The 54,005-nt window shown below is 68.4% G+C and carries 56 protein-coding genes (1 of these 56 running past the window's edge); 32 read left to right on the top strand and 24 right to left on the bottom strand.

The window, feature by feature from the left end; genetic code table 11:
• The first annotated feature begins 116 nt into the window (after window positions 1-116).
• The 3 genes from Q8L83_RS06405 (at window position 117) to Q8L83_RS06395 (ending at window position 2,557) form a co-directional block, all read left to right on the top strand.
• The gene (locus Q8L83_RS06405; RefSeq protein WP_305285487.1) at window positions 117-1,394 is read left to right on the top strand and encodes a NupC/NupG family nucleoside CNT transporter; all 1,278 of its coding nucleotides are present in this window, start codon (window positions 117-119) and stop codon (window positions 1,392-1,394) included.
• A gap of 75 nt (window positions 1,395-1,469) precedes the next feature.
• On the top strand, window positions 1,470-2,087 hold the full coding sequence (locus tag Q8L83_RS06400; RefSeq protein WP_305285486.1) for a glutathione S-transferase family protein: 618 nt from the start codon (window positions 1,470-1,472) through the stop codon (window positions 2,085-2,087).
• Window positions 2,084-2,557, top strand: coding sequence for a molybdopterin-dependent oxidoreductase (locus tag Q8L83_RS06395; RefSeq protein WP_305285485.1), 474 nt, complete (start codon window positions 2,084-2,086; stop codon window positions 2,555-2,557). Before Q8L83_RS06400 ends, Q8L83_RS06395 begins: the two co-directional genes overlap by 4 nt.
• Window positions 2,558-2,560: 3 nt before the next feature.
• Here Q8L83_RS06395 and Q8L83_RS06390 read toward each other — a convergent pair whose 3' ends face one another.
• Window positions 2,561-2,992, bottom strand: a complete 432-nt coding sequence (locus tag Q8L83_RS06390; RefSeq protein ID WP_305285484.1) for a PaaI family thioesterase — start codon at window positions 2,990-2,992, stop codon at window positions 2,561-2,563.
• Window positions 2,993-3,083: 91 nt separating this feature from the next.
• On the opposite strand from Q8L83_RS06390, the gene Q8L83_RS06385 reads away from it, so the two are divergent.
• Window positions 3,084-3,245 carry a hypothetical protein gene (locus Q8L83_RS06385; RefSeq protein ID WP_304713321.1) on the top strand — a complete coding sequence of 54 codons (162 nt, stop codon included), beginning with the start codon at window positions 3,084-3,086 and terminating at the stop codon, window positions 3,243-3,245.
• Window positions 3,246-3,254: 9 nt separating this feature from the next.
• On the opposite strand, the gene Q8L83_RS06380 is transcribed toward Q8L83_RS06385, so the two are convergent.
• From Q8L83_RS06380 to Q8L83_RS06370, 3 genes are all read right to left on the bottom strand, one after another.
• Complete coding sequence (locus tag Q8L83_RS06380; protein ID WP_305285578.1) at window positions 3,255-4,247, bottom strand: MsnO8 family LLM class oxidoreductase; 993 nt, start codon at window positions 4,245-4,247, stop codon at window positions 3,255-3,257.
• Window positions 4,247-4,501, bottom strand: coding sequence for a hypothetical protein (locus tag Q8L83_RS06375; RefSeq protein ID WP_305285483.1), 255 nt, complete (start codon window positions 4,499-4,501; stop codon window positions 4,247-4,249). The genes Q8L83_RS06380 and Q8L83_RS06375 overlap by 1 nt, the downstream gene beginning before the upstream one ends.
• A 62-nt stretch (window positions 4,502-4,563) precedes the next feature.
• Complete coding sequence (locus tag Q8L83_RS06370; protein WP_305285482.1) at window positions 4,564-5,013, bottom strand: PaaI family thioesterase; 450 nt, start codon at window positions 5,011-5,013, stop codon at window positions 4,564-4,566.
• 122 nt (window positions 5,014-5,135) lie between these two features.
• Between Q8L83_RS06370 and pcaF the strand changes: the two genes are divergently transcribed.
• From pcaF to Q8L83_RS06340, 6 genes are all read left to right on the top strand, one after another.
• Window positions 5,136-6,344, top strand: a complete 1,209-nt coding sequence (pcaF, locus tag Q8L83_RS06365) for a 3-oxoadipyl-CoA thiolase (RefSeq protein ID WP_305285481.1) — start codon at window positions 5,136-5,138, stop codon at window positions 6,342-6,344.
• 24 nt (window positions 6,345-6,368) lie between these two features.
• A complete protein-coding gene (locus tag Q8L83_RS06360; protein WP_305285480.1) occupies window positions 6,369-7,517 on the top strand; it encodes an acyl-CoA dehydrogenase family protein in 1,149 nt (382 codons plus the stop codon).
• Window positions 7,517-7,816 (top strand): DUF3253 domain-containing protein, encoded by a 300-nt coding sequence (locus Q8L83_RS06355; protein WP_305285479.1) that lies wholly within the window; start codon window positions 7,517-7,519, stop codon window positions 7,814-7,816. Before Q8L83_RS06360 ends, Q8L83_RS06355 begins: the two co-directional genes overlap by 1 nt.
• 38 nt (window positions 7,817-7,854) lie before the next feature.
• Window positions 7,855-8,439, top strand: coding sequence for a uracil-DNA glycosylase family protein (locus tag Q8L83_RS06350; protein WP_305285478.1), 585 nt, complete (start codon window positions 7,855-7,857; stop codon window positions 8,437-8,439).
• On the top strand, window positions 8,436-9,467 hold the full coding sequence (locus tag Q8L83_RS06345) for an alpha/beta hydrolase (RefSeq protein ID WP_305285477.1): 1,032 nt from the start codon (window positions 8,436-8,438) through the stop codon (window positions 9,465-9,467). Before Q8L83_RS06350 ends, Q8L83_RS06345 begins: the two co-directional genes overlap by 4 nt.
• Window positions 9,468-9,529: 62 nt before the next feature.
• Window positions 9,530-10,606 (top strand): Glu/Leu/Phe/Val dehydrogenase, encoded by a 1,077-nt coding sequence (locus tag Q8L83_RS06340; RefSeq protein WP_305285475.1) that lies wholly within the window; start codon window positions 9,530-9,532, stop codon window positions 10,604-10,606.
• 4 nt (window positions 10,607-10,610) lie between these two features.
• Here Q8L83_RS06340 and Q8L83_RS06335 read toward each other — a convergent pair whose 3' ends face one another.
• The 3 genes from Q8L83_RS06335 to Q8L83_RS06325 form a co-directional block, all read right to left on the bottom strand.
• Window positions 10,611-11,960: an MFS transporter gene (locus Q8L83_RS06335; RefSeq protein WP_305285474.1), complete on the bottom strand. Its 1,350-nt coding sequence runs from the start codon at window positions 11,958-11,960 to the stop codon at window positions 10,611-10,613.
• A 158-nt stretch (window positions 11,961-12,118) separates the two neighbouring features.
• Window positions 12,119-12,997, bottom strand: coding sequence for a transglutaminase family protein (locus Q8L83_RS06330; protein ID WP_305285473.1), 879 nt, complete (start codon window positions 12,995-12,997; stop codon window positions 12,119-12,121).
• A gap of 61 nt (window positions 12,998-13,058) precedes the next feature.
• Window positions 13,059-13,793 carry an SDR family oxidoreductase gene (locus tag Q8L83_RS06325; protein WP_305285472.1) on the bottom strand — a complete coding sequence of 245 codons (735 nt, stop codon included), beginning with the start codon at window positions 13,791-13,793 and terminating at the stop codon, window positions 13,059-13,061.
• 143 nt (window positions 13,794-13,936) lie between these two features.
• Here Q8L83_RS06325 and Q8L83_RS06320 point away from each other — a divergent pair, with 143 nt between their 5' ends.
• Window positions 13,937-14,824 (top strand): AraC family transcriptional regulator, encoded by an 888-nt coding sequence (locus Q8L83_RS06320; protein ID WP_305285471.1) that lies wholly within the window; start codon window positions 13,937-13,939, stop codon window positions 14,822-14,824.
• 13 nt (window positions 14,825-14,837) lie between these two features.
• On the opposite strand, the gene Q8L83_RS06315 is transcribed toward Q8L83_RS06320, so the two are convergent.
• Both Q8L83_RS06315 and Q8L83_RS06310 read right to left on the bottom strand, forming a co-directional pair.
• The gene (locus Q8L83_RS06315) at window positions 14,838-15,767 is read right to left on the bottom strand and encodes an alpha/beta hydrolase (RefSeq protein ID WP_305285470.1); all 930 of its coding nucleotides are present in this window, start codon (window positions 15,765-15,767) and stop codon (window positions 14,838-14,840) included.
• Between the two features lie 90 nt (window positions 15,768-15,857).
• Window positions 15,858-16,940, bottom strand: coding sequence for a helix-turn-helix transcriptional regulator (locus Q8L83_RS06310; RefSeq protein ID WP_305285469.1), 1,083 nt, complete (start codon window positions 16,938-16,940; stop codon window positions 15,858-15,860).
• Between the two features lie 118 nt (window positions 16,941-17,058).
• On the opposite strand from Q8L83_RS06310, the gene Q8L83_RS06305 reads away from it, so the two are divergent.
• Window positions 17,059-18,285: a putative DNA modification/repair radical SAM protein gene (locus Q8L83_RS06305; protein ID WP_305285468.1), complete on the top strand. Its 1,227-nt coding sequence runs from the start codon at window positions 17,059-17,061 to the stop codon at window positions 18,283-18,285.
• Window positions 18,285-19,739 (top strand): UdgX family uracil-DNA binding protein, encoded by a 1,455-nt coding sequence (locus Q8L83_RS06300; RefSeq protein ID WP_305285467.1) that lies wholly within the window; start codon window positions 18,285-18,287, stop codon window positions 19,737-19,739. The genes Q8L83_RS06305 and Q8L83_RS06300 overlap by 1 nt, the downstream gene beginning before the upstream one ends.
• Window positions 19,740-19,750: 11 nt before the next feature.
• Here the strand turns inward: Q8L83_RS06300 and Q8L83_RS06295 are convergent, their stop codons facing one another.
• The 3 genes from Q8L83_RS06295 to Q8L83_RS06285 form a co-directional block, all read right to left on the bottom strand.
• Window positions 19,751-20,413 carry a TetR/AcrR family transcriptional regulator gene (locus tag Q8L83_RS06295; RefSeq protein WP_305285466.1) on the bottom strand — a complete coding sequence of 221 codons (663 nt, stop codon included), beginning with the start codon at window positions 20,411-20,413 and terminating at the stop codon, window positions 19,751-19,753.
• 70 nt (window positions 20,414-20,483) lie between these two features.
• The gene (locus Q8L83_RS06290; protein ID WP_305285465.1) at window positions 20,484-21,659 is read right to left on the bottom strand and encodes a VWA domain-containing protein; all 1,176 of its coding nucleotides are present in this window, start codon (window positions 21,657-21,659) and stop codon (window positions 20,484-20,486) included.
• 110 nt (window positions 21,660-21,769) lie between these two features.
• Entirely contained in the window at window positions 21,770-22,762 is a 993-nt protein-coding gene (locus tag Q8L83_RS06285; protein ID WP_305285464.1) for an aldo/keto reductase, read from the bottom strand.
• A 105-nt stretch (window positions 22,763-22,867) separates the two neighbouring features.
• Here Q8L83_RS06285 and Q8L83_RS06280 point away from each other — a divergent pair, with 105 nt between their 5' ends.
• Window positions 22,868-23,767, top strand: coding sequence for a LysR family transcriptional regulator (locus Q8L83_RS06280; RefSeq protein WP_305285462.1), 900 nt, complete (start codon window positions 22,868-22,870; stop codon window positions 23,765-23,767).
• Here the strand turns inward: Q8L83_RS06280 and Q8L83_RS06275 are convergent, their stop codons facing one another.
• Window positions 23,768-24,091, bottom strand: a complete 324-nt coding sequence (locus Q8L83_RS06275; protein WP_305285461.1) for an HTH domain-containing protein — start codon at window positions 24,089-24,091, stop codon at window positions 23,768-23,770.
• Here Q8L83_RS06275 and Q8L83_RS06270 point away from each other — a divergent pair.
• Window positions 24,062-24,382 (top strand): hypothetical protein, encoded by a 321-nt coding sequence (locus Q8L83_RS06270; protein WP_305285460.1) that lies wholly within the window; start codon window positions 24,062-24,064, stop codon window positions 24,380-24,382. The genes Q8L83_RS06275 and Q8L83_RS06270 overlap by 30 nt on opposite strands.
• A gap of 42 nt (window positions 24,383-24,424) precedes the next feature.
• Here Q8L83_RS06270 and Q8L83_RS06265 read toward each other — a convergent pair whose 3' ends face one another.
• On the bottom strand, window positions 24,425-24,955 hold the full coding sequence (locus tag Q8L83_RS06265; protein ID WP_305285459.1) for a GNAT family N-acetyltransferase: 531 nt from the start codon (window positions 24,953-24,955) through the stop codon (window positions 24,425-24,427).
• Window positions 24,956-25,070: 115 nt separating this feature from the next.
• Between Q8L83_RS06265 and Q8L83_RS06260 the strand changes: the two genes are divergently transcribed.
• The 5 genes from Q8L83_RS06260 (at window position 25,071) to dxs (ending at window position 29,724) form a co-directional block, all read left to right on the top strand.
• A complete protein-coding gene (locus tag Q8L83_RS06260; protein ID WP_305285458.1) occupies window positions 25,071-25,916 on the top strand; it encodes a histone deacetylase family protein in 846 nt (281 codons plus the stop codon).
• Window positions 25,917-25,953: 37 nt separating this feature from the next.
• Complete coding sequence (locus Q8L83_RS06255; protein ID WP_305285456.1) at window positions 25,954-26,580, top strand: histidine phosphatase family protein; 627 nt, start codon at window positions 25,954-25,956, stop codon at window positions 26,578-26,580.
• 72 nt (window positions 26,581-26,652) lie between these two features.
• On the top strand, window positions 26,653-26,895 hold the full coding sequence (locus Q8L83_RS06250) for an exodeoxyribonuclease VII small subunit (protein WP_305285455.1): 243 nt from the start codon (window positions 26,653-26,655) through the stop codon (window positions 26,893-26,895).
• A complete protein-coding gene (locus tag Q8L83_RS06245; RefSeq protein ID WP_305285454.1) occupies window positions 26,895-27,779 on the top strand; it encodes a polyprenyl synthetase family protein in 885 nt (294 codons plus the stop codon). The genes Q8L83_RS06250 and Q8L83_RS06245 overlap by 1 nt, the downstream gene beginning before the upstream one ends.
• 28 nt (window positions 27,780-27,807) lie before the next feature.
• A complete protein-coding gene (gene dxs / locus Q8L83_RS06240; protein WP_305285453.1) occupies window positions 27,808-29,724 on the top strand; it encodes a 1-deoxy-D-xylulose-5-phosphate synthase in 1,917 nt (638 codons plus the stop codon).
• Window positions 29,725-29,738: 14 nt separating this feature from the next.
• Here the strand turns inward: dxs and Q8L83_RS06235 are convergent, their stop codons facing one another.
• From Q8L83_RS06235 to flgF, 6 genes are all read right to left on the bottom strand, one after another.
• Entirely contained in the window at window positions 29,739-30,245 is a 507-nt protein-coding gene (locus tag Q8L83_RS06235) for a hypothetical protein (RefSeq protein ID WP_305285452.1), read from the bottom strand.
• A gap of 48 nt (window positions 30,246-30,293) precedes the next feature.
• On the bottom strand, window positions 30,294-30,773 hold the full coding sequence (locus tag Q8L83_RS06230) for a hypothetical protein (RefSeq protein WP_305285451.1): 480 nt from the start codon (window positions 30,771-30,773) through the stop codon (window positions 30,294-30,296).
• A gap of 62 nt (window positions 30,774-30,835) precedes the next feature.
• Window positions 30,836-31,567, bottom strand: coding sequence for a flagellar basal body L-ring protein FlgH (gene flgH, locus Q8L83_RS06225; RefSeq protein WP_305285450.1), 732 nt, complete (start codon window positions 31,565-31,567; stop codon window positions 30,836-30,838).
• Between the two features lie 23 nt (window positions 31,568-31,590).
• Window positions 31,591-32,337: a flagellar basal body P-ring formation chaperone FlgA gene (flgA, locus tag Q8L83_RS06220; RefSeq protein ID WP_370868361.1), complete on the bottom strand. Its 747-nt coding sequence runs from the start codon at window positions 32,335-32,337 to the stop codon at window positions 31,591-31,593.
• A 5-nt stretch (window positions 32,338-32,342) separates the two neighbouring features.
• Window positions 32,343-33,131 (bottom strand): flagellar basal-body rod protein FlgG, encoded by a 789-nt coding sequence (flgG, locus tag Q8L83_RS06215; RefSeq protein ID WP_305285448.1) that lies wholly within the window; start codon window positions 33,129-33,131, stop codon window positions 32,343-32,345.
• 24 nt (window positions 33,132-33,155) lie between these two features.
• Window positions 33,156-33,893 carry a flagellar basal-body rod protein FlgF gene (flgF, locus tag Q8L83_RS06210; protein WP_305285447.1) on the bottom strand — a complete coding sequence of 246 codons (738 nt, stop codon included), beginning with the start codon at window positions 33,891-33,893 and terminating at the stop codon, window positions 33,156-33,158.
• A gap of 216 nt (window positions 33,894-34,109) precedes the next feature.
• Between flgF and Q8L83_RS06205 the strand changes: the two genes are divergently transcribed.
• From Q8L83_RS06205 to Q8L83_RS06170, 8 genes are all read left to right on the top strand, one after another.
• A complete protein-coding gene (locus Q8L83_RS06205; RefSeq protein WP_305285446.1) occupies window positions 34,110-34,706 on the top strand; it encodes a flagellar basal body-associated FliL family protein in 597 nt (198 codons plus the stop codon).
• A 50-nt stretch (window positions 34,707-34,756) separates the two neighbouring features.
• On the top strand, window positions 34,757-35,803 hold the full coding sequence (fliM, locus tag Q8L83_RS06200; protein ID WP_370868360.1) for a flagellar motor switch protein FliM: 1,047 nt from the start codon (window positions 34,757-34,759) through the stop codon (window positions 35,801-35,803).
• Window positions 35,803-36,321, top strand: a complete 519-nt coding sequence (locus tag Q8L83_RS06195; RefSeq protein ID WP_305285445.1) for a DUF6468 domain-containing protein — start codon at window positions 35,803-35,805, stop codon at window positions 36,319-36,321. Before fliM ends, Q8L83_RS06195 begins: the two co-directional genes overlap by 1 nt.
• Window positions 36,318-37,082, top strand: a complete 765-nt coding sequence (locus Q8L83_RS06190; RefSeq protein ID WP_305285444.1) for a MotE family protein — start codon at window positions 36,318-36,320, stop codon at window positions 37,080-37,082. The genes Q8L83_RS06195 and Q8L83_RS06190 overlap by 4 nt, the downstream gene beginning before the upstream one ends.
• Before the next feature lie 4 nt (window positions 37,083-37,086).
• Complete coding sequence (locus Q8L83_RS06185) at window positions 37,087-40,038, top strand: endoglucanase (RefSeq protein ID WP_305285443.1); 2,952 nt, start codon at window positions 37,087-37,089, stop codon at window positions 40,036-40,038.
• A 233-nt stretch (window positions 40,039-40,271) separates the two neighbouring features.
• Complete coding sequence (locus Q8L83_RS06180) at window positions 40,272-43,151, top strand: TonB-dependent receptor (protein WP_305285442.1); 2,880 nt, start codon at window positions 40,272-40,274, stop codon at window positions 43,149-43,151.
• 17 nt (window positions 43,152-43,168) lie between these two features.
• Window positions 43,169-45,073: a PhoX family phosphatase gene (locus tag Q8L83_RS06175; protein WP_305285441.1), complete on the top strand. Its 1,905-nt coding sequence runs from the start codon at window positions 43,169-43,171 to the stop codon at window positions 45,071-45,073.
• A gap of 91 nt (window positions 45,074-45,164) precedes the next feature.
• Window positions 45,165-46,325, top strand: coding sequence for an alpha-hydroxy-acid oxidizing protein (locus tag Q8L83_RS06170; RefSeq protein ID WP_305285440.1), 1,161 nt, complete (start codon window positions 45,165-45,167; stop codon window positions 46,323-46,325).
• A gap of 144 nt (window positions 46,326-46,469) precedes the next feature.
• On the opposite strand, the gene Q8L83_RS06165 is transcribed toward Q8L83_RS06170, so the two are convergent.
• Both Q8L83_RS06165 and Q8L83_RS06160 read right to left on the bottom strand, forming a co-directional pair.
• A complete protein-coding gene (locus Q8L83_RS06165) occupies window positions 46,470-47,531 on the bottom strand; it encodes a tyrosine-protein phosphatase (protein ID WP_305285439.1) in 1,062 nt (353 codons plus the stop codon).
• Between the two features lie 14 nt (window positions 47,532-47,545).
• Window positions 47,546-50,125 carry a TonB-dependent receptor gene (locus Q8L83_RS06160; RefSeq protein ID WP_305285438.1) on the bottom strand — a complete coding sequence of 860 codons (2,580 nt, stop codon included), beginning with the start codon at window positions 50,123-50,125 and terminating at the stop codon, window positions 47,546-47,548.
• A gap of 217 nt (window positions 50,126-50,342) precedes the next feature.
• Between Q8L83_RS06160 and Q8L83_RS06155 the strand changes: the two genes are divergently transcribed.
• Window positions 50,343-51,572: a TetR/AcrR family transcriptional regulator gene (locus tag Q8L83_RS06155; RefSeq protein WP_305285437.1), complete on the top strand. Its 1,230-nt coding sequence runs from the start codon at window positions 50,343-50,345 to the stop codon at window positions 51,570-51,572.
• A 145-nt stretch (window positions 51,573-51,717) separates the two neighbouring features.
• On the opposite strand, the gene fliP is transcribed toward Q8L83_RS06155, so the two are convergent.
• Together fliP and Q8L83_RS06145 are read right to left on the bottom strand one after the other, a co-directional pair.
• Window positions 51,718-52,515: a flagellar type III secretion system pore protein FliP gene (fliP, locus tag Q8L83_RS06150; RefSeq protein WP_305285436.1), complete on the bottom strand. Its 798-nt coding sequence runs from the start codon at window positions 52,513-52,515 to the stop codon at window positions 51,718-51,720.
• Window positions 52,515-52,850, bottom strand: a complete 336-nt coding sequence (locus Q8L83_RS06145) for a flagellar biosynthetic protein FliO (protein WP_305285435.1) — start codon at window positions 52,848-52,850, stop codon at window positions 52,515-52,517. Before Q8L83_RS06145 ends, fliP begins: the two co-directional genes overlap by 1 nt.
• 96 nt (window positions 52,851-52,946) lie before the next feature.
• Between Q8L83_RS06145 and flgB the strand changes: the two genes are divergently transcribed.
• The 3 genes in view from flgB to fliE are tightly spaced (at most 20 nt apart) and all read left to right on the top strand, a layout consistent with a single transcriptional unit that may run on beyond the window.
• Window positions 52,947-53,369: a flagellar basal body rod protein FlgB gene (flgB, locus tag Q8L83_RS06140; protein WP_305285577.1), complete on the top strand. Its 423-nt coding sequence runs from the start codon at window positions 52,947-52,949 to the stop codon at window positions 53,367-53,369.
• Window positions 53,370-53,389: 20 nt separating this feature from the next.
• Window positions 53,390-53,809 (top strand): flagellar basal body rod protein FlgC, encoded by a 420-nt coding sequence (flgC, locus tag Q8L83_RS06135; protein ID WP_305285434.1) that lies wholly within the window; start codon window positions 53,390-53,392, stop codon window positions 53,807-53,809.
• A 16-nt stretch (window positions 53,810-53,825) separates the two neighbouring features.
• Window positions 53,826-54,005: the 5' portion of a flagellar hook-basal body complex protein FliE gene (gene fliE, locus Q8L83_RS06130; protein WP_305285433.1), read on the top strand. It continues 126 nt past the right edge of the window; only the first 180 of its 306 coding nucleotides appear in the window; its start codon is at window positions 53,826-53,828; its stop codon lies beyond the right edge, outside the window.

The following is a 54,005-nucleotide window of genomic DNA, read 5'->3' as shown; positions in this document are numbered from 1 at the left end:
TCAAGGGGAGGCGCCTAACTTTCTGCGGCGTGTCATCCCTTGCGCCGGACAAGGCCTTGCTCTTCAAGGACATGGCGACCGCGCCACGACTCAGGCGCCGGGCTTGGGGAGGCTTGATGTTCCGACCGGAAAACGCCCAGAGCCTTCTGGGCCTCGTCCTTGTCCTCGTGGTCTGCTGGGCCCTGTCGGAGGATCGCTCGCGCTTCCCATGGCGGCTGGCGCTCGGCGCCCTGACGGTCCAGATTTTGCTGGTGCTGGCCCTCTTTGGCCTGCCGGGCGCGCGCTCGGTGGTGCGCGGGATCAATGCGGGCGTCGATGGCCTGGCCGCGGCGACGGCGGAGGGAACCCGGTTCGTGTTCGGCTATATGGCCGGCGGCGCCCAGCCCTATCCGGTGACAGACCCCGGCGCCTTGTTCGTCTTCGCCTTTCAGGTGCTGCCGCTGATCCTGGTGATCTCGGCGCTTTCGGCCCTGCTCTGGCACTGGAAGATCCTGAAGTGGATCACACAGGGCTTTGGCTTCGTGTTCCAGAAGACCATGGGCCTGGGCGGCGCCTCGGCGCTGGCCGTGGCGGTGAACATCTTCCTGGGCATGATCGAGAGCCCGATCGTCATCCGCGCCTATCTCGACAAGCTGACCCGGTCAGAGGTCTTCCTGATGATCGTGGTGGGTCTGGCGACGGTGGCCGGCTCGACCATGGTCGCCTACGCCACCATCCTGCGCGAGGTGCTGCCCAATGCGGCGGCCCATGTGCTGGTGGCCTCCATCGTCTCGGCCCCGGCCGGCGTGCTGCTGGCCCGGATCATCGTGCCGGAGAAGAAGGGGCAGGGGGGCTATTTCGCCGACTATGGCTCGCTGCTGAAGTACGACTCCTCCATCGACGCCATTTCCAAGGGCACGATGGACGGGCTCACCGTGGCCCTGAACATCTCGGCCATCCTGATCGTCTTCGTGTCCTTCGTGGCCATCGGTAACGGCCTGCTCAGCGCCTTTCCCGATGTGATGGGCGGGCCCCTGACCATCGAGCGGGTGCTCGGCGTGGTCTTCTCGCCGCTCGCCTGGCTGATCGGCGTGCCATGGTCCGAGGCGCCCCAGGCGGGCTACCTGCTGGGCGTCAAGCTGATGCTGACCGAGTTCATCGCCTTCATCCAGCTGGGCGGCGTGCCGGCCGAGGCCATGAGCGAGCGCACCCGCATGATCATGACCTACGCGCTGTGCGGCTTCGCCAATATCGGTTCGGTGGGGATCACCGTCACCGGCATGGGCGTGCTGATGCCCGAGCGGCGCGCCGAGATCATCGGCATGGTCTGGAAGGCCCTGCTGGCCGGTTTCCTCGCCACCTGCATGACCGCGGCCGTGGTGGGCGCCATGCCGCGGGAGCTGTTCGGGCTGTAGGGGGCCGGCCTCACCCTTGACCGCCGCCACGTCAGGGCGCCTCTTTCCGAGGCCTGAGCTCCAGGAGGAATCGCCATGAAGATCTATGACACGCAGCGCGCGCCCAATCCGCGGCGGGTCCGCCTGTTCATGATCGAAAAGGGCATCGAGGACGTCGAGATCGTCCCCGTCAGCCTGCTGGAAGGCGCCCACAAGCAGCCGGACTATCTGGCCAAGGCGGGCCTGGCCAATGTGCCCATGCTGGAGATGGACGACGGGACCTGCATCACCGAATCCCTGGCCATCTGCCGCTATCTGGAGAGCCTCTATCCCGAGCCGAACCTTATGGGCCGCGATCCCAAGGAGACGGCGATTATCGAGATGTGGACCAGGCGGGCCGAGATGATGGTCGCCACGCCGCTGATGATGGCTGTACGCCACACCCACCCGGCGCTGGGCGTGCTCGAAAAGCAGAACCCGGCCATCGGCGAATCCAATGCCCAGAGCGGAACCCGCGCCCTGAAGCTGTTCGACCGCCGCCTGGCCGAGAGCGAGTGGATCGCCACCGACCGGCTGACCATCGCCGACATCGTCGCCTTCGCCTCCATCGACTTCGCCCGCATGATCAAGTTCCGCCCGCCTGAGGAGCTGACCCATGTGAACCGCTGGCTTGAGGCCATGCGCACCCGTGACTCGGTAAAGACCGCCCTATGAAGCCTCTGTTGTTCGCCGGCCTGCTCCTGGCCCTGGCTGCGCCCGCGGCCGCCCAGGATGTGAAGATTTCCCGGGCTGACGGGACCGAAGTGACCCTGAGCGCCGCAGCGCTGGCGGACCTGCCCCGGGCCCAGGTGACCGTGCCGGGCGACGCCGGCCCCAGCCTCTACGAAGGCCCGCCGCTGGCCTATGTGATGCGCGCCGCCGGCCTGCCGGTGGGCATGCGCGCCCACGGGGACCCGATGCGGGGCTATCTCGTGGTTCGCGGCGCCGATGGCTACGCCGCGGTGGTCTCGGCGGTCGAGGCCGACAAGGACCTGCACAAGGACGTGGCCATCCTGGCCGACACCCTCGATGGCCAGCCTCTGCCCGAGCGGGAAGGCCCCCGCCGCCTGGTGATCGCCGACGACATCAAGTCCTGGCGCAGCGTCCGCCAGGTGGTGGCCATGGACTACCGGATCGCCGAGTAGGGCTCAGGCCCGCGGGTAGAGGATGATCTGGGTGCAGCGGAAGGCGGCCATCAGCTTGCCGGTGGCGGCGTCCTCGACCCGCGCGTCCCAGACCTGGGTGGTGCGCCCGCCATGCAGCAGGGTGGCGGTGCACAGCACCTCGCCCTCGCGCAGGGTCCCGACGAAGTTGCACTTCACCTCGGCGGTGGTGAAGCCGCTGGCGCCTTCGGGCCAGGCGGTGGAGACCCCATAGGCGCAGAGGATGTCGGCGACGGTCAGCACCGCGCCGGCCAGCAGAAATCCGGTGTGGGCGACCAGGTCCTCGCGCACACGAAAACGGCCCACCACGCGGCCGTGGTCGGTCTCCAGAATCTCCAGTCCCAGGTGGCCCGGGAGCTTGCCGAGATTGGCGTCGTTGAGGCGTTCGCGGCTGGTGGTGTTCGTCGTGCTGGGCATGGCCGACAAGCTAGGCTGCAAACCCGCGGTTCGCCAGGGTGAGATTAACGCGACGGCCGGAACCTTTCCCCACGGCAGAGGTTAGGATGGAATGTCATTACTCATCACCATCGTCATCATCCTCGTGGTCCTCGGCCTCGCCCTGTACGCCGTGCGCCTCCTGCCCATCCCGGGCCCCCTGAACGGGATCATCCAGGCTCTGCTGGTGGTCATCGCCCTGGTGGTGATCGCTCAACGCGCCGGCCTATTCTAGGCGCGATCCCTAGGCTGGCTTGATCAGCTCAAGGGAGCGGATGCGGGCGTCCAGGCTGGGGCCAGAGGCCATGACGAAGACCTCGTCGGCGTCGCTGTCCTGCGCCTTTTCCGCGAGCCGTCGGCGCACCGACTCGGCGTCGCCGACGATGCTGCGCGCCTCAATGCCCGTCAGTCTGGGGTCGCCCTCGAACGGCGCCAGATAGGCCAGGGCGTCCTCGATGATTGGAAATCGCTGCCGCCGACCCGTCAGGGTCGCCAGCGTGGAGGCCCGACGCGGGGCGTCCAGCCGGACGGCCTCGTCGTGCGTGTCGGCCGCCAGCGCAATGGTGGCGATGGCCGCCATGGGTGTCTGCCGGAAAGGCGAGGGCGCAAAGGCCCGGCGATAGGCTTCCACCGCCGGCCCGCCGTCGGCGCGGGCGATGAATTCCGCGAACACCATGCCGACACCCGCCCGGCCTGCGAACTCGGCGCTGTCTGGCGAGGAGCAGAGCATGAACAGGTCCGGATGCGACGGGCCGGTGGGATGGGCGCGGATCTCCCGGGCCGGATGATCTGGGCCGATCAGCTCTTTGCCTGAGGCGTCCAGCAGCCAGGCGTTCAGCAGGGCGAAATAGTGCGGGAAAGCTTCCGATGAGGCCGAACGCAGGGCCGCGCCCGTGCGGCCGTCTGCGCCCAGGGCGCGGCCTACCCCTAAGTCGATGCGACCCGGCGCCAGGGCCTCCAGCTCCATGAACACTTCGGCGACCTTCAGCGGCGAATAGTTGACCAGCATCACCCCGCCCGAGCCCAGGCGGATGGTGGAGGTGACCTGGCTCAGGGCCGCGATCAGGATCTCAGGGGCGGGCGAGGCCAGGCCCTCGATATTGTGGTGCTCGGCCACCCAGAACCGGTCATAGCCCAGCCGCTCGGCCGCCTTGGCCACTTCCAGCGTCTGGCGAACGGCTTCGGCCTGGGTGACGCCAGCGCCCACGGGCGACAGATCGAGAACGGAAAGCCGCATCACGCCGAAGGGGTCTTCAGCTCGCGCCAGACCATGCGCACCCCGTAGGCCGCCACCAGGCCTGAGAAGATCAACACCACGATGGAGACCGGCATGGCCGTGGGCTCGGCCGAGGTCATCCACTGACCCGGCGCGACACCGGTCAGGAAGAAGGCGAGTTCGAACGCCTTGAAGAGCGCTACGGGGCCAGCCAGCAGGGCCAGCGCCGCCCCCATGGCGATCTGGCCCAGATTGCGTTTGGCGGGCTGGCTCATGGGAACTCCTGACGGACGGGCGAGGCTCTCAACATGGCGTCGCGGGGATGGGAGGCAAGGGCTCAGGTCCGGGGGCCGCGCTTCTTGATGACGCCGGAAAAGCTCATGACGTTCTCGCCGCCGGTGGTGATGAGGCCCCGAACGAAGACCATGGAGCGGGCGGCCTTGACCACCTCGCCGGTGCATTCGACCAGGGCGCCCAGCGGCACGGCGCCGACGAACTCGCCGTTCAGGGTGGCGGTGACCGAGTGATTGCCCTGCAGGGCCTCGCGGGCGATCACGAACAGGCAGTAGTCGGCGAAGGTCATGATGCAGCCGCCGTGCATGAAGCCGCCGCCGTTCATGTGCTTCTTTTCCGCCCGGAAGGCGCAGCGGGGCGTGCCGTCAGGGTCGTGGCGGAAATAGAACGGCCCGGCGTGATCCTCGAAGGGATCGGACCCCTCCCAGGTGCGCCAGCCGGCCCATTCGCCCTGCGTCACCAGGCCGTTTTGCGCTTCACCACCACCATCCATCGCCAGCTTCCCCTCGTAATGACCTCAGGCGGGTTTGCCCCGCGCGCGTTCGAACAGTAGTTTGCCCGCCCGCAACAATCGCGGCCGCGCCAGGGGCGTGGCCTAGGGGTCGAGGAGCGATCATGCAAGGCCGGACCGTCTATCTCTGCGCAGGTCTCAGAAGCCCCATCGGCCGATACGGCGGCGCCCTGGCCAAGGTGCGCGCCGACGACCTGGCCGCCCATCCGATCCGCGCCCTGATGGCAAGCCTCCCTAAGGTCGACTGGGAAGAGGTCGATGAGGTCGTCTATGGCTGCGTCAATCAGGCCGGCGAGGACAATCGCAACGTCGCGCGCATGGCCCTGCTGCTGGCCGGCATGCCGAGCTCGGTGCCGGGCCTGACGGTAAACCGGCTCTGCGCCTCGGGCCTCGACGCCACCATCGCCGCAGCCCGGATGATCGCCGTGGGCGAGGCCGAACTGGTGATCGCCGGCGGGGTGGAGAGCATGACCCGCTCGCCCTTCGTCATGGGCAAGGCCGACAGCGCCTTTTCCCGCCAGGCGGAGATCTTCGACACCACCATCGGCTGGCGGTTCGTGAACCCGCAGATGCAGAAGGACTACGGCGTCGACTCCATGCCGGAGACCGCCGAGAACGTCGCCACAGACTATCAGATCGCCCGGGCCGACCAGGACGCCTTCGCCGCCCGCAGCCAGCAGCGCTATGGCGCCGCCCAGACCCGCGGCTATTTCGAAGGCGAGATCGCGCCGATCACGCTGAAGGACCGCAAGGGCGAGACCGTGGTCTCCAAGGACGAGCATCCGCGCCCCGACACGACGCTGGAGGCGCTGCAGGGCCTGAAGCCCATCGTCCGCCCCGACGGCACGGTGACCGCGGGCAATGCGTCCGGCGTCAATGACGGGGCCGCGGCCCTGCTGCTGGCCTCGGCCGAGATGGTCCAGAAGCTCGGCCTCGAGCCCCTGGCCCGGATCGAGGGCGGGGCGTCCGGCGGCGTGCCGCCGCGGGTCATGGGCTATGGCCCCGTGCCGGCGGTGGACAAGCTGTGCGGCCGCCTGGGTCTTAAGCCCACGGACTTCGACGTGGTCGAGCTGAACGAGGCCTTCGCCGCCCAGGCCCTGGCCTGCACCCGGGCCTGGGGCCTGGTCGACGACGCCGAGCATGTGAACCCGCACGGCGGCGCCATCGCCATCGGCCATCCGCTGGGCGCTTCGGGCGCGCGCATTGCGCTCACGGCGGCGCGGGCGATGAATGAGCGGGGCGGGACCCGCGCGCTCGCCACCATGTGCGTCGGCGTCGGCCAGGGTTCGGCCCTGGCGCTGGCCAAAGCCTAAGACCTTCCAGGAAAGCGAAAGACCATGGCTCTCGACGCCGAAACCCGCGACCAGCTGATCGACACCGTCCGCCGCTTCGTCACCGAACGGCTGCGTCCCCTGGAGGCGCAGGTGTCGGAAACCGACGCCATGCCCGACGACGTGGTCGCCGAGATGAAGGAACTGGGCCTGTTCGGCCTGTCCATCCCGGCCGAATACGGCGGGCTCGACCTCTCCATGGAGGACGAATGCCTGGTGGCCATGGAGCTGGGCCGCACCAGCCCGGCGTTCCGCTCGGCCTTCGGCACCAATGTCGGCATCGGCAGCCAGGGCCTGGTGATGTTCGGGACCGATGAGCAGAAGGCGAAGTACCTGCCGGGCATCGCGTCCGGCGAGATCATCACGTCGTTCGCCCTCACCGAGCCGGAGGCCGGCTCGGATTCCGCGGCCGTCCAGACCCGGGCGACCCGGGACGGCGACGCCTATGTGCTGAACGGGTCCAAGCGCTACATCACCAACGCCAACAAGGCCCACCTGTTTACGGTCATGGCCCGCACCGATCCGTCCAAGCCGGGCGGCGGCGGGGTCTCGGCCTTCCTCGTGCCCCGCGACCTGCCCGGCCTGTCGGTGGGCAAGCCTGAGAAGAAGATGGGCCAGCAGGGCGCTCATATCTGTGACGTGACCTTCGACAATGTCCGCGTACCGGTCGAAAACCGCCTGGGCGCTGAGGGCGAAGGCTTCAAGGTGGCCATGCAGGTGCTCGATCGCGGCCGGCTGCATATCTCGGCGGTCTGCGTCGGTGTGGCCGAGCGGCTGATCACCGACTGCGTGGCCTATGCCAGCGAGCGCAAGCAGTTCGGCCAGGCCATCAGCCAGTTCCAGCTGGTCCAGGGCATGATCGCCGACTGCAAGACCGAGGCCCTGGCCGCCAAGGCGCTCACCATGGAGACCGCCCGCAAGCGTGACGCCGGCCACAGCGTGACCATGGAGGCGGCCGCGTCGAAGTACTTCGCCTCCGAAATGGTCGGCCGGGTGGCCGACAAGGCGGTGCAGATCTTCGGCGGCGCCGGCTATGTCGCCGATTACGGGATCGAGCGGTTCTATCGCGACGTGCGCATCTTCCGCATCTATGAGGGCACCAGTCAGATCCAGCAGGTGGTCATCGCCCGCGAAACCCTGAAGCGTGGCGGTTGATGTCCGATCCTATCGAAACGGCGATCTTTGAGCTTCTGACCCCGCTCGCGCCTGGCAAGTCCATCTCGCCGGAACAGGCGGCCCGGGCCGCCGATCCTGAAGGCTGGCATCGCTGGCTGTCGCGGGTGCGCACGGTGTCGGTGGGCCTGGCCCGGGAAGGCCGGCTGGTGATCACCCGCCACGGCAAGCCTGCCGATCCCAATCAGTTCAAGGGCGTCTATCGGCTGCGTCTGCCGATGGAGGGGGAGGTCCTGCCGGGCGTCCTGGCCGCGCCCACCGCGCCAGCCGAAGAGCCGTAGGCTCGCAACGGCCGCCGCGGGCGCCTATCTGGCCTTCCATGGCGCTAGACACCCTGCTCGCCGACATCGCCGCCTGCCGGGCCTGCGCCGGCGACCTCGTGCCCGATCCGCGGCCGGTGGTGCGGGTCAGCCCGGAGACCCGGCTGCTGATCTGTGGCCAGGCGCCGGGCCGGCTGGTGCATGAGACCGGCCTGCCGTTCAACGATCCCTCCGGCGTTCGCCTGCGTACATGGATGGGGATCGACCGGGACACCTTCTATGACCACCCGGCGATCGGCGTGGCGGCCATGGCCTTCTGCTTCCCCGGGACCAATCCCAAGGGCGGGGACTTTCCGCCGCCGGCCCGCTGCGCCCAGCTCTGGCGGCCGCAACTGCTGGCGCAACTGCCCAAGGTGGAGCTGACCCTGCTGGTCGGCTCGTACGCCCAGGCCTGGGCGCTCGGCGCGGCGCGCAAGGCCACCATGACGGAGACCGTGGCCGCGTGGGCTGAGTATGGGCCGGGCATCCTGCCCCTGCCGCATCCATCCTGGCGCAACACCGCCTGGTTGAAGCGCAATCCCTGGTTCGAGGCCGAGGTCACGCCCTATCTTCGCCAAAGGGTGGAGGCTCTTTTGCGCACATGATCCGTCTGACCGTCCTTCTCGCCGCCCTCATGCTCGGCGCCTGTACGCCGCTCATGGTCCAGACCGCGGGTGAGCCGCCCCTGGGCTTCGAAGGCCCGCGCCTGGCCGGGGACCGCTTTGTCAGCTTCGACGGCGCACGGCTGGGCCTGACGACCTGGGAGGCGCAGGAGGGCGCGCCCAAGGCCGTGGTGGTGGGGGTTCACGGCATGAACGACTACGCCAACGCCTTCCACCTGGCCGCGCCTTACTGGGCCGAGCAAGGGGTGACCACCTACGCCTATGACCAGCGGGGATTTGGCCGGTCGCCCAACCGCGGGGTCTGGCCAGACGATGAGGTGCTGCAGGAGGATTTGCGCACGCTCGTCTCCCTCGTGCGCGCCCGCCATCCCCACGCCCTCGTGGTGGTGGCCGGCGAGAGCATGGGCGGGGCTGTGGCGATCCGCGCCTTCGCCTCGCAGCGGCCGCCTGCGGCTCACCGCTTGGTGCTGATGGCGCCGGCGGTCTGGGGCTGGTCGACCCAGCCCCTGCCTTACAAGACGGCCCTGTGGTTCGCCGCCCACGTCACGGGCCCCAAGGTCTATACGCCGCCCAGCTGGGTCACCGACCGGGTGAAGCCCACCGACAACCTGGCCGAACTGCGCGCCATGGGGGCCGACCAGCTGATGATCTGGGGCGCGCGGTCCGACACCCTCTATGGCCTGGTGAACCTTATGGAGAACGCCTGGCGGGACATCGAGCGCCTGCAGGTTCCGGTGTTGTATCTTTACGGCCAGAACGACGAGATCATTCCCGAACGCCCGGCCTTCCAGGCCGCCGCCCGGATCAAGCCCACCGACCGCTCGGCCTATTACGCAGAGGGCTGGCATCTGCTGACCCGCGACCTGCAGGGCCAGGCGGTGATGGCCGATATCCTGGCCTTCGTGGAAGATCCCGAGGCGCCCCTGCCATCGGGGGCTCCGCCCATTCCGACCGCGCCGGGCGGCGACGACTGGACGCCGCGCGCCGCGCATGCGACGGCGGGCTTGTGACGGCGCAGCCTGCAGGCTAGAGCCGACAAAATTGGTTTCAAACGCAACGATCTCGTGAGCGCATGACCCTGTTCGACTCCCCCGACTTCGATGGCCACGAGGCCGTTCACGCCTTTTCCGACGAGGCCACGGGGCTGCGCTGCATCATCGCGGTCCATTCCACGGCCCGGGGTCCTGCGGCCGGCGGCTGCCGCATGTGGCCGTTCCCGACCTCGGCCGACGCTCTGCAGGACGCCCTGCGGCTGTCGCGAGCCATGTCCTACAAGAACGCCATGGCCGACCTGGACCTGGGCGGCGGCAAGGCGGTGATCATCGGCGATTCCCGCACCCAGAAGTCGCCGGCCCTGTTCGAGGCCTTCGGCCGGGCGGTCGAAGCCGTGGGCGGCGCCTACTGGACCGCCGAGGATGTGGGCGTCTCGCCGACGGACCTGATGCATGCGCGCCGTCACACCCGCTTCGTGGCGGGCCTGGAAGGCCATGCGGCGGCCTCGGGCGATCCCAGCCCGGTCACCGCCGAGGGCGTGTTCCGGGGCATCAGCCTGTGCGTCCGCCGGGCGATGGACCGGGATCTGTCGGGCGTCACGGTCGCCATCCAGGGCGTCGGTCATGTGGGCGCCTATCTGGCTCAGAAGCTGAGCGCGGCCGGGGCGCGGCTGGTGATAACGGACGTCAACCGCGAGGCCCTGGCTCAGGTGGCCGCGCAGACCGGCGCGATGATCGTGGCGCCGGACGAGATCTTCGATGTCGAGGCCGATGTGTTCGCGCCTTGCGCCCTGGGCGGGGCCATCAGCGCCGAGACCCTGCCGCGGCTGCGGGCCCCGATTATCGCCGGCGGCGCCAACAACCAGTTGGCCGACCCGGTCATCGGCCAGACCTTGTTCGACCTCGGCCTGCTCTATGCGCCCGACTATGTGATCAACGGCGGTGGCATCATCAATGTGGCCGGCGAGATCCGCGCCCTGGACTCAGGCCAGGCCTTCGATCCCGCCTGGGTGGAGGGCAAGCTCTCGCGCCTGATGCTCACCCTGGAGGAGGTCCTCGACCGTTCCATCGCCGAGCGTCGCCCGACCCACGAGGTAGCCGGGGAAATGGCCCGCGAGCGGATCGCCCGCGGGCCCAGCGCCCTGGCCGCCCAGTAGGGGCTCACCCCCCCGCGGCGATGCGGTCCTTGCGGGGCTCGCGCACCATGAACAGGAGCAGCAGAAGCCCCGCCGCCAGGAAGGCGATGGAGGTTCCGAACACGCTCTCATAGCCCAGGGTGGCGGCCATGATGCCCCCGACCAGGGGGCCGGCGGACGCCATGATCCCCTCGGCCGTCGAGGACAGCGCGATCCGCATGGGCATGTCGTCCCGCGATCCGAACTCCAGGATCATGGTCTGGGCGCTCATCATGTAGCCCGACTGGGCGGCGCCGAGGCCGAAGAAGGCGACGAAGATGGCGGCGACGTCGTGGACGTTCATCAGCAACACCGTGGCCGCGATCCAGATTACCAGGGAGCTGACCAGCACCACTCGGAAGCCGGTCTTGTCGCCCAGATAGCCCCAGACCAGGTTCGACAGGGTGTCGGCGCCCAGGAAGGCGAGGCTGAGCAGGCCGATATTGGCGCCCGTCAGCTCGATCGTGGTGCTGACATAGAGGATGTAGAACGGGGTCGCCATCCGCCCGGTGATGCTGAGCATCTGGACGATCAGGAAGAACATGTAGCCGCGGTCCTGCGAGATCAGGCGCGGGAAGTCCTTCAGGCGTTCGAAGAACGGGGTCTGGGCCCGGGTGGTCGGCGGCTCGGGCTCGATCATCAGAAACTGCAGCGCCCACAGGCCCATCGAGGTGAGGATGGTGGCGAACAGGAAGGTCGAGGCGTAGCCGTTGCCCAGCAGATTGCCTTCGATGAAATACTTGCCGGCCACCCAGGCCAGCGCCGCGGCGATCACCCCGCCGGTGGCGTTGCGCCAGGCCTGCAGCCGGCCGCGCCGGCTGATGGGGATCACCTTGGCCATGAGCAGGGAGAAAACGACCCGCTGGGTGCCCATGAACAGGCCGAACATGAACATGAAGGCCAGGATCGCGACCACCAGCGTCTGGCCCGACAGGAACCAGCCGGCCAGCGCCATGCCCAGGATCTGGACCCGCGCCAGGCCCCCCATCCAGACGGCGGCCGGCATGACCCGCTTGCGATGCTCGATCTGGGTGGCGCCGAAGATCGGCGAGATCATCCCGCCCACCTGCTGGAGGGCGAGCCCCAGGCCGACGATGAAGCTGGAACCGGAGATCAGGTAGAGATAGGCCGGCAGGAAGGTCGGCGCATTGACCAGCCGGAAGCCGGTCATGCCCAGCATGCCGTGCAGGTAGTGGGCGATGTAGTTGCGCTTCAGATTGGCCCAGACGAACTTTTCGTATTCGACTTCGCGCTCGGCCAGGGTCTTGCCGTCGTCGTCAGCATGGATCACGACCGCCTCATCGGCGACCGCGGCGTCCTCATTGATCTTTTCCAATAGCGTCCCTGCCGCGCGGGGGTCGCAAAGGGTCGCGCGGCGGCTCCCCAAAATTATGATCTGCTAAAACAATAGCTCCGTCCTAGCAGAGTCCTTGGACCTGAAAAGCCGATTTCTCATTCGCGCCAAAATTGGTGAATGGCCAAGCTCGGGCGGCTTCAGGCGGCGCTGGCCAGGGGGGCGGCCAGGGTGACGTCGACCTTGACGACCATGCGGCTCGCGCCCGGATCGCCCAGGATGGAGCCGCTGATGGGGGCCGCCTCGGCTGGCGTGCGGCTCACGGCCACGGGAATCAGGTCGGCGGCCTCGGCCAGGCCGTTGGTGGGATCGAAGTCCATCCAGCCGAAGGCCGGCAGGAAGGCCTCGCACCAGGCGTGGGTGGCGCCGGCGCCGCGGACGCTCTCCAGGCCCGGCGAATAGAGATAGCCGCTGACGAAGCGGGCGGCGAAGCCGACCCGGCGCAGGGTCTCGACCATCAGCCAGGCGAAGTCGCGGCAGGTGCCGCGGCCCAGGCTCACCGTCTCGTGCGGCGCCTGGGTGCCCTCCTCGTGGCGGGCCTCATAGGCGAACTGCTGATGGATGGCCCGGTTGAGGCGCAGCACATAGTCCAGCGCCGGCTCGCCGACGGTCGGCGCCAGGCCGTGCAGCCAGCGCAGCAGCAGACCCTCGGGGTCCAGGGTGACGGGTTCGATATAGGGACCCAGCACGGCCCGGTCGCTGGGGGGATAGACGATGGGCGTGGCGGTGCGCGGGTCGTCCACCTCCTGCGGCTCCAGGGGGGCGGGGAAGCGTTCGATCTCCAGCTCGCTGAGGATGAAGAACTCGTCGGACTCTTCGCTGACGTTCAACTGGCAGACGCAGTTGCCATAGGCGTCGTAGCGCCAGCGGGTCTCGCCCCGGGGCGAGAAGGTGAGGGCGCCCTTCACCACCCGCAGGGCGTGGCCGCCCCGAGGCCGCACCAATAGCTGGTGCGGCCCAAAGGCGACCGGGCGCTCGTAAGCGTAGCGGGTTTCGTGGCGGATGATCAGGCGGGACATGGGCGCGCTGCTAACACGTCCTGAAGGCGAAGGTTCCTCGTCCCGCCAGATTCGTGGCCGGTCAGACGGTGGTGGCGGTCGGACGCACGATGATCTCGCTCACATCCACCTCTGCCGGCTGTTCGATGGCGAAGCGGACCGCCCGGGCGATGGCTTCGGCTGGAATGGCCTTTTTGCGATAGTCGTCGATGAAGGCCGCCGTCTCCGGATGGGTGATGGTCTCGGCCAGCTCCGAGGTGGTGACGCCCGGCGAGACGACCGTCACCCGCACCTTGTCGGTCTCCTGGCGCAGACCCTCGGAGATCACCCGCACCGCGAACTTGGTGGCGCAATAGACCGCCGCGGTGGGCAGGATCTGGTGGGCGGCCGTCGAGGCGATGTTGATGATCTGGCCGTGGCCCTGGGCCTCCATGATCGGCAGGGCCGCAGCGATACCGTGCAGGACGCCCTTGATGTTCACGTCGATCATCTGGTCCCACTCGTCCACCTTCAGGGCGGCGAGCGGCGAGAGCGGCATGACGCCGGCATTGTTGACGATCACATCGACGCGGCCGAACTGCGCCTGCGCCGCCTCCACGAATGCCTTCACGTCGTCGCGCGAGGTGACGTCCAGGCCGCGGACCATGGCCTTGCCGCCATCGGCCTCGATCTGGCGTTTCAGGGCCTCCAGGCGCTCCACCCGGCGCGCGCCCAGCACGACGGTTGCGCCGGCGGCCGCCAGCTCGCGGGCCGTAGCCTCGCCGATGCCGCTGCTCGCGCCGGTCACCAGCACCACCTTGTTTGCAATCTCAGTCATCGCCGTCTCCTATGTCTTGGCGAGATCAGAGATGCGGCATGAGGCGCCTCGTGCGTTAGACCAGTCCTCCGCGGTTCTTGCACGATACTCCTGGAGGCGACCCTTGGCCTTGCGGCTGGCCATGGGGCGTGGGAGCAAGCGTCATGGACTTTCTCGCCTCATTGATCAGCCGGCACGCGCCCCAGGACGGTATGTACGACATGCCTGTTCCTGGGCTGGCCGTCATACGCTACGGCGGTCCCACCGACCGCGTCCCGGTGCTGCACCAGCCGGCGGTCTGCATCATCGCGCAAGGCGCCAAGGTGGTGACCCTGGCCGCCGAGACGTTCCGCTATGACGGCGCCAGCCACCTGGTGGTGTCGGTCGACCTGCCCCTGACCGGGCAGGTGGTGGAGGCGAGCCCTGAGCGGCCCTATCTCTGCGTCCGCGTCGATCTCGATCCGGCGCTGCTCCGGGAGTTGATGCTGCAGCGGCCGCCCGCCGCCGGCGCCGAGACCTCGCGGGGGCTGCATCTCAGCCGCAACACGCCGGAGCTGACCGATGCGGTGGCCCGGCTCCTGCGCCTGCTGGACCGGCCGCAGGATGTCGAGGTTCTGGCCCCGATCATCCGCCGGGAAATCCACTACTGGCTGCTGACCGGCGATCAGGCCGGCATCGTGCGCCAGATCGGCGCCCCGGACAGCCGGCTCTCCCAGGTCAGCCGCGCCATCGCCTGGATCCGGGCCAATTACGACCAGCCCTTCAGCATCGAGCGGCTGTCGCATGAGGCGCGGATGAGCCCTTCTGCCCTGCACCTGCACTTCAAGGCGGTGACGGCCATGAGCCCGCTGCAGTACCAGAAGCAGATCCGTCTGCAGGAGGCCCGCCGCCTCATGCTGGGCGAGGCCGCCGACGCCCAGGCCGCCGGCTTCCAGGTCGGCTATGACAGCCCCTCCCAGTTCTCCCGGGAATATGCCCGCCTGTTCGGCGCCCCGCCGGCCCGTGACGCCGCGCGGTTGAGGGCCAGCGGACCCGTGCCGCTGGAGGTTTAGACGGCCGCCGCCGTCACGGCTTGGCCGGCAGGACGGCCAGCAGCGCGCGGGTGAAGCCGGCCGGGGCGACAGTCACATGGTCTTCGTCGGCCAGGACGGTCGAGCGCACGCTCAGGCTCGGATAGTTGCGGGAGTTCAGGACCTGCTCCATGGCGGCCATCTCGCCGACCATGTCGTAGCGCGAGGCGTGGCGTGGCGTGGGACCAGGCGTCTCGAAGGCGCCGATATACATGAAGACCTCGGCCGGCAGATCGGTATGCGTCCGCGCATAGTCGGCCTCCATCGTCATGATATGGCGCTGGCCAAACCAGAACGAGGGGCTGCCCAGCACATAGGCCTGGAACATCGTCGGATCGGTGAACAGAATCTGCGCGCCCAGCAGGCCGCCATAGGAATGGCCCAGCAGCACGCGGGCGTCCGGATCGGCCCGGAACCGCCCCTCGATGAAGGGCAGCACCTCGGACTTCAGATAGGCCTGATAGGCGCCGCCGCCCCCATGGGCCAGGGCGCAACGGCTTGCCGGATTGCAGGGGATGGGCGTGTAGTCGCGGCTGCGGGACGCCGCGCCGCCCTCGCCCTTGGCGTAGGAGAGGCCCACCAGGATGAAGTCCTCCAGCACAGGCCCATCCAGATTCACCCGCCGGGCGATCTGGCGAATGATGGGAAAGGCGTAGTCGGCGTCGGTGACATAGAGGACGGGATAGCGTCGCTGCGGCTCGGCCTCGTAGCTGGGCGGCAGGCTGACAAAGACCTCATAGTCGCGGCCAGAGACGGGATCGGGCACGGTCCAGACCTGGGTGTCCTTCAGCACATAGGGCGCGCCTTCGGAGGACGTAGCCTCGGGGACCGGGGGCGCCGTCGGCGCCTGGGCGTCGGCCCCTTCGGCACAGGCCGAGATAAGGATCGCCATCGCCGAGATGGCGGCCAGGCCAATTGATTTCATCCTTCACCCCCGAAGCTCCACCTTGGGCAGCTAGGGCGCCAATGTGGCGAAACTCAGATGTTCGCCCCTCGCGCCAGGGCAGACGCCCGCCTAGTCGGCCACCCCGACAGCGACGCTGGAGAGGAGGGCGGCGAGCTCGGCCTGGCGGGCGCAGCCGGTCTTTTCCAGCACGCGGCGCAGCTGGTTACGGACCGTGTTAATCGAGACCTCGCCGGCCAGGGCCAGGTCTTCCAGGGTCTTGCCTGCAGCGATCCCCTGGGCCACGCGGGCTTCGGCCGCGGTGAGGTCGAACAACGATCGCATGAGGCCCAGCGACGGGGCGCGCTCGCTGCTGACCGGCGTCATCATCAGCAGGGCGAAGCTCTGGCCGAAGATGTCGTGAGCCGAGCGCTTGATGGGGATCAGGTGGAGCACCATGGTCGCGCGCCCGAGCTCGTCGCGCAGGGGAAAGGTGCAGCGCCCCTGGTCCGGCGCGGCCTCGATGGTCTTCAGGGCGTCGCTCAACATCTGCTGGGCGGCCTTGTCGCTCAGGGTCAGCCGACCGCCTGCCCCGAACCGCACCTCGTCGCCCAGCGGCGCCATCCATTCATTGGTCTCGACGACCACGCCGCCCTCGGTGAGCAGCAGGGCCGGCAGCCGCAGGCCGCTCAGCGCTTCGGTGGCGCCCCGGGCGCGCTGCAGGCCCAGGCGGGCGCTGACCAGGGCGCTTCGCGCCAGGTGCGGGCGCAGGCTGTTGAGCATGGCCACGTGTTCGGGCTCGATCGGGCCGCGTTCCAGCGTGCGCTCGATGCTGAAGACGATGGAATCGCCGGTGGGCACCTGCAGGCCCGTGCCGGCCGACCAGCCCAGGCCGCGGGGGTGGAAGAAGTCCCGATAGATGGGATCGATCTTGATCTGGTCTTCGCTCCAGAAATCCTGCTCCACGAAAAAGCCGGGATCGGCCTGGCTCATGATGCAGGTGCGGCGGGGACAACGATGGAACCAGCCATCGTTCACATAGGCCTCGAAGACCTCGCGGATCGACCCTGAGGCGGTCCAGCAGAGCGACCGCCGCGCCGAGAACAGCAGGCCGCCCCGGGACTCCGTTCGCGCCGCCAGATCGTCGAGCACCGAGGGCCACAGCTCCGGCGCCACCGAACACTCGTAGATCCGGTCAATCAGGTCGTTGTCCATCAGACCCCCATCAGCTGGAGCGCCAACTACGCCCCGATCGCGCCAGGCCTCGCAACCCAATTCCCGCAATCATCACGGCCGCGCTTGCAGAACAAAATGAGAACTTTAGACTGGCCCGATGGCCGTTCTCGATCTGAAGCAAAAGCTCTCCATCCTCGCCGACGCGGCAAAGTATGACGCGTCCTGCGCCTCATCCGGCGCAGGCAAGCGGGATTCCAAAGGCGGCAAGGGCGTAGGCTCCACCGAGGGCATGGGCATCTGCCACGCCTATACGCCGGACGGGCGGTGCGTCAGCCTGCTGAAGATCCTGCTAACCAACTACTGCATTTATGACTGCGCCTATTGCGTGAACCGGGTGTCGTCCAACACGCCGCGGGCGCGGTTCGCCGTCCAGGAAGTGGTCGACCTGACCCTGGGTTTCTACAAGCGCAACTATATCGAGGGGCTGTTCCTCTCCTCGGGCATCATCCGCAACAGCGACTACACGATGGAGGCCATGGTCGCGGTGGCCAAGGCCCTGCGCGCCGACCACGACTTCCGCGGCTACATCCACCTGAAGCTGATCCCCGAGGCCTCGCCGGAGCTGACCAACCAGGCCGCCCTCTATGCCGACCGGGTCTCGATCAATGTGGAGCTGCCGCGGGAGGAAAGTCTGGCCGCGTTTGCGCCGGAGAAGGACGCCGGTGTCATCCGCAAAGCCATGGGCGCCGTGCGCCTGGGCATCGAGGCGGGCAAGGAACCGGCCCGCAAAACCCGGCCGCCGAAATATGCGCCGGCCGGCCAGTCGACCCAGATGATCATCGGCGCCGACGGCGCCCGCGACGGGGAGATCCTGGCGCGGTCCAATACGCTCTATGGAAACTATGGGCTGCGGCGGGTCTATTATTCAGCCTTCAGCCCGATCCCGGATGTGGCCAAGTCCCTGCCGGCCCAGCGCCCGCCCCTGATGCGCGAGCATCGGCTCTATCAGGCCGACTGGCTGATGCGGTTCTATGGCTTTGAGACCCACGAGATCGTCGGGCCGGGGGAAGATCTCGATCTGGCCATCGATCCCAAGCTGGCCTGGGCGCTCCGGAACCGGGCCGATTTTCCGGTCGACGTGAACACGGCGTCGCGCGAAACCCTGCTGCGGGTGCCAGGTCTTGGAACCCGCAGCGTCGATCGGATGATCGCGGCCCGGAGACTGACGCGGCTCAACCTCGCCGACGTGAAGCGCCTGGCCCGCAGCATCGAGAAGCTGAAGCCCTTCGTCATCACCAGCGACTGGAGCCCCGGCGCCCTGGCCGACCGGGCCGATCTGCGCGACCGCTTCGCCCCGCCGCCGCAGCAGTTGAGCCTGTTCTGATGCGCGTCGTTCGGCTGGCGTCCGAAACCGATTTCGAGGGCTGGCGAGTCGCCGCCCGCACCTTGCGCGCCGAGGCCGTCGAGCCCGCCCAGGCGCTGTGGACGGTGGATGGCGGCCAGGCGAGCCTGTTTCCCGCCGATGCGCCGCAGAGCCCTGAGGCCGGGACGGGGGGCTTCAAGGTCAGCCGGGCCTTTGTGGACCTGGCCGGCCGGGTGGCGCTGCACCGCTCGCCGGAGCGTTTCGACCTGCTCTATCGCCTGCTCTGGCGGCTGGAGGCGACGCCCCGCCTACTGGAGATCGCCAGCGACCCCGATGTGTCCCTGGCGCTCGACATGCAGAGCCAGGTGAACCGGGCGGTCCACAAGATGAAGGCCTTTGTCCGTTTCCGCGAGGTGGAGGCGCAGGGTGGTCTGGAGACCTTCGTCGCCTGGTTCGAGCCGGCCCATCGGGTGACCGAGGCCACGGCGCCCTTCTTCACGCGCCGGTTTTCAAACATGGCCTTCTCGATCCTGACCCCGGATGTCTGCGCCCACTGGGACACGCAGGCGCTGAGCTTCACCCCTGGCGCCGATCCCGCCGATGCGCCGGCCGGGGACGATCTGGAGGCCTATTGGCGGACCTATTTCGCCTCAACCTTCAATCCCGCGCGGCTGCGCACCGCGGCCATGGTGCGCGAAATGCCCAAGCGTTACTGGCGCAACCTGCCCGAGGCCTCGCTCATTCCGGAAATGACCCGCGCCGCAGGAGACCGGACCACCGCCATGGTCGAAAAGGCCCCCTCCGAACCCGCCCGCCGCATCGTGCGCGCGCCGCGGGCCGATGGTGCAGCGCTGGGCGCGGGTGATGGGCCACCGTCCAGTCTGGAGGCGGTCGCCGCAGGCGTCGATGGCTGCCGGCGCTGCCCGCTCTGGCGGGACGCCACCCAGGGCGTCGCAGGGGAGGGGCCTGCCGAGGCGCGGCTGATGATTGTCGGCGAGCAGCCCGGGGACCAGGAAGACTTGGCGGGGCGTCCCTTCGTCGGTCCGGCGGGTCAGGTCTTCGACGAGGCGCTGTCTGCAGCCGGCGTGCCGCGGAATGAGGCCTATGTCACCAATGCGGTGAAGCACTTCAAGCACCAGCTTCGCGGCAAGCGGCGGCTGCACAAGACGCCTGAGGCGCCGGAGATCGAGGCCTGCCGCTGGTGGCTGGACGCCGAACGCCAGATCGTCCGGCCCCGCGTCATTATCGCCATGGGCGCGACGGCGGCCCGCAGCGTCCTGGGCAAGGCCACGCCCATCGGCAAGCTCCGCGGCCAGGCTTTGCAACTGGAGGACCAGGCCCAGGCCGTGGTCACCTGGCACCCGTCCTATCTGTTGCGGCTGCCGGACCGCGCCGCAAAGGCCAAGGCGCAGGCGGAGTTCATCGAGGATCTGAGGTTCGCCTGGTCGCTGGCGAACGCCGCGGTCGAGGCTTAAGGCGCCGCGGGCTAAGCCAGGAACCCGGCTTCGGCGAAATCCAGCATGCGGCTGAGCAGGCCATCGGAATCCTGCTCGCGGGTCAGGCCGTCGGACAGATGGTTCAGGCGATCGAACTCGGCGAAGCGGTTATTGTGCACCATGCCCAGGCAGAAGTGCAGCCGCCAGTAGACGTCTTCCAGGGCCAGCTCCGGTCGGGCGGCGATCAGGGCGTCGGCAAACCGGCGAAGATGCGAGACATCGTTCTGCAGCACGTCGCGCATCTGGGCCGTGCCCTCGCTGCGGGCGCGGATAATGAACTGGACGGAGATGCGCCGGTCGCCGGCCGGGTCGGCCCATTTCAGCGGCGGGGCGAACAGGGCCTCCAGGATGTCGCGCACCGGCGGCTTGCCCCCGTGGCGGTCATTGGCCTCGTGCAGCATGCGGGCCCGCTCGCGGTTCAGCTCGGCGGTGCGCCGACGGAAGATCTCGAACAGCAGGCCGTCCTTGGAGCCGAAGTGATAGTTCACCGAGGCCAGATTCACCGCCGCTTCGGCGGTGATGTCGCGCACCGAGACGTTCTGAAACCCGTGCAGGGCGAACAACCGCTCGGCCGCGCAGAAGACCGCCGCCTTGGTGGCGGCTTCCTGCATTTCCGCCTGAGGCTGCGGCGGGGGGATCACGGGCTCTGTCATGCGATTCTCAAACGTCCGCCTAGCAGCATATCAGCCGCAGACGGACGGCGCCGCAGGTTATGGCGCTCCTCTAGCGCGCCAGCTCCCGCATGGCCTTGTCCAGACCCTCGAGGGTCAGGGGATACATGCGGTCATTGACCAGCTGCTTCATCACCTCGACCGAGGGGGTGTGCTGCCAGTGGCGCTCGGCCGTGGGGTTCAGCCAGACCATGTGCTCGAAGATCTGCGACACGCGATCGATCCACACCGCCCCGGCTTCCTCGTTCCAGTGCTCCACCGAGCCGCCCGGATAGGTGATCTCATAGGGGCTCATGGTGGCGTCGCCGACGAAGATCACCTTGTAGTCGCTGGAGAACTTGTGGAGCACGTCCCAGGTGTTGAGCTTCTCGGCGTGCCGGCGACGATTGTCCTTCCAGACCGTCTCATAGAGGCAGTTGTGGAAGTAGTAGAACTCCATGTTCTTGAACTCTGAGCGGGCCGCGGAGAACAGCTCCTCACAGATCTTGATGTGGCTGTCCATCGAGCCGCCGACATCGAAGAAGATGAGCACGCTCACCTTGTTGCGGCGCTCGGGCCGCATGTGGATGTCGAGGTAGCCCTTCTCGGCGGTGCCGCGGATGGTGCCGGACATGTCCAGCTCTTCGGTCGCGCCCTCGCGAACCCATTTGCGCAGGCGACGCAGGGCGACCTTGATGTTGCGGGTGCCCAGCTCGACGGAGTCGTCGAGGTTCTTGTACTCGCGCTTGTCCCAGACCTTGATCGCCTTGCCGTGGCGGCCCTTGTCCTGGCCGATGCGGATGCCTTCGGGGTGATAGCCGTTGGCGCCAAAGGGCGAGGTGCCCCCGGTCCCGATCATCTTGTTGCCGCCCTCGTGGCGCTCCTTCTGCTCCTTCATGCGCTCGGCGAGCGCCTCCATGAGCTTGTCGAAGCCGCCCATGGCCTCGATCTGCGCCTTCTCCTCCTCGGTGAGGAACTTCTCGCTGATCTTTTCCAGCCATTCGGCGGGAATGTCGGCCGTGCCGACTCCATCCACCTTTTCCAGGCCTTTGAAGACGTGGCCGAACACCTGGTCGAACCGGTCGATGTTCTTCTCGTCCTTCACGAGCGCAGCCCGCGACAGGTAGTAGAAATCCTCGACCGACCGGTCGATGACCATCTTGTCGAGCCCCTCCATCAGCATGAGGTACTCTTTCAAGGACACCGGGACCTTGGCTTGGCGAAGCTCGGTGAAAAACTGCATGAACATGGGCAGGCCTCCCAAACAGCGGGACGAACAGACGTTTGACTGCCGAGGATGGGGCGGCAGGGGCGCGATGTCCAGCACCCCCGCCACGAATGTCGTCTATGGGCTGGCCCTCAGCGCTCGCTGTCGAGCATGGCCATCTGGGCCTCGGGGTAGCGGGCGCCGGCCACGGCGTCGGCCGGCGCTGCGGCCGCGATGGCGGCGAGGTCTTCGGCGCTGAGCCTGATCGCCAGGGCCCCCAGGGCCTCGGCCAGCCGATCCCGACGCCGCGCGCCGACCAGGGGCACGATGTCATCACCCTGGTGCAGGACCCAGGCGATGGCCAGTTGCGCCACCGTGACGCCGCGGGCGGCGGCCAGTTCGCGCAAGGTGTCCACCATCCGCAGGTTCTGGCTCAGATTGTCCCCCTGGAACCGCGGGCTGTGGGCGCGGAAGTCGCCGGTTGGGCCGCCGCTGGGCGTCCAGTGCCCGCTGATCAGGCCTCGCGACAGCACGCCATAGGCGGTGACGCCGATCCCCAGCTCGCGACAGGCGGGCAGGATGGCGTCTTCGATCCCCCGCGAGATCAGGGAATACTCGATCTGCAGATCGCTGATCGGGTGGACAGCGGCTGCGCGGCGCAAGGTCTCGACGCCCACCTCCGAGAGGCCGATGTGGCGGACGTATCCGGCCTGCACCACCTCCGACAGCGCGCCGACGGTCTCCTCGATGGGCACGGCCGGGTCCAGGCGGGCGGGGCGATAGATGTCGATGTGATCGACGCCGAGCCGGCGAAGGCTGTAGGCGCAGGCGGTCTTCAGGGCCTGAGGCCTTGCGTCATAGCCCAGCCAGGCGCCGTCGGGACCGCGCTGGGCGCCGAACTTGACGCTGAGCACGACCTCGTCGCGCGGCCGGCCGGCCAGAGCTTCGCCGATCAGCATCTCATTGTGGCCCATGCCGTAGAAGTCGCCGGTGTCGACCAGGGTGATGTCGGCCTCGAACGCCGCCGCCAGGGTGGCGAGGGCTTCTGTACGGTCGGCGGGGCCGTAGAAATCCGACATGCCCATGGCGCCGAGGCCGAGGGCGGAGACGATGGGGCTATGGGGTCCAGGTTGGCGGGTCTGCATGGCGGGGCTCCTTGGCGAGCGAGGGGTTGATGTCGCCAGGATGCGCCGATGGACTGTGCGTGATAATCTGGTTTTTCCAGATCAAGCTGTTCGGGATTGTGCACAATGAAGGGGCCGCCACTTGCCGAGCTTCAGGCTTTCGCCTGGGTCGCGGCCCATCGCAGCTTCCGCCGCGCCGCGGCGATGAACGGCGTCTCCGCCTCGGGGCTGAGCCAGGCGGTGCGGAGTCTGGAAGACCGGCTCGGGGTGCGCCTGCTCAACCGAACGACCCGCAGCGTGGCGCCGACCGATGCGGGCCTGCGCCTGCTGGACCGGCTTACCCCGGCCCTGGGTGAGATCGGCGATGCCCTCGATCAGGTGCTGGAGAGTCAGGGGGCGGTGGCGGGGCCTTTGCGCATCAATGCGCCGGAGCCGGCTGTGGAGCTGACCCTGGCGCCGCTGATCGGCGACTTCTTGAAAGCCTATCCGCAGGTGCGGCTGGAGATCGCTTCCGAGCCGGGCTTCGTCGACATCGTCCGTGATGGCTTTGACGCGGGCGTCCGGTGGGAAGAAAGCCTGGCGCTGGACATGGTGGCCGTGCCCCTGGGAGGGCGGCAGGAATACGCCCTGGTGGCGAGCCCGGAGGTCATCGCGCGGGACGGCCTGCCGCAACACCCGGAAGACCTGCTGGGGCGGCCCTGCATTCGACTGAAATTCCCCAGCGGCTACGTCCCGGCCTGGGAGTTCGAGCGGGATGGCCGGGTGCTGAAGGTGGCGCCTGAGGGGCCCCTGACCACCAATTCCATCGCCCTGCAGCTCCAGGCGGCCTTGGATGGGGTGGGGTATCTGGCGACGTTCGAGGCCTATGTGCGAGCGCCGATCGCAGAGAGGCGGCTGGTCCGGCTGCTGAAGGACTGGACCCCAAGCTTCCCCGGACCGATGCTCTACTATCCCAGCAGCCGGCAGGCGCCGCGACCATTGCGCGCCTTCATCGATTTCCTGCGCGCGCGTCGCGAAAAGGCCTGATCAGGCTTCCAGGGTGCGGAGCTTGCGCCAGACGGTCATCCGCGAGACCCCCAGCCGCCGCGCGATCTCCACCGGGCCGACGCCAGCCTCCTGCAGGGCGCGGATGTCCTCGGCCTCCGGCGCCTTGCGCCGCTTGCGGCCGGCCCAGGAGGGCTCGACAGCCGCCACCGCCTTCAGGGCCGCACGCAGGGCGCGACCGCCTTCGCCATCGCTGGTGATGTCGGGTTCGACCACGAAGAGGCTGGCGTTGCGCGCCTCCAGCCGATCGATCACCCGCAGGACATTGCGGGTGGAATGACCAAGCTGGTCGAGGCGGGTGACCACCAGCTGATCGCCCTCGCCGATGAAATCCAGAATGGAATAAAGGACGGCGGCCTCATCGCCCCCGGGGGGCGCCGGCTCCTCGGCGCGGACGACGTGGCAACCCCGCGCTTTCAACGTCGCGGTATCTTCCGACGACCGAGCGTCGCGCAGACGGACATAACCAATTCTCAGCATCCAACTGACGCCCCTTGGGTCAACGATGACAGCGCCGCAAAATCCCAGAAGCCGGACCCTGCGTCAAAGCGCTTGCTGTTAAATCTCGGCAATAATCCGCCAATGGCGCGGGATTGAGGCCATGTCAGAGGCATGTGCCGAGCAAATATGACAGGCGGATTAGAAAATCTGTGCCATCCGCCGAAAAATGAACTCTCGGTCAACCACCGCGCCGACGGGAAACCCGTATTCGCCGACCGGCGTGAACCCGTACCTTCGGTAGAAGCGTTGCGCGCCATGGTTTAGCGACCACACCCCCAACCATATATCCGTGCGTCCGGTCTCCTCCAGCCAGGCGATCATGGTCTCGAAAAGCCGCGCGCCGAGTCCGCCGCCCTGGGCCCCGGCGCGGAGATAGAGGCGCTTGACCTCGCCGGCCTGCGGCGTGACGTCCGGGTGGGGCAGATCGCAGGGGCCGGCCAGGGCGTGGCCGACCACCTCGCCGTCAGCCTGCGTCACCAGCCAGGCGGCCTTGTCGGGATGCTCCAGGGCGCGGCGAGTGGCCTCCAGGCCGTAGGCGTCGTCCAGAAACGTCGCCAGGTCGTGGGCCGGATAGAGATGGCCAAAGGTCTCGGTAAAGGTCTCCCGGCCGATCCTGGCCAGGATCTCGGCGTCGGAAGTTCGCGCCCGGCGGATGATCACGTCTTGCATTCCTGGCCTCTGTCGGCCGTTAGAATAGTCCCATGATCGGCCTTTATACGCATGAGGACATGCTCGACCACCGCCCGGGGGAGGATCATCCCGAGCGCCCCGAGCGCCTGCCGCGGTGATCGAGGCCCTGGAGGCGACGGCGGGCCTGGATATCGAGCCGCGCGACGCCCCGCTGATTGAGCGGGCTGACCTGCTGCGGGTCCATGATGAGGCCTATGTGGCGCGGATCTTCGCCGGGGCGCCCCGGGCCGGTCATATGCGGCTGGACGAGGACACGGTGATGTCGCCGGGCTCCCTGCTGGCGGCGCGTCGGGCGGCCGGCGCCGTGGCGGCGGCGGTTCGCGACGTGGCCGCAGGCCAGTTCACCCGAGCCTTCTGCGCGGTCCGGCCGCCGGGGCATCATGCCGAGCCGGGCGCCTCCATGGGATTCTGCATCTTCTCCAATGTGGCCATCGGCGCCCTGATCGCCCAGGCGGAGGGGCTGAAGCGGGTGGCGGTGGTGGATTTCGACGTCCATCACGGAAACGGAACCCAGGCGGCCCTCGCCGGACGCCCGGACATTCTCTTTGTCTCGCTTCAGCAATGGCCGCTCTGGCCGGGGACGGGCCATCCCGACGAGGTGGTGTCGGCCAATGTCGTCAACGCGGTGTCGCCGGCCGGCGGCGGCTCGGCGGGGTGGCGGGCGGCCTTCACCGGCCTGCTGGAGCGGGTGGCGATCTTTGCGCCCGACCTGATCCTGGTCTCGGCCGGATTCGACGCCCACCGTGACGATCCCCTCGGCGGCGGCGCGGGCGGCCAGCAGTTGGACGCGCAGGACTATGGCTGGGCCACCGAGCAGATCGTCGCCGTCGCGCAGGTCAGCGCCCGGGGCCGGGTTGTGTCGGCGCTCGAGGGCGGATACGACCTTGAGGCTCTAGGCCGGTCGGCCGTCGCGCACGTCTTGGCCCTGCAGGGGGAATGAGGGCGCGCCGCTGATCTGGTGCGAACCCTGGGATGGCATGGCCGATTCATTGACCGTCGAGTCTCAGCCTTCGGAGGCCGCCGCGCCCCGGCGCCCTGGCGCGATCATCCTCGCGCGCCACGGCGAGCCGGCCATAAGCCGAAAGATCTGGATCAACGCCGAGGGCTATCGGCAATTCTGGGCCAAGTACGAGGTGCTGGGCATCATGCCGGGCCAGATCCCGCCCCAGGCCCTGGTGGGCTTCGTCGCCGACGCCGGCCTGGTGTTTTCCTCGACCCGTCAGCGGTCCATCGAGACGGCGATCGCCCTGACCCGCGGGCGCGCTTTCGACAGCGATGCGATCTTTGTCGAGGCGCCCCTGCCGCCGCCGAATCTGCCGGGCTTCATCCGCCTGACGCCATCGATCTGGGGCTTTCTCGCCCGGGTCTGGTGGTGGTTCCTCAATCACCACGAAGGCGAAGAGACCCGTCGGCAGGCGGAGAGCCGCGCTGATCGGGCGGCGGACCGGCTGATCGCGGCGGCCGAAGACGGCCGTGACGTGGTGCTGCTGGCCCACGGCTTCTTCAACTTCATGATCGGCCGGGCGCTGCGCCAGCGGGGCTGGCAGGTCGTGATGAACGAGGGCTTCAAGTATTGGTCCATGCGCCGCTTCGAGCGCCCTTGAGCCGAACCGCCGGCTCGCCCGTTGCGGGCGCCGCCTCGCCTCTCTAGGTTGGCGCTTCTCCCGAGGAGCGAAATGGCCGAGATCGACGACATTCAAACCCTGACCTTCGAGCAGGCCCTGGCTGAGCTGGAAGGCATCGTGGCCAAGCTGGAGTCCGGCCAGGCCGCCCTGGACGACTCCATCAAGCTCTATGAGCGCGGCGCCCGGCTCAAGGCCCACTGCGAGTCGCGCCTTGAGGCCGCCCGCCTGCGGGTGGAAAAGATCGTGGTGGGCGCCCAGGGGACGCCCTCAGCCGAGCCGGCCGAGTTCAGCTGATGGCCCTGTCCGTCGAGCGCCGCGTGGCCGAGGCCGCAGACCTGGTCACCGTGGCCCTCGACGAACTGCTGCCCCGGGCCGACGGCCCCGAAGCACGCCTGACCGAAGCCATGCGCTACGCCGCCCTTGGCCCGGGCAAGCGCCTTCGACCCTATTTCGTCATCGAGACCGGGCGGATGTTCGAGCTCGAGGAGCGGCCCCTGCTGCGGGCCGCCTGCGCTCTGGAATGCGTCCACGCCTACAGCCTGATCCATGACGACCTGCCGGCCATGGACGACGACGACCTGCGGCATGGGCGGCCCACCGTCCACAAGGCCTATGACGAGGCCACCGCGATTCTGGCCGGGGACGCCCTGCAGGCGGCGGCCTTCGAGATCCTCGCCCATCCTGACAGCCACCCCGACGCCGCCGTCCGGGCGGAGATGGTCATGCGCCTGGCCCTGGCCAGCGGCGCCCGGGGCATGTGTGGCGGCCAGATGATCGACCTGCTGGGGGTCCGCGACGACCTCGGCGCTGTGGCGCGGATGCAGCGGATGAAGACCGGCGCCCTGATCGCCTGCGCCTTCGAACTGCCCCTGGCTATGGCCCATTCCGGCGAGGCCGAACGTCACGCGCTCATGGCCTTCGCCCAGGATATGGGCCTGGCCTACCAGATCGTTGACGATCTGCTGGACGCCGAGGGCGATCCCGATCTGATGGGCAAGCGGGCCGGAAAGGACGCGGCCATGGGCAAGGCCAACTATGTGACGCTACTGGGAGCGGGCGCTGCGCGCGAGCGGCTGAACCTCCTTGTGGAGCAGACCAAGTCGCATCTCGACGCCTTCGGTCCCCAGGCTGATTTCCTGCGGGCGAGCGTCGATTTCGTGCTAAAGCGCCGAAACTAGTCTCCCCATCAGTTGTTTGCCTCACTTCATGTCCTCAAAGACACCTCTGTTGGACCAGGTCGCGTCGCCCGCCGACATCCGCGGCTATGGCGTGGCCCAGCTTCAGCAGGTCGCCGACGAACTGCGCACCGAGACCATCGACGCGGTCTCGCAGACCGGCGGCCATCTGGGCGCTGGCCTGGGCGTGGTCGAGCTGACCGTGGCGCTGCACCATGTCTATGAGACGCCCAAGGACATCCTGATCTGGGACGTCGGCCACCAGGCCTATCCGCACAAAATCCTCACCGGCCGTCGCGACCGCATCCGCACCCTGCGCCAGGGCGGCGGTCTGTCGGGCTTCACCAAGCGCGCCGAGAGCGAGTACGACCCGTTCGGCGCGGCCCACGCCTCGACCTCGATTTCCGCCGCGCTGGGATTCTGCGCCGCCCGTGACCAGGCCGGCCGCGACAACCGCGTGGTGGCCGTGATCGGCGACGGCTCCATGAGCGCCGGCATGGCCTATGAGGCCATGAACAACGCGGCCGAGACGACCAAGCAGCTGACCGTCGTCCTCAACGACAACGACATGTCCATCGCCCCGCCGGTGGGCGGCATGAGCGCCTATATGGCGAGGCTTGTGTCCGGCGGCGGCTATCAGTCCCTGCGCAATCTCGGCAAGTCGGTGGCCAAGGCCTTTCCGCGGCCGATCCAGGAGGCCGCCCGCAAGGCTGAGGAATACGCCCGCGGCATGGTCACCGGCGGCACCCTCTTTGAGGAGCTGGGCTTCTATTATGTCGGCCCCATCGACGGCCACGACATGGAAGCCCTGGTGGCGGTGCTGAAGAACGCCCGCGAAATCACCGACCGGCCGGTTCTGGTTCACGTGGTGACGCAGAAGGGCAAGGGCTACGCCCCGGCCGAGAGCGCCGCCGACAAGCACCACGCCGTGGTCAAGTTCGACGTGGTCACCGGCCAGCAGGCCAAGGCCCAGGCCAAGGCGCCCAGCTACACCAAGGTGTTCGCCACCGAGCTGGTCAAGCAGGCGCAGCGCGATCCGACCATCTGCGCCATCACCGCGGCCATGCCCTCGGGCACGGGGCTTGATTTGTTTGGTCAGGCCTTCCCTGACCGCACCTATGATGTCGGCATCGCCGAGCAGCATGCGGTGACCTTCGCCGCCGGCCTCGCCGCCGACGGCATGAAGCCCTTTGCGGCCATCTATTCGACCTTCCTGCAGCGCGGCTATGACCAGGTGGTCCATGACGTGGCGATCCAGGGTCTGCCGGTGCGCTTCGCCATCGACCGGGCGGGCCTGGTGGGCGCCGATGGGCCGACCCACGCCGGCTCTTTCGATGTCGGCTTCATGGGCGCGCTGCCCGGCATGGTGCTGATGGCCGCCTCGGACGAGGCTGAACTCGCCCAGATGGTGGCCACCGCCGTGGCTATCGATGACCGCCCCAGCGCCTTCCGCTATCCGCGCGGGGAGGGGTCTGGCGTGGCCATTCCTGAGTTCGCCGCGCCGCTCGAGATCGGCAAGGGCCGCGTCGTGCGCGAAGGCACGGCCGTGGCGCTGCTGTCGTTCGGCGCCCGCCTGCCCGAATGCCTGAAGGCCGCCGACATGCTGGGCGCCCGGGGGCTTTCGACCACCGTCGCTGACGCCCGCTTCGCCAAGCCCCTGGATATCGACCTGATCCTGCGCCTGGCCCGCGAGCACGAGGCCCTGATCACGATCGAAGAAGGCGCCATGGGCGGCTTCGGCGCCTTCGTGCTGGAGGCCCTGGCCCGCCATGGCGCCCTGGACGCCGGCCTCAAGGTCCGCACCCTGACCCTGCCCGACATCTTCCAGGATCATGACAAGCCGGAACTGATGTACGCCCAGGCCGGTCTCGACGCCGAGGGGATCGTGCGGACGGCCCTGTCGGCGCTGGGCGCCGACATCGTGGCGGCCGCCGGCCGCAGGGCCTGATCAGACCCGTCTGATCAGCGGCAATAGCGCAGGAAGCTTCTGACGTCTCGACGAGGCGCCGCCGGCGGCGCGATGACGCTGCCCAAGGCCGCCACGCTGAACTCGCCGCTCCGGGCGAAATTCTCGGCGACCGGCGCACGGTCGGCGAACTCGACGCGCACCGCCGATCCTTCGGGCGAAGGGCCCGGGCTCGCCTCGCCAGGAATGGTGGTGGCCGCCTCGCCCGAGCGGAGGGTGACACTGACCGGCCAGGGCGCCGGGCGGCCGACATCGTCGAACCAGCGACCATTCTCGTTGCGAACCGCAAGGGTCCGGCTGGTCGGAAAGTATGCGGTGATCTGGCGGCTGTCCTTGGAACAGCTCAGGACCAGCTGGACGCCCTGCCCATCGGGGCCCGCATAGCCGAGTTCGGCGGGGTCTGCGTCGGCGCGGTAAACCCAGCCGCCTTCCTGGGCGAGCCCAGTCGATGGAGAGACGGCCAGAAGGCCAAGGGCGAGCAGATATTTGGCGGCGCGGATCATGGCGAAGAGCTTAGCCTCGCGCCGCCGTCGGCTCCAGCCGCTTCAAGCTCAGACAGGCTGGCCGCACTGACCGAAGAAGTCGTCCACCATGGCGCGATCCTCGCCGCGGGCCGGCGCGCCCACCGTGCGACCGGCGGTGCGCACCTCCAGGTCGCCGGTCTGGGCGAAGGCGGCCAGGGTTGGCGTGGTCGAGGCCGCCATCTCCATCACCACGCCGACCCCTGCGATCGGCGTCGGGGCGACAGGGCTCGTCAATTCGACGCGTTGCTGGCGGGAGGTCAGGCCGACATCGCCCGTCGCGTCGTCAGAGGTGGTGATGGCGATCTCCACCTGGCCCGATTGCGGCTGGCAGCTCAGCATGACGAGCACATTGTCCGACCGAGGCTCGCCATAGACCAGCTTCAGACCCTCGCTCTGGGTCTGATTGAGCGCCCAGGACATGTCGGCGCGGGTTTCCGTCGTCTGATGGGCGCAGGCGGCGGCGATCACCAGGGCGGCTGACAGGCCGAAAATCGAACGGGTGCGCATGGTCCGGCGTCTCCTTCGAAAAAGACAACGCCGGTTCTGGCCCCGGGTTCACCAGTTTGGGTTCAGAAGGGCGAGAAGGTCTCCACCAGGGACTGGCCGGCGGGGGTCTTCTGGACGCGGCTGATATCGCCGCGGCCGCCATAGCTGATGCGCGCTTCGGCGATCTGGGAATGGCGGATGGTGTTGGACGAGGTGATGTCCTCGGGCCGGATGATGCCGGCCACCGACAGCTGGCGGACCTCGTTGTTGGTCCGGACTTCCTGGGTGGCCTGGATCATCATGTTGCCGTTGGGCAGCACGGCGGTGACCACCGCGGCCACCGTCAGGTTGATCTTCTCCGACCGCGAAACCGAGCCCGAGCCGGTGTTGCTGGACGAGGAGTTGGTCGAGATGGCGTTGGCCGGGTCGAAGCCGCCGGGCAGGATGCGGCCCAGGCTGGACTCCAGGCCGAGGAAGTTGGGCACGCCGGCCGACACGCCGCCGCTGCGGCTGCTGCTGCTGGAGTTGGAGGTCTGGGCGCGGTCGTCGATCTCGATCTGGACGGTGACGATGTCGCCGACGCGGTTGGCCCGCTGGTCCAGGAAGAAGGCCCGGGCGCCGCTGCGCCACAGGGAATTGGCCGAGGCCGGCGTGGGCATGGGCTGGTTGGCCGAGGCCAGGATGACCTGCTGCTGCGGAACCAGGGCGGCGGGATAGCGCACTGGCGTCAGGTCGGGGCCGGCGACGGCCTCCTGGACGGTGGAACAGGCGCCGAGGGGCAGCAGGACGAGGACGGCGAGGGTGGCGAGGCGCATGGCGCGATCTCTCTCTTTGCGGGTCAACGCAGGGCGTAGCGGGCGGCCGGGGCGGCCTGGAGCTGGTCGGCGGCGGGGCCGACGGCGGCCTGGCCAGGGCCGGTGGCCACCGCCTGGATGGTGCGTTTGGAGCTGAGGTTCTGGGCGGCGAAGCCCTCGCCGATCGTGGCGCGGCCCATGGCCTTGGCCTTGGCGCTCAGCACCATGCCGTCGGCCTCATAGGTCAGGGTGATGATGTCGCCCGCAGAGATCACCTGCGGGGCGCTGACGTCGCGGCCCGACACGGCCGAACCGGCGCGCAAGGGCCGACGGGCCGAGAGGCCCACAATCTGGTCGGCGTCATGGGGCGCGTCGCTGGGCGTCATGGCGGCCTTGGCCCAGATCAGATCTTCCGGCTGGACGATCTCGCCGGTGGAGAGGCTGCGGGCATAGGTCAGCACCTCGACATTGCCGGTGCGCGCCACGGAGGCCGAGGCGCCTCCGTCGGCGCCGGAGCGCACGATGATGCGGCGGACGCCCTCGGCGTTGGCCCAGTCGAGGCCTGCCCGGCGGGCCAGCTGCTGGACGGCGCCAGCGTCGAGCACGACGGTAAGGCCAGGCTTGGCGGCCACCCGGACATCGGCGGCCGAGCCGGCCCCGTCAAACAGGTCACCCAGGGTCACGACGCCGTCGGAGTCGGTGGTCTCGGCCTTGAGACTGACGGCCTGGCCCGCCTGGGCGGCGACGGCGAGGCCGAGCCAGAGGCCGGCGGCGAGGCTGAGACGGCGCAGGCTCATCATGATTTCACCGAATTGGCGGCCTGCAGCATTTCGTCGGCCGCCGAGATGACCTTGGAGTTCATCTCATAGGCGCGCTGGGCCACGATCAGGGCGGTGATCTCGGTAACCGCGTCGACATTGGACGCCTCGGTATAGCCCTGCAGCAGGTTGCCGAAGCCGTCGATGCCAGGCGCGCCGACGTTGGCGGGGCCGGACGCCGCGGTCTCCATCAGCAGGTTGTCGCCGATGGCGTTCAGCCCGGCCTCGTTGACGAAGCTGGCCAGTTCGATCTGACCGACCACCTCGGCCTCGGTCTGGCCGGCGCGGACCGCCTGGACCTGACCGCCCTTGGAGACGGCGATGGAGACGGCGTCATTGGGAACGGCGATGGCCGGCTGGATCTCGTAGCCGTCCTCGGTGACCAGCTGGCCGTCGGCGTTCAGCGACAGGTTGCCGGCCCGGGTATAGGCCATCTCGCCCGAGGGCAGCAGGACCTGGAAGAAGCCGCGGCCTTCGATGGCGATGTCATAGGGGTTGCCGGTCTGGGTGACCGCGCCCTGTTCGGTGATGCGATAGACCGAGCCGGCCTTCACGCCGCCGCCGATCTGCACGCCGGTGGGGACAATGGTCCCCTGTTCGGAGGACTGGGCGCCGGCCCGTTCCATGGTGTGATAGAGCAGGTCCTGGAACTCGGCGCGCTGCTTCTTGAAGCCCACCGTGTTCATGTTGGCGATGTTGTTCGAGATGACCTCGACGTTCAGCTGCTGGGCGGACATGCCCGTGGCGGCGGTACGAAGTGCCTGCATGGGTGAAGACCTTCTCTAAGAACTCTAGTTCGCGCGGCCCATGCGCTCGACAGCGCGGCGGGACAGGTCGGCGGAGGATTCCATCATCTTGGTGATGCTCTCATAGGCCCGGGTGACCTCGATCAGCCGGGTGATCTCCAGGATGGGTTTGACGTTCGAGCCCTCCAGCATCCCCTGGTGCATCCGCACGTCGGGGGCCGGGGCAGGGTCGAGGTTGGCGGTGTTGCGCAGCAGGTTGTCGCCGGTCTTTTCCAGCACCGAGAGATCGTCGAAGCGCACGACGGCGACCCGGCCGATGATGTTCTCGCCCTGGCTGATCGTGCCGTCCTTGGCGATGGTGACCTTGCCGTCTTCGGGATTGATGACGATCTCGCCGCCGCCGTCCCCGGCCACGGCTTGCCCGCCCTGGGTGGTGATGCGGCCCAGCTCGTCCAGACGGAAGCGGCCGTCCCGGGTGTAGCGCGGGCCGTCGTCGGTCAGGACCTCGAAGAAGCCCTCGCCTTCGATGCCCAGGTCCAGATCGGAGCCGGTGGTGAACAGGCCGCCCTGGCCGAAGTCGCGAGCCACGCCGGCGTCGAGGACGAACTTGACCGGCCGCGGCGCGCCGTCGTTGGAGGCCGGGGCCGCAGCCTCGGTCTTGGCCATCAGGGACTCGACCTTGAACCCCACCGTGTCGGCGTTGGCCACGTTGTTGGCGATGATGTCCAGCTCGCGCCGCAGGACCATCTGGCGCGACAGGCCGACATAAACTGCATTGTCCATCCGCTCGCCTCCCTGGGTGCGACATGATTGTCCACCTTGCGCCTGCAAGCTTCGGGCCAGTTAGAAAACCCAATAAATACAAATGTTAAGAAGGTTAATTTTGGCCCTGTGGCGGTTTCTGCCGGGCAGGATCGGCCGTCGTTAACAGGTGTAAAAACCTATCCTTAACCACCGCTCTGGCATGGCTGAGGGGTAAGATTCTAAGGAGCCGCGCGCGTGGCCAAGAAACAGGTCAAGGAAGCCCCCGAGGACGGCGCCGACGGCGCTGAAGACGGCGAAGGCGCGCCTGCCAAGAAGAAGCTGCCGCTCAAGCTGCTGATCATCGGCGGCGTGGCGGCGCTGGTCGTCCTGGGCGGCGGCGGCGCGGCGGCCTTCATGTTCCTCAAGCCCAAGCCGGCGGCCGAGGGCGAGCATGCCGAGGCCAAGGCCAAGCCTGAGAAGAAGGGCAAGGAGGGCGATCATGCGGAGGCCCCGGCCAGCCCGGCGGTGATCCGCCCGGGGCCTGAGGGCGTGGTTTTCTACACCCTGCCCGACATCGTGGTGAACATGCAGACCGCCGAGGGTAAGGCGACCTTCCTCAAGCTGAAGTTGACCCTGGAACTGCCGGACGGCGCGGTGACCCAGCAGCTCGATCCGAACCTGCCGCGGCTGCAGGACATGTTCCAGACCTTCCTGCGCGAACTGCGGCCCGAGGACCTGTCGGGCAGCCAGGGCAGCTATCAGCTGCGCATGGAGATCCTGCGGCGGGTCAATCTGGTGATTGCGCCGGCCAAGGTGAACGCCGTCCTGATCGAGGAGATGCTCATCAACTGATCCGCAAGCTTGCGGACGGTTGAGCTTTCGCCATGGCAGACGACAGCGACATGACTGAGGACAACGGACCCGACGCCTGGGGTGGCGGCGGCGCCGAACCCGATCCCTTCGCCGGGGCCGAACGGATCCTCAATCAGGACGAGATCGACAGCCTGCTGGGCTTCGATCTGTCCGACGACGAGTCGTCGGAGCGCACCGGCATCCGCGCCATCATCAATTCGGCCCTGGTCTCCTATGAGCGCCTGCCGATGCTGGAGATCGTTTTCGACCGCCTGGTGCGGTTGATGACGACGTCCCTGCGCAATTTCACCTCCGACAATGTCGAGGTCAGCCTCGACAACATCTCGTCGATCCGGTTCGGCGACTATCTGAACTCCATCCCGCTGCCGGCCATCCTGGCGGTCTTCAAGGCCGAGGAGCTGGAGAATTACGGCCTGCTGACGGTCGATTCCAACCTGATCTATTCCATCGTCGACGTGCTGCTGGGCGGACGCCGGGGCACGGCGGCGATGCGGATCGAGGGCCGCCCCTACACCACCATCGAGCGGGTGCTGGTCCAGCGGATGGTCGAGGTCGTGCTGGCCGATGCGCGGGCCGCCTTCGAGCCCCTGACGCCGGTCTCGTTCGTGCTCGACCGGCTGGAGACCAATCCGCGGTTCGCCGCCATCGCCCGGCCGGCCAACGCCGCCATCCTGGTGAAGCTGCGCATCGACATGGAAGACCGCGGCGGGCGCATCGAGCTCCTGCTGCCCTATGCGACGCTGGAGCCCATCCGCAAGATGCTGCTGCAGCAGTTCATGGGCGAGAAGTTCGGCCGCGACAATATCTGGGAAGGCCACCTGGCCACCGAACTCTGGACCACCCAGATGGAGGTCCGCTGCGTCCTGGACGAGCTGCAGATTCCCCTGCAGCAGCTCCTGAACCTGCAGGTCGGCGACACCATCACCCTCAACGCCACGCCGGAATCGCCGGTGGAGCTGAGGGCCGGCACCATCCCCCTGACCCGCGGCCATATGGGCCGCCGCAATCACAACATCGCTGTCCGCGTCGAGGCTCCGCTCTCGCCGCAGGCCCGCAAAGCCGTGCAGAGGATCTGATGAGTCTGGTGGCGATCTCGATGAACCTGCTTCTGGCGGTGCTTCTGGCCGCAGCCCTGGTCATGGGCTGGCGGCTGAACCGCCGGCTGAAGGCCCTGCGCGACAGCCATGAGGGCTTCGCCCAGGCCGTGGCCGAACTGGACGCCGCCGCCCGGCGGGCCGAACAGGGCCTGGCCGATCTGCGCGCCGCCACCGACGAGGCCGCAGAGACCCTGGGCGACCGGGTGTCGGAGGCCCGCCAGCTCTCCACCCGACTGGAGCGCCAGATCAAGGAAGGTCCGGCCCTGCATCAGGCCGAGGAGGCCGAGCGCGCCGCCGACCGCCGTCTGGGCTCGCTGCTCTCGGGCGCCCATGAGCTGCGCCCCGCCCGTCCGCGCGCCGAGCCTGACCGCCCCACGCGGCCTCTGTCGCGTCCCATCGGCCAGCCGGTGTCGCGCATGGCCCGAGCCTTGGAAGACGATCTGTTCGACAGTCCCGACGCCGCCGGCGCGGGCGACCTGCGCAGGGCCCGCCGATGAAGTCTATTCCCCGCATCCTGCCCATCGTCGGCGTCGCCATCGGCGGCGTCCTGCTGGTCAATGCGCTCGCCGGCGCCCAGTCCCTGCCGGAGCTGGTCTCCGGAGCCCGGGCCTTCGCCGAAGAGGCCGTCGGCCAGGCGCCGGCCGAGAAGTCCGAGACCGCCGTCGCGCCGACGGGGGAGGGCGCCGACGCTGCGGCCACCACCTCGATCCCCAAGCCGGTCCAGGCCTGCGCGCCGACGGCGGCCGAACTCGCCCGTGAGGCGGGCCTGTCGCCGGCCGAGCTGCAGGTGCTGCAGAGCCTTGGCGAGCGGCGGGGTCAGCTGGACGCCCGCGAACAGTCCATGGAGACGCAACTGGCCCTGATGGCCGCAGCCGAGGCCAAGCTGGACGCCAAGGTCAAGGCGCTGAACGGCCTGAAGAGCGATATCGAGGGCCTGATGGGCCAGGCCGACGCGGCGGAAAACGCCGAGGTCGCCCGGATGGTCAAGGTGTTCGAAGGCATGAAGCCCAAGGACTCCGCGGCGCGGATGACGGTGCTCGACGACTCCGTGCGCCTGCCCATCGCCGCGGCCATGAAGGAGCGTGCGCTTTCGGCCATGCTGGCGGCCATGCCGCCGAACGAGGCCAAGAAGCTGACCGAAAGCCTGGCCAGCCGCTTCGACACCGCCCGCACCCTTGGACAGGCTCTGGAGAAGACCGAGGCTCAGGCCGCCGCCGCGGCGCCGGCCGCTGCGCCTGCGACCAAGGCGGGCGCCTGACCCCATGAATCTCCGGCGGGCCCTCCATACCGGCGTCGCAGCGGCGTGTATCGCCGCCACGGCCGCCCCGGCAGGTCTGTCGGCCCAAACTGCGCCAGCCAAGGCCGCGCCAGCCAAGGCGGCGTCTGCGCCCAGCGCCAATCCCCTTCAGGTGCGCGTCGCCCAGGCGCGGGGCTTCTCGCGCATCGAGTTCCAGTGGCGCGGCCAGGCTCGGATGACCAGCCGCCAGGCCGGCCAGGTGCTGACCCTGCGGTTCAGCCGCGACGCCGAACCGGACATGACGCGGTTGCGCGTCTCCCCGCCCAAATGGCTGAAGGGCGCCGAGGCTCGTCATGTGGGCGGCGTCCTGGAGCTGGACCTGATCCTGGAGGAGGGGGCGCAGGCCCGGACGGGCCAGGCCGACGGCGTCGCCTTCGTCAACATCTTCCCGCCCGCCGAGGTGGCCGAGGCGCCCGCTGCGCCCGCCCTGGGCCTGCCGGCCCCAGCCCCGACGGCGGCCGCGGAGCCCGAGCCTGTCCGGCCCAATCCGGTCCCTGCCGATGGCGTCGTGCGCCTGGACGCCAAGCTGCAGGGCAGCCAGGTTCTGCTGAGCTTTCCCTGGGCTGCGCCCGCGGGCGCGGCGGTGTTCCGCCGGGGCGACGCGGTCTGGGTGGTGTTCGACGCGCCCGCACGCCTGGACGTCGCCCGCGCGCCTCGTGGCCTGCGCCAGTTCGGGCGCATGGAGGCCTTCCGCGGTCCCGACTATTCCGCCGTCCGTATCTCGAGCCCCGTGAACACCCCGGTGTTCGTGATCAGCGAGGGCGCCACCTGGACCATCGCCCTGGGTCCGGGCGCCCAGGCCCAGCCGACGCCGATCCGCGTGCGCCGGGACGAGACCGGCGGCCCGGCCTCGCTGACGGCGGCGGTCTCCGGCGTCACGCGCATCGTCCGGATCCCCGACCCCATGGTCGGCGACACCCTCACCGTCGCCACGGCGCTGGGCCCGCCCAAGGGGCTGCTGTCGCGGCGCGAGTTCGTGCAGATGTCTCTCCTGCCCTCGGTGCAGGGTCTGGCGATGGAAAGCTTCGCCGAGGACATCACCCTCACGCGCCAGGGCGATCTGGTGGCCATCGGCCGGCCGGCGGGCCTGGCGCTGTCCTCGCCGTCGGCCATAGCCAACCGCCGGGAGGTCCCCAGCGGCGCCCCGCAGCCCGCCGGCCGACCGGCCCTGATCGACTACGACAACTGGCCCAAGACCGGGTCGGGCGGTTTCCTGGCGCGCTACAACGCCCTGGTGACGGCGGCGGCCGATGAGGGGATCGAGGGCGCCGAGAGCAAGGTCGCGGCCCGCATGGCCCTGGCCCGCTTCCTGGTGGGCTCGGACCTCGCCTTCGAAGCCATCGGCGTGCTCAACGACGTGGCGCGCCAGCACCCGCAGCTGCTGAACGATGCGGAGTTCCGCGGCCTTCGGGGGATCTCCCGGGTCATGGCGCGGCGCTACAAGGAGGCGGCGGCCGACTTCTCCTCGCCGGTCCTGGCTGACGATTCTTCGGCCGCCCTGTGGCGCGCCTATCTGGCGGCGGAAACCGCCCAATGGCCTGAGGCGCGGCGGGAGTTTGCGGCCGGGGCTGCGGCCTACAACCAGTTTCCCGCCGTATGGCGATCCCGCTTCGCCCGGGCCGACGCCAAGGCGGCGCTGGCCCTGGGCGATCTGGATGGCGCCAACACCCGCATCCGCATGGCGCTCGAGGAAGAGACCGACGCGGTCGAACAACTTCAGGCGCGCCTGCTGCAGGCTCAACTGTCGGAGAAGGAGGGCCAGACGGGACGGGCCCTGCGTATCTACCAAGCCGTCGCCACCGCACCCCTGGACCATATCGCCGCGCCGGCCCTGCTGGCCGCCACCCGCATCCGCTTCGAAGAAGGCGCCATCACCCCGATCCAGGCGGCGGCGGCCTATGACAGCCTGCGATTCCGCTGGCGGGGCGACGCCACCGAACTGGCCACCATCCGGGCGCTGGGCCGGCTCTACCTGACTCAGGGGCGCTATCGCGAGGCGCTGGAGGCCCTGCGCTCGGCCGGTCAGCGGCTGCCCGACCTGCCCGAAGCTATCGGTTTGCAGGCCGACCTGTCAGCCTCGTTCCGCGCGCTGTTCCTGGAGGGCCTGGCCGATGGGCTGGAGCCGGTGCAGGCGCTCGCCCTGTTCTTCGACTTCAAGGATCTGACCCCGCTGGGCGTCGATGGCGACATGATGGTCCGCCGTCTGGTCCGCCGCCTGGTGGATGTGGACCTGCTGAACCAGGCCGCCGATCTGCTGGCCTATCAGGTGGACAACCGCCTCGACGGCGTGCCCCGCGCCCAGGTGGCTACCGACCTGGCCCTGATCTATCTGATGGACCGCCGGCCCGAGCAGGCCCTGATCGCCATCAACGGTTCGCGCTCCACCGTCCTGCCCACCGCCCTGAACCGCGACCGCCGGCTGATCGAGGCCCGCGCGCTGTCGGATCTTGGCCGGCTCGACCACGCCTTGGAGGTGCTGGCCCGCGACGACTCCGCCGAGGCCCGCGACCTGCGCGCCGAGATCGTCTGGAAGCAGAAGGACTGGCCCGAAGCCGGCAAGCTGTTCGAAGCCTCCCTGGGCGAGCGCTGGAAGAGCCAGGAACCGCTTTCCATCGAGGATGAGGGCAAGCTGCTGCGGGCCGGGGTCGCCTTCAGCCTGGCCGGCGACGATGAGGCGCTCGCCCGCCTGGAGACGCGCTACACCCCCTTCCTCGAAAAGGCGCGCAATCCCGAAGCCCTTCGTGTGGCGCTGACCGGCGTGGCCACAGGCCGCATCGGGGTCGGCGAATTCGGCCGCATGACCGCCGACAATGAAGCCTTTGCCGGCTGGGTCGGCCGCATGAAAGAGAAGTTCCGCCAAGCCGCCCCAGCGGCGGCCAAGACCGCCGACGCCGGCGCTGCGCCCAAGCAAGGTTAGGCGACAGCAGCGAGCCATGTCTCGCAAGCTTCACAAAGACGACATGGACTTCGGCTAAAGCCGCCGGGCAGTTTACCGGCAACTTTCGCCGCCCGCCTGGCCGCATGGCCAGTCGCTCCCCTGCGAGCGCTATCGCGGACGTTCCTGAACCAGGGCTTAGAGGCTGCATCAGACTCAAATCCGCGGTGTGACCGCTTGAGCCGCCGCGCCCGCGCGGCGGGTGGGGGACGACTATGGTTCGATTCAGCTCGACGGGGCCTCGGGGCCTCATACTGACAACTGCCGCCCTGGTGGCCGCCTTCAGCGCGCCGGTGGCGTGGGCGCAGGCGCCCGCAGCGCAACTCGCCGGGGTCGTGCGCCAGGCCCAGACCGGCGCGCCGCTCTCGGGCGTGCTGGTGCGCATCGAGGAGACGGGCCGGACCGCCGTGACGGACTCCGAGGGCCGCTACCGGTTCGGCGCCCTGACGCCGGGCGCCTACAATCTCACCCTGCAGTATCTGGGCTTTCCGACCGGTCGTGAAACCTTGACCCTCGCGGGCGGCGAGAGCGCCGAGCAAGTTTCGGTGCTGGGCGCGGGCACGGTGACGGAGTTGGTGGTCGTCGGCCAGCGCGCCGCCCAGGCCCAGGCGCTCAGCCGTCAGTTCGCAGCCGATAATATCAGCAATATCGTTTCGGCCGACCAGGCCGGCCGCTTCCCCGATCTGAACGCCGCGGAGTCCCTGCGTCGCATGCCCGGCGTCTCGGTGCAGCGGGAGGTTGTCGCTGGCGAGGGCCGCTACGTCTCCATCCGCGGCTTGGACAGCGGCCTGAACAACACCCAGATCAACGGGATGAACGCCGCTCAGCCGGAGAAGGAAAACCGGCGGGTGCCGCTGGACATGGTGCAGACCGCGGCCCTGTCTTCGATCACCGTGCACAAGACCCTGCTGCCCGACCATGAGGCTGACGGCATCGGCGGCGCGGTGGTGCTGGAGACGGCGACTGCCTTCGACTTCGCCGGAAACGTCATCGACCTGACGCTCAGCGGCTTTCATCACGACCTGGCGGGCGAGACGAGCCCGATGATCCAGGCGACGGCGGCGCGCCGGTTCGGCGATCAGCAGCAGTTCGGCGTCCTGGTCTCGGCCGCTTGGTCCAAGCGCAAGACCCAGGGCTTCGTCTTCTACAATGACGAGGACTACCTGGCCTATGTGGAGGACGATCCCAGCGCAGGGGTCACGCCCCTGCAGTTTCACCTCACCCAGTACGAGGATGATCGGGAGAATATCTCGGCCAATCTGGCGCTGAACTGGGCGGTTTCGGACGCCACCGAGCTGACCTTCAAGGGCAGCTATAATCGGCTTTACGACCAGGAACTCAGCCGCGCCCTCTATTTCGAGGCCGGGACCGACGAGTACGATGACGACGGCGCCCTGATCCTCACCGAGCCGGGCACGGCCTCGATCTTCAATCAGTATGAAGAGACCGAGCTTACCCAGCAGTCCTATGTTCTGAGCGGCGTGACCCATAGCGGGGCCTTCACCTACGAGTACGGCCTGGGCTTCTCCACCGGCGTGCGCAATGAGCCCTTTGATAACGAAGTCGCCTTCCAGGTCGAGCTGGACAGCAATCTGCTGGACTATGATCTGTCGGGCGATTTTCCGCGGCCCAACCTGTCGGCGGCCGATCTGGCCCGCATCGCCGATCCCGCGAACTATGAGCTCGGCTACAACGACATCGATATCGATGACCAAGAGAACACCCGCTACGCCGCGCACATCGACATCACCTATGAGCCGGCGTCCGACTTGCTGCGCAGCGTAAAGGTCGGCGCCAAGGCCGAGCGCTCCAAGCGCGTCCTGACCGAAGGCAATGTGATGGAGCTGGAAGGCCCGCTCAGCCTCACCGACTTCGGCGTCGGCCCGCTGGTGGATGTCTCGGCCACAGGGGCGCCCTACGCGCCGTATCTCTCGCTGAACATCGACCAGGTGAAAGCCTGGCGCGCCTATTCTCAGATGCTGGTCGACACCGATCCCGACTTCGAGAACGCCTATGTCGAGGATGGCGTGATCCCGCTGGACGCCGACAGCTATGAGAGCCGCGAGGACGTCTTCGCGGCCTATGCCATGGCCAAGGCCGACTGGGGCGCTTGGGAAGTGATCGGCGGCCTTCGCGTGGATCACACCAAGGTCGAGTCGGACAACTGGGAGGCGGTCGAACTCGAAGACGCCGATCCGCAGTTCCGCCGCATCACCGGCAAGGCCGACTACACCAGCTGGCTGCCGCGGGTTCAGGTCAATTATCGCCCGTCCGACAATCTGGTGTTCCGCGGGGCCTTTTTCACCTCCATCGCCCGGCCCGAACCGCTTTTCATCTCCGGCGCGACGGAGATCGAGGAAGATGATGGCGAGGTCGATGTCACGATTGGCAATCCGGGCCTGAAACCGGCCTACGCCTATAATTTCGACCTGGGCGTGGAGCGCTATTTCGGCTCGATCGGGGTGATCTCGGCTGGCGTCTACTACAAGCGGATCGAGCGCTTCATCTTCAGCGGCATCGCCATCGAGGCCGAGGGCGATCGGGCGCGTTTCGAGAACGATCCCCGCCTGGCCGGCAAGGTCATCGACGACATCGTCACCTATGCCAATGGCGAGGACGCCACGGTCTATGGGGCGGAGTTCAACCTGGTCCGGCAATTCATCGAACTGCCGGGCGCCTGGAACGGCCTGGGCGCCTACGCGAACGCCACCTTCCAGAGGAGCGACGCCGATACGGGCGTCGAGGGCATTGAGGGTGGCGACTTCTTCAATGCGCCGGAAACGATCTTCACCGGCGCGGTCACCTACCAGAAGCACGGGGTCGAAGCGACGCTGGCCTATGGCTGGCGCGACAGCCAGGCGGTGCGGTTCTCCAGCTACGGGACCCGGATTGTCGAGGAGCCCTATGGCTCGCTGGACGGTCAGTTCCGTTACGCCCTGACGTCCAAGGCCAGGATCTTCGTCAATGCGGTCGACCTGCTGAACGATGGCGACAAGCCCATCGTCGATGAACGCTATGGCGAGGGATCGCGGTACCTGGAGGGGGCCACCTATAGCGGGCGCACCGTCACATTCGGCGTCAACTATCGCTTCTAGGGCCTGAGGAGATGGTGATGGACTGGCCGGAGCGGGTGTTTAACGACAAGGGGCGCGCCGCTCCGGCGCGGACAGGGCGAGGGGAGCCGATCTCCGCGCTCATTGACCGCCGTCGCCTGTTGCTGGGGGCGGCGGCGCTGTCCCTGGCGCCCGTCGCGGCGTCGGCGGCGGGCGGGCTGGGCTTCCCGCCGCTCTCGCTTTCGATCGGTCCGCGTGAGGCGATCGCGGCGGGCTATCGCCGCGACATCGTCCTGCGCTGGGGCGACCCCCTTTGGTCGAACGCCGCGCCCTTCGACCCGAGCCGCCCGGATTCTGACGCTGCGGCGCGGCAGTTTGGATTTAACAACGACTACACGGCCTTCCTGCCCCTGGAGGACGGCGAGCCCGACCGCGGCCTGTTGGTGGTCAATCACGAATACCCGAACCCGCACCTGATGTTCGGCGCTCTTCAGGAGGCGTCCGCCGCAGCGGAGATGAGCCTGGAGCAGGTGCGCGTCACCATGGCCGCCTGCGGGATGTCGGTGGTCGAGCTCCGCCGCGCAAATGGTGTCTGGAAGGCTGTTCTGGACAGCCCCTTCAACCGCCGGGTGACGGCGACCACGCCTGTGCGCATCTCCGGCCCGGCGGCGGGACATCCCAGGCTGCGGACGGCCGCCGATCCCAGCGGGCGCGCCGTGTTGGGGACCCACGACAACTGCAATGGCGGCGTCACCCCCTGGGGGACGGTGCTGTCAGGAGAGGAGGGTTCGGCCGACTTCTTCGGCGGTGATGTCAGCCGCCATCCCGACCCGGCGCATCTGGCGCGCAATCACTATGCCGACCTGGAGCCCCACGGCCGATACGGCTGGGCCCGGGCCGATCGTCGCTTCGACATCAATCACGAGCCCAACGAGCCGAACCGCTTCGAGTGGGTGGTGGAGATCGACCCCTTTGACCCTGACGCTGCGCCCGTGAAGCGCACGGCTCTGGGCCGCTTCGCCCATGAGGGCGCCCAATGCGCTCTGGCTCCGGACGGCCGGGTGGTCGTCTATCTCGGCGACGACTGGGAATATGAGTACTGCTACCGCTTCGTCACGGCGCAGCCCTTCGATCCGAACAACCGTGCGGCCAACCGCGACCTGCTCGACGAGGGCGTCCTCAGCGTCGCCCGCTTCTCGGCCGAAGGGACGGTGGATTGGCTACCCCTGGTCTACGGCGTCGGACCGCTGACGACTGAGAACGGCTTCCACAGCCAGGGCGACGTGCTGGTCGAGACCCGCCGCGCGGCGGACCTGTTGGGCGCCACGCCGATGGATTCGCCCGAGGGCTATCTGCCGGACCCGAAGACCGGGCGCATCATCATCGCCCTGACCGGCGCCGACGAGGCTCGGACCGCCGGGACCAACGCCGCCAATCCCCGGGACGAGAACGCCGCGGGCCATCTGCTGGAGCTTGTCCCGCCCGATACCGGCCTGGGACCAGACCACGCCGCCGATCGCTTCGCCTGGACCATCTTCGCCCTTTGCGGCGACCCCGCCAAGCCGGGGGAGGGGGCGCGCTTCCATCCCGCGGCTGGGCCCGAAGACTGGTTCGAGGCGCCGGACAACCTGGCCTTTGATGCGGTCGGCCGCCTCTGGGTCTGCACAGACGGACCCGGACGCCGGGACCACGACGGGCTCTGGGTGATGGCCACAGACGGCGAGGCCCGCGCCTGGCCGCGCCTCTTCTATTCGCCGCCCGCTGGGGCTGAGTGCTGTAGTCCGGCCTTTACGCCGGATGGATCGGGTCTGTTCCTGGCGGTCCAGCACCCCGCCGAAGGGGCGGCCTCGCTGGCGGAGGTCACAGAGCGCTGGCCAGAGCGTGATCCGGCCCTAGCGCCCCGGCCCTCGGTGATCTTCATCAGCCGCATCGACGGGGGTTCGATCCTGGGTCAGCACACCTGACGACATCGGTATTGAAGCCACGAATCCTTTGACCTGCCGCCGTGCGCCGTGGCTTCGTTCGGCAAACAGCATATCGGAGGAGGTCTGGGCGATGGCGCAGTTCGGGAGCTATCAGAACGAGATCTATGGGCTGGGCCTGCGCGGCGTGCTGCCCGGCGTGCCGGTGGACTATGCGACCCTGGTCAAGCGGGCCACGGCGGCCATGCCAGGTCATGTGCTCAACTACGTCCAGGGCGGCTGCGGCGACGAGTTCACCCAGGACCAGAACGCGGCGGCCTTCCACCACTGGGGCATGGTCCCGCGCATGATGGTCGAGACCAGCGTGCGGGATCTGTCTGCCGACCTGTTTGGCCACACCTATCACTCCCCGCTATTCATGGCGCCGATCGGCGTGACGGCCATGTGCAGCCAGGACCAGCACGGCGACATCGCTGCGGCCCAGGCCTCGGCCATGACCGGCGTGCCCATGGTGGTCTCGACCCTCGGCAATGACACCCTGGAAGATGTGGCCCCGCACCTGGGCGACACGCCTGGCTTTTTCCAGCTCTACACCCCGCGCAACAAGGACCTGGCCGAGAGCCTGATCCGACGCGCCGAAGCCGCCGGCTATCGCGGGATCATCGTCACCCTGGATACCTGGGTGACCGGGTTCCGCCCCCGGGACCTGAACGCCGGCAACTTCCCCCAACTGCGCGGCCACGTGCTGAAAAACTACACCGCCGATCCGGTCTTCCAGAAGCTGCTCGGCAAGGACGCCTCGGAGTCGCCGGCCGAGGCCGTGGCCCTGTGGGGCTCGCTGTTTGGCCGGCCCATGCTGTGGGAAGACATCGCCTGGCTGAAGTCCGTCACCAAGCTGCCGATCATCCTGAAGGGTATCTGCCATCCGGACGACGCGCGGAAGGCCGTCGATATGGGCGCCGACGGCATCTACTGCTCCAACCACGGCGGCCGGCAGGCCAATGGCGGCATCGCGGCCATCGACATGCTGCCCGATGTGGTGAAGGCCAGCGGGGACGTGCCCGTCTGGTTCGACTCCGGCATCCGCTCGGGCTCCGACGTGGTCAAGGCCCTGGCCATGGGCGCGGCGGCCGTGGGCGTAGGGCGCCCCTTCGTCTACGGCTTGGCCCTGGATGGCGCGGCCGGCGCAGCCCACGTCCTGAAGTGCATCCTGGCCGAGGCCGATCTCTTCATGGCCGTGAACGGTATGCCGACCCTGGCCGACCTGAGGCGCGAGGGCGTGCGGCGGCTTTAGGCGCGTCTGGCCCTTGGCTCAGACAAGGGGTCACAAAGGACACGAAGGTCAGCGAAGGCCACGAAGAGCGGAGCCGCCAGACCCTTTGTGTCCTTTGCGCCCTTCGTGTCCTGTCGTCGTCTCAGCGCTGACGCGCCTTGGCGTTCAGGAGCCGCTGACGTCTTCGGTGTAGAGCGTGCGCAGGCGTTGGATGTCCGCCGCATCGACCTCCAGTTCGGCGGCCAAGTAGCCCTCGACGCCGCCATAGCGGCTGTCGATCTCGGCGAAGAAGGCCTCGAGATAGGGGCGCTCGACGCCGCCCAGGACCTCCAGAACGTCGGCCGGCATCCCGGCCATAGGGCCGGAGTCGCCCGAGATCCGGTGGTGCTGGTTCGACAGCAGGAAGTCCTCGATCACCGTCTCGCGCGGCACACCCAGGGCCGAGAGGATCAGGGCGGTCTGCACGCCCGTGCGGTCCTTGCCGGCCGAGCAGTGATAGAGGATGGCGCCGTCGTCGCCCTCCAGCAGTTCGGCGAACACGGCGCGGAACTGGGTCTTATGGCTGTCCACCACGGCCGGATAGAAGGCGGTCATGGCCGCGCGCACCTTGTCGGCGCTGGGGCCATCGGCGAAGGCGGCCATGAAGGCCGAGATGTCCATCTCATAGTCGTGGCTGACCATGGTGGCGCCGGTCTGCGGCCAGCGGGTCGGCTCGTCCTGGCGCTCACCGACCGAGCGCAGGTCGTAGACATAGCGGATGTCCAGATCCTGGATCTTGGCGAAGTCGTCGGGGTTGAGGCCCGACAGCGCCGCCGAGCGGTAGATCTTTCCCCAGCGCACGAAACGGCCGTCCTGGGTCTCATAGCCGCCGACATCGCGGAAGTTCATGGCGCCGGCCAGCGGCACCAAGCGTTCGGCCAGGCGGTACCGGGTTCCGTCCGCCGCGCGGAGCATGAAGTAGTGACGGGCCTCAGGGGAGGCCGGCGCCACGCTGTGGCGGCCGTCCCCGTCGGCGGACGAGATCAGGGTCATCTGTTCGAGGGACGCCTTCGGGTCGTGGCCCATGAAGACGTCGACCGCCGCGCCGTTGGTCTCGGTCCAGGATAGGGCCAGGGCGCCGTCCGGACCTCGGTGGGCCTCAGCGTTGACGATGGCGGCCTGGGCTGTTCCGGCGAAGAGGCAGAGCGCGGAAATCAGGGCGCCGCGGCGGGCGGTCGATCGCATCATGAGGAATCTCCAGATCAGTAGGTGAAGCGGATGCCGGCCATCCAGCGGGCGCCGATCTGTTCGACTTCCGTCGGGAACTGCTCGGAGCCCTCATAGGCGACATAGACTTCGTCGGTGAGGTTGTTGGCGTCGAGGAAGAGGCTGAGGCGGTCGTTGACAGCGTAGCGCAGGGACAGGTCCAGGCTTTCGGTGGCCGCCCGGAACTCGCCCGAGCCCAGGCCGCCGATGGTGTCCTGCCAGTCGTCGCGCCACTGGTAGCTGAGGCGGGCCGACAGGCCATACTTCTCGTAGAAGACCGAGGTGTTGAGGATCCGCTCCGAGGTGCCGGGGAACTGCTCGGTGCGGCCGTCCTGGGTTTCGAAATCGCCCTTCAGGAAGGTGACATTGCCCTGGAAGCCCAGGCCGCTCCAGGCGCCGGGCAGGAACTCGAACTGCTGCAGATAGGCCAGCTCCAGGCCATAGAGCTTGCCGCGGCCGCCATTGAGGGTGGTGGTGTAGTCATAGCCCGTCCGGTCGACCCCGGTGGCGTCGAAGCGGTCGTCGGTGACTTTGGAGACCGCGTCGTAGAGCACATTGTCCACCGACCGGTAGAAGGCGCTGACCGAGGCCAGGCCCGCGCCGGTCAGATAGCGCTCATAGGCGCCATCGAGACCGATGGTGCGTTCCGGCTCCAGGGTCGGGTTGCCGCCGGTGACGCTGCGGCCGATGTCGTTGATCGAGGCGCCGGCGCGGACCGTGCCGAAGGACGGGCGGGCGATGCCGGTCGAGAGCGCCACGCGAAGGACGGTGTCGGCGTCCAGGTCGTACTTCACATTGATGCTGGGGAAGATCGAGGTGTCTTCGTTCTCATAGGCCGCCGGCGTGGTGGCGGTTCCCACGGTCACGAACCCGTCGATGGTCTGTTCGAACCGCTCGACCCGGGCGCCGGCGACGATCTGGGCCGCGCCGATCTCCCACTTGGCCGAACCATAGGCCGACAGGAGCTTTTCGGTGATTTCGTAGCGGCCATCGGGGGCGTTGTTGGCCGCAGGATTGTAGAGGCCGGCGGCTTCCAGCCGGTCGAGCAGGGCCATGAGGTCCTGCCGCATGGCCTTGTTGTCCACATAGTTCACGTCGAACCCGCGGGCGAAGCCGCTGGTCCACCGCTGGTCCGTCACATAGTCGGCCGCGCTGAACGTGGCGCCGATCCGCGGAAGCAGGGCTGGCAGGACTAGGGTGTTGCTCTGCGACAGCAGATTGCCGCTCACCGTCCGGTCATCATACTCGGCGCCCAGACGCACGGTGACCGGCGTGGCGCCGAACATCGCGTCGCGCGCGGCGTCGATCTTGTAGACGTAGGATTCCGAGGTCACCGCGCCTTCCAGCGGGAGGGCGATGTTCACCGGGAAGGCGGTCTGGTTGAGGGCGCTCAGCGGCGCGCCGCTGGCGAACGTCCCGGCGGTCGCGCCGGGCACGGTCGTGGCCAGCGAAATCGTCGGGAACTTGGCGTCGGTCTTGTCGTAGGTCAGCGAGGCGCGCTGGAGGTTAGAGCCCTGCTGGGCGAGGATCAGCGGCAGTTCGGTGGTGTTCTCAGTCTCGGTGTAGTTGAGCCGCCATTCGACGCTCCAGTCGTTCAGCTGGTGGTCGCCGCCAATGGTGTTCAGCCAGTTGGAATTGCCGTAGTAGCCGTCATTGAAGGTGCCGCGATAGGGCACGCCCACCAGGTCGCCGCTGTCGAAACCGCGGGTCCCGCTCAGAGCCGAGCTCAGCTGGAACACGTACTGGTCGCGCTGCTCGTTGTCCTTGAACTCGGTGTAGAGGCTCTTGGCGAACAGGCGGTGATCGTCGTTCGGGCGATATTCGACGCCGAACAGGCCGCCATTGCTCTCGCGCACCAGCCGATAGCTGCGGATATCCAGGATGGTCGGACCGATGTCGTCATAGGCGAATTCGCGGTTGTCGGTGACCTGTTCGCGGCTGTAGTGCGAGCCGGCGATGATCACGCCGAACTGGTCGCCGGACCAGGAGGCGCGCGCGGCGTACTGCTCCTGCTGACCGCCGCCCAGGTTCATCTCGCCCAGGCCCACATCGCCGGTGAGGGCGAAGCCCGCCTTGTCGAAGGGGGAGAAGGTCCGCAGGTTCACCCGCGCGACGATGGCCTCGGCCGTCATGTCCGGCGTCAGCGACTTGTTGACCTCGAGCGCGCTGAGGATCACCGCCGGCACGGCGTCGAAGCGGAAGGCGCGCTGGCCGCCGCCTTCATCCACCCCGATGGCGTTGATCCCGTCGATGGAGACGCTGGTCCAACGGTTCGGCGCGCCGCGCACCTGGATGTAGCGTTCCTGGCCCTGGTCGCGCTGGACGGCGACCGAGGGAATGCGGGCCAGGGCCGCGGCGGAATTCTGATCTGGAAACTGGCCGACCGTGTCGGCGGCGATGACGCTGACCAAGTTATCGGCGTTGCGCTGCTCGGCGATGGCCGCCCGCTGGCTGCCGACGATTGAGCCGGTGACGATCAATTCGTCCACCTGTGCGTCCTGCGCCTGAGCCAGGCCAGCCCAGAGGACCGTGCCGCCCATCAGGGTCGATGCGAAGAGAATGTGTTTGCGAGTCACGAGGTTGCCCCACCCGAGAAAATGTGGCGCTCACCTATCAGTTCGAACGAACGTACAGCTTGAAGGTCCTGTGAAACTTTCGCGAACAATCGTTGATGGAGCCACGAAAGCGGCCTTTAAGCCCGTGCCGCGCGGCGGACCGGGGCTGGCGTCAGGACTCAACTAGAACGATTGTACAGGGCTGGCGGTGATCGCGAACGGCGCTATGCTGGCGCCCATGCAGTCCAACGCCGCCTCGTTTTCCGCCCGTGATCGGCTGATCGCCACGGCTTCCGAATTGCTCGCCACGGGAGGCCTGCGCAGCGTTACGGCGCGCGCTCTGGCTGAGCTGACCGGGCAGAGCGCCTCGGCGGTCAACTATCACTTCGCCGGTCGGGAAGGCCTGCTGGCGGCCACCTTCGAAGCCGCCGCCACGCAGGCGGCGGAATACCGCGGGGCATGGGCGAGCAGTTTGGCCGCGGCGCCGCCGCGTGAGGCCTTCTCCGGCTGGTACGCCGCCGTCATCCTGCAGCGGGTCGCCGCCGCGCCGGCCTTTCTGGTCCTTCGTGAAATGCGGCACGACGCGGCGCGGTCGTCGGCCCATCGGGGGCTGGCTCGGCGGGAGCTGGAGGCGTCAGACGCCTTCTGGCGGCAGGCGGTGGCGGCCTTCCAGCTGCCGCCCGGCGCCGCAGAAGCCTGCGCCGACTTCGCCGAGGCGATCCTGGGCATTCATGGCGGCGCGCCGGACTATCCCGATCAGACCGCCTGGCTGATCGAAACCGTCCACCGCCACTGTGCCCGACTGGGCGGGGCGCGGGGGCCGACGCGGGGATGGGACGGCTGGCGTCAGCTCGCCCGCGCCCGGTCGGGCCTGGCCGAACGCGCCGAGGCCAGGCTGGCCGGGGGCGCGGGGCGCATCGCCGCGGCCGCCGCCGAGGTGCTGGGGCGAGAGGGCCTGGCGGGGCTGACCCATCGGGCCGTCGCTGCGGAGGTCGGACTTTCCCTTGCGGCTGTCAGCGGCGCCTTCCCCACCCGGGCCGGCCTGGTCCGCGCCGCCTTCGATCACCTGATCGCCTCGATCCACACCGTGCGCAGCGGCGTTGTGCCCGATCCCGGCGTTCGGCGGCCCATAGCCGAACTGGCCGTGGAGATGGCCGAAGCGCTGTTCGACGCCGACGGGGCGGCGCCCCCGGGTCTGCTGGCGCTTGATGAACTGCTGACCGCGGCGATCCGGGAGCCGGACCTGCGCCGGGACGCCGAGGACCTGCGCGCTTCGCGTGGCGAAAATTCCGCGACCCTGCTCCTGCGGATGAACCATGCGACGGATCCGGTGGATGGCCTGGACGCCCATATCCTGTCCATCGTGGCCACCGGCGCCATGCGTTCGGCCTATGCCCTGGAGCCGTCGGCGCGGCGGGCCTGGCTCGCCAAGCGGCTCACAACCTCGCTCGCGGCGCTGTTCGGCTAGAGCCTGATGCGATCAGACGGGCCGTCTGATCGTTGAATCAGGCTCTAAATCCTAAGTCCTGAGCGCGTTTCGCCCCGATAACCGGTTCCCACTTATCGGAACGCGCTCCAGGCCCGGCCAAGTCAGGCGGCTAGGCTTGGCGACCCTATCCTCCGCCGGCGCCGCGCTGGAAGCTCTCGACCAGACTGCCGGCGACAAGTCGCCAACCGTCCACCAGGACGAAGAAGATCAGTTTGAACGGCAGCGAGATGACCACAGGCGGCAGCATCATCATGCCCATGCTCATCAGCACGCTGGCCACCACCAGGTCGATGACCAGGAAGGGCACAAACAGCAGGAAGCCGATCTCGAAGGCCCGTTTCAGCTCCGAGATCATGAAGGCCGGGGTGACGATGCGCAGGGGCAGGTCGGCGACCGTCGCCGGCTGCTCGATCTCCGACAGGCGCACGAACAGGGCCAGGTCTTCGCGATCGACCTGGGAGAGCATGAAGGTCTTCACCGGCGCGCCGGCGGCCTCAAAGGCCTGGGGCAGCTCCATCTCCTGGTCGAGCAGGGGGCGGATGCCGTCCTCGTAGGAGCGCTCGAAGGTGGGCGCCATGATGATGGCGCTGAGGAACAGGGCCAGGCTGATGATCACCGCATTGGGCGGGCTCTGCTGAAGGCCAAGGGCGGTGCGCAGCAGCGACAGCACGACCACGATCCGTACGAACGAGGTGGTCATGATGACGATAGACGGCGCCAGCGACAGCACGGTCAACAGGCCGACCAGCTGCACCACCCGCTCGGTCAGGCCCGCGCCGGTTCCGAGGTCGATGTTCAGCGCCTGGGCGTGGGCCAGGGTGGGACCCAGCATGCTGACCAGGGTGACCAGCACGGCGAGGCCGGCGGCGCGGCGCCAGTCGGCGGTGGGCAGGGCGGTCAGGCTGCGAAGAAATGCGCGCATCAGGCGTCGGCCTTGGGTTTGGGCTTGGAGGCCTTGCGGCGGACGGACGTGGGCGTCGCCGCGACCGCGGCGGGGCTGACCGGCTGCGATGTCAGAACCTGACCCTCGCCCAGCAGCAGGAGCTTTTCGTCCCCGTCGCAGGACACCAGGACCAGGCGACGGCTGGGGTCGAGCACCAGGGTCTCCACCACCGCCAGCCGGCGTTCGGCGCGGTGGGGGGCGAGGCGGCTCATGACGTCGGGGCCAAAACGGCGCATGGCCACGGCGGCCAGGCCGATGAGGCCGACCGTGATGGCGAGAGCGAAGACCGCCCGGGCGAAACTGGCGAAATCCATGGGCGTACCTGTCCGGCGCACGGGCGTCGGTCTGGCCCTGGTTTGCCGCAGACACTCTTAAGGAGCGATTAACCCTGTTTATTCACCATGTTGGGTATGAACCTGGCCGACATCCCCCTGTTCTCGATGCTGCGTGGCCGTATGGGCCATCTGGGCGAGCGCCAGCGGCTGATCGCCCAGAACGTCGCCAACTCCGAGACGCCCGGCTACCAGCCCCAGGATGTGAAGGCCTACAGCTTCCAGGCCCAGGTCCGCGGCGTGCAGATGGCCCAGGCCGGCGCGCCCGCCCGCACCCAGGCTGCGCATCTCAGCGGCACGGTCAATCGCACGGCGGCCTCGGCGACCTTCAAGTCGATCCGCACCAAGGATTCCGAGACCACGCTCGACGGCAATTCGGTGGTTCTGGAAGAAGAGATGATGAAGATGTCGGAGGCGCGCATGGCCTATGACGCCGCCGTCGGCTTCTACCAGAAATCCCTCAATCTGCTGCGCACCGCAGCCCGCCCGCCCGGGCGCTGATCTGCGGAGGATGACCGATCATGGCTGAGATCAAAACCACCCAGGGCGCGGCCCAGGCGATCGCCGCGACAGCGCTGCGGGCGCATCAGGCGCGGATGCGGGTCATCGCCGAGAACCTGGCCAACGCCAACTCCACCTCCCGCGAGGCCGGCGGCGATCCCTATCGCCGGCAGGTGCCCGTGTTCGAGCCCAGCCGCATCGATGCCGGCCAGGGGGTGCGGATGGCCAAGGTCCAGGCCGATCCCAGCGCATTCCGCACCGAGTACGAGCCGGGCCACCCTTCGGCCGACGCCGCGGGCTATGTGAAGCTGCCCAACGTCAACACCCTGGTGGAGGCGATGGACATGCGCGAGGCCCAGCGGGCCTACGAGGCCAACCTCAATGTGATCGAGACCGCGCGCGCCATGGAGATGCGCGTCCTCGATCTGCTCAAGCGCTAAGGACGGACGCTAGGCCATGATGACCCCGCTCGCCGCCGCCAAGGCCTATGCCGCCACCCAAGGCGCCGCGCTCCCCTCCGTGGGCGGAGGCGCAGCGACCGGCGGGACCGACTTCGGCGCCATGCTGAAGAACGTCATGGAAGAGAGCGTGCAGACCTCGCGCACCGCCGAGACCCAGATGGCCGCCCACGTCCAG

Origin of the sequence: Phenylobacterium sp., assembly GCF_030680185.1 — a bacterium.
In the GTDB taxonomy this organism is placed as follows: domain Bacteria; phylum Pseudomonadota; class Alphaproteobacteria; order Caulobacterales; family Caulobacteraceae; genus Phenylobacterium.
This window is presented reverse-complemented; position numbering and strand designations above follow the sequence as displayed.

What these genes read in the sequence shown, in the direction of transcription:
- Q8L83_RS06175 (WP_305285441.1), top strand. Translation starts at nt 43,169, where the DNA reads ATGGACTGGCCGGAGCGGGTGTTTAACGACAAGGGGCGCGCCGCTCCG.
- Q8L83_RS06380 (WP_305285578.1), bottom strand. Translation starts at nt 4,247, where the DNA reads ATGCGGCTTTCCGTTCTCGATCTGTCGCCCGTGGGCGCTGGCGTCACC.
- Q8L83_RS06315 (WP_305285470.1), bottom strand. Translation starts at nt 15,767, where the DNA reads ATGAAATCAATTGGCCTGGCCGCCATCTCGGCGATGGCGATCCTTATC.
- Q8L83_RS06390 (WP_305285484.1), bottom strand. Translation starts at nt 2,992, where the DNA reads ATGCCCAGCACGACGAACACCACCAGCCGCGAACGCCTCAACGACGCC.
- Q8L83_RS06165 (WP_305285439.1), bottom strand. Translation starts at nt 47,531, where the DNA reads ATGATGCGATCGACCGCCCGCCGCGGCGCCCTGATTTCCGCGCTCTGC.
- Q8L83_RS06245 (WP_305285454.1), top strand. Translation starts at nt 26,895, where the DNA reads ATGGCCCTGTCCGTCGAGCGCCGCGTGGCCGAGGCCGCAGACCTGGTC.
- flgB (WP_305285577.1), top strand. Translation starts at nt 52,947, where the DNA reads ATGAACCTGGCCGACATCCCCCTGTTCTCGATGCTGCGTGGCCGTATG.
- Q8L83_RS06270 (WP_305285460.1), top strand. Translation starts at nt 24,062, where the DNA reads ATGACCAAGCTGGTCGAGGCGGGTGACCACCAGCTGATCGCCCTCGCC.
- Q8L83_RS06370 (WP_305285482.1), bottom strand. Translation starts at nt 5,013, where the DNA reads ATGGATGGTGGTGGTGAAGCGCAAAACGGCCTGGTGACGCAGGGCGAA.
- fliP (WP_305285436.1), bottom strand. Translation starts at nt 52,515, where the DNA reads ATGCGCGCATTTCTTCGCAGCCTGACCGCCCTGCCCACCGCCGACTGG.
- dxs (WP_305285453.1), top strand. Translation starts at nt 27,808, where the DNA reads ATGTCCTCAAAGACACCTCTGTTGGACCAGGTCGCGTCGCCCGCCGAC.
- Q8L83_RS06345 (WP_305285477.1), top strand. Translation starts at nt 8,436, where the DNA reads ATGATCCGTCTGACCGTCCTTCTCGCCGCCCTCATGCTCGGCGCCTGT.
- Q8L83_RS06300 (WP_305285467.1), top strand. Translation starts at nt 18,285, where the DNA reads ATGCGCGTCGTTCGGCTGGCGTCCGAAACCGATTTCGAGGGCTGGCGA.
- Q8L83_RS06350 (WP_305285478.1), top strand. Translation starts at nt 7,855, where the DNA reads ATGGCGCTAGACACCCTGCTCGCCGACATCGCCGCCTGCCGGGCCTGC.
- Q8L83_RS06155 (WP_305285437.1), top strand. Translation starts at nt 50,343, where the DNA reads ATGCAGTCCAACGCCGCCTCGTTTTCCGCCCGTGATCGGCTGATCGCC.
- Q8L83_RS06255 (WP_305285456.1), top strand. Translation starts at nt 25,954, where the DNA reads ATGGCCGATTCATTGACCGTCGAGTCTCAGCCTTCGGAGGCCGCCGCG.
- Q8L83_RS06400 (WP_305285486.1), top strand. Translation starts at nt 1,470, where the DNA reads ATGAAGATCTATGACACGCAGCGCGCGCCCAATCCGCGGCGGGTCCGC.
- Q8L83_RS06290 (WP_305285465.1), bottom strand. Translation starts at nt 21,659, where the DNA reads ATGTTCATGCAGTTTTTCACCGAGCTTCGCCAAGCCAAGGTCCCGGTG.
- Q8L83_RS06355 (WP_305285479.1), top strand. Translation starts at nt 7,517, where the DNA reads ATGTCCGATCCTATCGAAACGGCGATCTTTGAGCTTCTGACCCCGCTC.
- pcaF (WP_305285481.1), top strand. Translation starts at nt 5,136, where the DNA reads ATGCAAGGCCGGACCGTCTATCTCTGCGCAGGTCTCAGAAGCCCCATC.
- Q8L83_RS06330 (WP_305285473.1), bottom strand. Translation starts at nt 12,997, where the DNA reads ATGTCCCGCCTGATCATCCGCCACGAAACCCGCTACGCTTACGAGCGC.
- Q8L83_RS06385 (WP_304713321.1), top strand. Translation starts at nt 3,084, where the DNA reads ATGTCATTACTCATCACCATCGTCATCATCCTCGTGGTCCTCGGCCTC.
- fliM (WP_370868360.1), top strand. Translation starts at nt 34,757, where the DNA reads ATGACTGAGGACAACGGACCCGACGCCTGGGGTGGCGGCGGCGCCGAA.
- Q8L83_RS06180 (WP_305285442.1), top strand. Translation starts at nt 40,272, where the DNA reads ATGGTTCGATTCAGCTCGACGGGGCCTCGGGGCCTCATACTGACAACT.
- Q8L83_RS06340 (WP_305285475.1), top strand. Translation starts at nt 9,530, where the DNA reads ATGACCCTGTTCGACTCCCCCGACTTCGATGGCCACGAGGCCGTTCAC.
- flgF (WP_305285447.1), bottom strand. Translation starts at nt 33,893, where the DNA reads ATGGACAATGCAGTTTATGTCGGCCTGTCGCGCCAGATGGTCCTGCGG.
- Q8L83_RS06395 (WP_305285485.1), top strand. Translation starts at nt 2,084, where the DNA reads ATGAAGCCTCTGTTGTTCGCCGGCCTGCTCCTGGCCCTGGCTGCGCCC.
- Q8L83_RS06375 (WP_305285483.1), bottom strand. Translation starts at nt 4,501, where the DNA reads ATGAGCCAGCCCGCCAAACGCAATCTGGGCCAGATCGCCATGGGGGCG.
- Q8L83_RS06325 (WP_305285472.1), bottom strand. Translation starts at nt 13,793, where the DNA reads ATGACTGAGATTGCAAACAAGGTGGTGCTGGTGACCGGCGCGAGCAGC.
- Q8L83_RS06185 (WP_305285443.1), top strand. Translation starts at nt 37,087, where the DNA reads ATGAATCTCCGGCGGGCCCTCCATACCGGCGTCGCAGCGGCGTGTATC.
- Q8L83_RS06295 (WP_305285466.1), bottom strand. Translation starts at nt 20,413, where the DNA reads ATGACAGAGCCCGTGATCCCCCCGCCGCAGCCTCAGGCGGAAATGCAG.
- Q8L83_RS06230 (WP_305285451.1), bottom strand. Translation starts at nt 30,773, where the DNA reads ATGCGCACCCGTTCGATTTTCGGCCTGTCAGCCGCCCTGGTGATCGCC.
- Q8L83_RS06305 (WP_305285468.1), top strand. Translation starts at nt 17,059, where the DNA reads ATGGCCGTTCTCGATCTGAAGCAAAAGCTCTCCATCCTCGCCGACGCG.
- Q8L83_RS06250 (WP_305285455.1), top strand. Translation starts at nt 26,653, where the DNA reads ATGGCCGAGATCGACGACATTCAAACCCTGACCTTCGAGCAGGCCCTG.
- flgG (WP_305285448.1), bottom strand. Translation starts at nt 33,131, where the DNA reads ATGCAGGCACTTCGTACCGCCGCCACGGGCATGTCCGCCCAGCAGCTG.
- flgC (WP_305285434.1), top strand. Translation starts at nt 53,390, where the DNA reads ATGGCTGAGATCAAAACCACCCAGGGCGCGGCCCAGGCGATCGCCGCG.
- Q8L83_RS06285 (WP_305285464.1), bottom strand. Translation starts at nt 22,762, where the DNA reads ATGCAGACCCGCCAACCTGGACCCCATAGCCCCATCGTCTCCGCCCTC.
- Q8L83_RS06360 (WP_305285480.1), top strand. Translation starts at nt 6,369, where the DNA reads ATGGCTCTCGACGCCGAAACCCGCGACCAGCTGATCGACACCGTCCGC.
- Q8L83_RS06405 (WP_305285487.1), top strand. Translation starts at nt 117, where the DNA reads ATGTTCCGACCGGAAAACGCCCAGAGCCTTCTGGGCCTCGTCCTTGTC.
- Q8L83_RS06320 (WP_305285471.1), top strand. Translation starts at nt 13,937, where the DNA reads ATGGACTTTCTCGCCTCATTGATCAGCCGGCACGCGCCCCAGGACGGT.
- Q8L83_RS06280 (WP_305285462.1), top strand. Translation starts at nt 22,868, where the DNA reads ATGAAGGGGCCGCCACTTGCCGAGCTTCAGGCTTTCGCCTGGGTCGCG.
- Q8L83_RS06145 (WP_305285435.1), bottom strand. Translation starts at nt 52,850, where the DNA reads ATGGATTTCGCCAGTTTCGCCCGGGCGGTCTTCGCTCTCGCCATCACG.
- Q8L83_RS06235 (WP_305285452.1), bottom strand. Translation starts at nt 30,245, where the DNA reads ATGATCCGCGCCGCCAAATATCTGCTCGCCCTTGGCCTTCTGGCCGTC.
- Q8L83_RS06265 (WP_305285459.1), bottom strand. Translation starts at nt 24,955, where the DNA reads ATGCAAGACGTGATCATCCGCCGGGCGCGAACTTCCGACGCCGAGATC.
- Q8L83_RS06310 (WP_305285469.1), bottom strand. Translation starts at nt 16,940, where the DNA reads ATGGACAACGACCTGATTGACCGGATCTACGAGTGTTCGGTGGCGCCG.
- flgH (WP_305285450.1), bottom strand. Translation starts at nt 31,567, where the DNA reads ATGCGCCTCGCCACCCTCGCCGTCCTCGTCCTGCTGCCCCTCGGCGCC.
- Q8L83_RS06190 (WP_305285444.1), top strand. Translation starts at nt 36,318, where the DNA reads ATGAAGTCTATTCCCCGCATCCTGCCCATCGTCGGCGTCGCCATCGGC.
- Q8L83_RS06195 (WP_305285445.1), top strand. Translation starts at nt 35,803, where the DNA reads ATGAGTCTGGTGGCGATCTCGATGAACCTGCTTCTGGCGGTGCTTCTG.
- Q8L83_RS06170 (WP_305285440.1), top strand. Translation starts at nt 45,165, where the DNA reads ATGGCGCAGTTCGGGAGCTATCAGAACGAGATCTATGGGCTGGGCCTG.